This is a genomic window from Companilactobacillus kimchiensis (assembly GCF_001438805.1).
Classification (GTDB): domain Bacteria; phylum Bacillota; class Bacilli; order Lactobacillales; family Lactobacillaceae; genus Companilactobacillus; species Companilactobacillus kimchiensis.
Genome location: NZ_JQCF01000016.1, coordinates 1 through 47,776, shown reverse-complemented (window position 1 = coordinate 47,776; position 47,776 = coordinate 1). Strand labels below are relative to the sequence as shown.

52 protein-coding genes and 1 pseudogene are annotated in these 47,776 nt (G+C 36.0%); 44 read left to right on the top strand and 9 right to left on the bottom strand.

Going from position 1 to position 47,776, the window contains the following annotated elements; all coding sequences use genetic code 11:
- Window positions 1–30 precede the first annotated feature (30 nt).
- On the bottom strand, window positions 31–1,434 hold the full coding sequence (locus tag IV57_RS08670) for an APC family permease (RefSeq protein ID WP_057881123.1): 1,404 nt from the start codon (window positions 1,432–1,434) through the stop codon (window positions 31–33).
- Window positions 1,435–2,117: 683 nt separating this feature from the next.
- On the opposite strand from IV57_RS08670, the gene IV57_RS08665 reads away from it, so the two are divergent.
- The 6 genes from IV57_RS08665 (at window position 2,118) to IV57_RS08640 (ending at window position 7,487) form a co-directional block, all read left to right on the top strand.
- Window positions 2,118–2,969 carry a GRP family sugar transporter gene (locus tag IV57_RS08665; RefSeq protein ID WP_057881128.1) on the top strand — a complete coding sequence of 284 codons (852 nt, stop codon included), beginning with the start codon at window positions 2,118–2,120 and terminating at the stop codon, window positions 2,967–2,969.
- 32 nt (window positions 2,970–3,001) lie between these two features.
- Entirely contained in the window at window positions 3,002–3,787 is a 786-nt protein-coding gene (locus tag IV57_RS08660; protein WP_057881122.1) for a glucose-1-dehydrogenase, read from the top strand.
- Between the two features lie 135 nt (window positions 3,788–3,922).
- Window positions 3,923–4,588: a flavodoxin family protein gene (locus IV57_RS08655; RefSeq protein ID WP_083488942.1), complete on the top strand. Its 666-nt coding sequence runs from the start codon at window positions 3,923–3,925 to the stop codon at window positions 4,586–4,588.
- Entirely contained in the window at window positions 4,585–5,460 is an 876-nt protein-coding gene (locus tag IV57_RS08650; RefSeq protein ID WP_083488941.1) for an alpha/beta hydrolase, read from the top strand. Before IV57_RS08655 ends, IV57_RS08650 begins: the two co-directional genes overlap by 4 nt.
- A gap of 32 nt (window positions 5,461–5,492) precedes the next feature.
- Window positions 5,493–6,797, top strand: a complete 1,305-nt coding sequence (locus tag IV57_RS08645) for a ferric reductase-like transmembrane domain-containing protein (RefSeq protein ID WP_057881120.1) — start codon at window positions 5,493–5,495, stop codon at window positions 6,795–6,797.
- A gap of 21 nt (window positions 6,798–6,818) precedes the next feature.
- Window positions 6,819–7,487, top strand: a complete 669-nt coding sequence (locus tag IV57_RS08640; protein WP_057881119.1) for a flavodoxin — start codon at window positions 6,819–6,821, stop codon at window positions 7,485–7,487.
- A gap of 17 nt (window positions 7,488–7,504) precedes the next feature.
- On the opposite strand, the gene IV57_RS08635 is transcribed toward IV57_RS08640, so the two are convergent.
- Window positions 7,505–7,975, bottom strand: coding sequence for a MerR family transcriptional regulator (locus IV57_RS08635; protein WP_057881118.1), 471 nt, complete (start codon window positions 7,973–7,975; stop codon window positions 7,505–7,507).
- A 193-nt stretch (window positions 7,976–8,168) separates the two neighbouring features.
- Between IV57_RS08635 and IV57_RS08630 the strand changes: the two genes are divergently transcribed.
- From IV57_RS08630 to IV57_RS08590, 9 genes are all read left to right on the top strand, one after another.
- Window positions 8,169–8,744, top strand: coding sequence for a flavodoxin (locus tag IV57_RS08630; protein ID WP_057881117.1), 576 nt, complete (start codon window positions 8,169–8,171; stop codon window positions 8,742–8,744).
- Between the two features lie 68 nt (window positions 8,745–8,812).
- Complete coding sequence (locus IV57_RS08625) at window positions 8,813–9,841, top strand: alpha/beta hydrolase (protein WP_083488938.1); 1,029 nt, start codon at window positions 8,813–8,815, stop codon at window positions 9,839–9,841.
- A 12-nt stretch (window positions 9,842–9,853) separates the two neighbouring features.
- The gene (locus IV57_RS08620; protein ID WP_057881116.1) at window positions 9,854–10,270 is read left to right on the top strand and encodes a cupin domain-containing protein; all 417 of its coding nucleotides are present in this window, start codon (window positions 9,854–9,856) and stop codon (window positions 10,268–10,270) included.
- A 30-nt stretch (window positions 10,271–10,300) separates the two neighbouring features.
- Entirely contained in the window at window positions 10,301–10,627 is a 327-nt protein-coding gene (locus IV57_RS08615; protein ID WP_057881125.1) for a carboxymuconolactone decarboxylase family protein, read from the top strand.
- A gap of 18 nt (window positions 10,628–10,645) precedes the next feature.
- The gene (locus IV57_RS08610; protein ID WP_057881115.1) at window positions 10,646–11,647 is read left to right on the top strand and encodes an alpha/beta hydrolase; all 1,002 of its coding nucleotides are present in this window, start codon (window positions 10,646–10,648) and stop codon (window positions 11,645–11,647) included.
- 20 nt (window positions 11,648–11,667) lie between these two features.
- Complete coding sequence (locus IV57_RS08605; RefSeq protein WP_057881114.1) at window positions 11,668–12,567, top strand: alpha/beta hydrolase; 900 nt, start codon at window positions 11,668–11,670, stop codon at window positions 12,565–12,567.
- A gap of 68 nt (window positions 12,568–12,635) precedes the next feature.
- Window positions 12,636–13,118, top strand: a complete 483-nt coding sequence (locus tag IV57_RS08600) for a flavodoxin (RefSeq protein ID WP_083488937.1) — start codon at window positions 12,636–12,638, stop codon at window positions 13,116–13,118.
- A gap of 73 nt (window positions 13,119–13,191) precedes the next feature.
- The gene (locus IV57_RS08595) at window positions 13,192–13,752 is read left to right on the top strand and encodes a TMEM175 family protein (RefSeq protein ID WP_057881113.1); all 561 of its coding nucleotides are present in this window, start codon (window positions 13,192–13,194) and stop codon (window positions 13,750–13,752) included.
- Between the two features lie 8 nt (window positions 13,753–13,760).
- Window positions 13,761–14,183: a MerR family transcriptional regulator gene (locus IV57_RS08590; protein ID WP_057881112.1), complete on the top strand. Its 423-nt coding sequence runs from the start codon at window positions 13,761–13,763 to the stop codon at window positions 14,181–14,183.
- A 71-nt stretch (window positions 14,184–14,254) separates the two neighbouring features.
- On the opposite strand, the gene IV57_RS08585 is transcribed toward IV57_RS08590, so the two are convergent.
- Window positions 14,255–15,121: a LysR family transcriptional regulator gene (locus IV57_RS08585; RefSeq protein WP_057881111.1), complete on the bottom strand. Its 867-nt coding sequence runs from the start codon at window positions 15,119–15,121 to the stop codon at window positions 14,255–14,257.
- 120 nt (window positions 15,122–15,241) lie between these two features.
- Between IV57_RS08585 and IV57_RS08580 the strand changes: the two genes are divergently transcribed.
- From IV57_RS08580 to IV57_RS13375, 7 genes and pseudogenes are all read left to right on the top strand, one after another.
- Window positions 15,242–16,099 (top strand): aldo/keto reductase, encoded by an 858-nt coding sequence (locus tag IV57_RS08580; RefSeq protein ID WP_057881110.1) that lies wholly within the window; start codon window positions 15,242–15,244, stop codon window positions 16,097–16,099.
- A gap of 440 nt (window positions 16,100–16,539) precedes the next feature.
- Complete coding sequence (locus IV57_RS08575) at window positions 16,540–17,391, top strand: aldo/keto reductase (RefSeq protein WP_057881109.1); 852 nt, start codon at window positions 16,540–16,542, stop codon at window positions 17,389–17,391.
- A 24-nt stretch (window positions 17,392–17,415) separates the two neighbouring features.
- Window positions 17,416–18,063, top strand: coding sequence for an NAD(P)H-binding protein (locus tag IV57_RS08570; RefSeq protein ID WP_057881108.1), 648 nt, complete (start codon window positions 17,416–17,418; stop codon window positions 18,061–18,063).
- A gap of 30 nt (window positions 18,064–18,093) precedes the next feature.
- Window positions 18,094–18,837 carry an SDR family oxidoreductase gene (locus IV57_RS08565; RefSeq protein WP_057881107.1) on the top strand — a complete coding sequence of 248 codons (744 nt, stop codon included), beginning with the start codon at window positions 18,094–18,096 and terminating at the stop codon, window positions 18,835–18,837.
- Window positions 18,838–18,917: 80 nt separating this feature from the next.
- Window positions 18,918–19,400: an MFS transporter gene (locus IV57_RS13485; protein WP_338025670.1), complete on the top strand. Its 483-nt coding sequence runs from the start codon at window positions 18,918–18,920 to the stop codon at window positions 19,398–19,400.
- 39 nt (window positions 19,401–19,439) lie between these two features.
- Window positions 19,440–20,249: an MFS transporter gene (locus IV57_RS13480; RefSeq protein ID WP_338025668.1), complete on the top strand. Its 810-nt coding sequence runs from the start codon at window positions 19,440–19,442 to the stop codon at window positions 20,247–20,249.
- 388 nt (window positions 20,250–20,637) lie between these two features.
- Window positions 20,638–20,838, top strand: a pseudogene (locus IV57_RS13375) (helix-turn-helix domain-containing protein); the annotation flags it as partial.
- Between the two features lie 493 nt (window positions 20,839–21,331).
- Here the strand turns inward: IV57_RS13375 and IV57_RS08550 are convergent.
- A complete protein-coding gene (locus IV57_RS08550) occupies window positions 21,332–21,643 on the bottom strand; it encodes a bacteriocin immunity protein (RefSeq protein WP_057881106.1) in 312 nt (103 codons plus the stop codon).
- A gap of 92 nt (window positions 21,644–21,735) precedes the next feature.
- A complete protein-coding gene (locus IV57_RS08545) occupies window positions 21,736–22,608 on the bottom strand; it encodes a LysR family transcriptional regulator (RefSeq protein ID WP_057881105.1) in 873 nt (290 codons plus the stop codon).
- A gap of 120 nt (window positions 22,609–22,728) precedes the next feature.
- On the opposite strand from IV57_RS08545, the gene IV57_RS08540 reads away from it, so the two are divergent.
- From IV57_RS08540 to IV57_RS08520, 5 genes are all read left to right on the top strand, one after another.
- Window positions 22,729–23,274, top strand: coding sequence for a DapH/DapD/GlmU-related protein (locus IV57_RS08540; RefSeq protein ID WP_057881104.1), 546 nt, complete (start codon window positions 22,729–22,731; stop codon window positions 23,272–23,274).
- Window positions 23,275–24,024, top strand: coding sequence for an SDR family oxidoreductase (locus IV57_RS08535; protein WP_057881103.1), 750 nt, complete (start codon window positions 23,275–23,277; stop codon window positions 24,022–24,024).
- Between the two features lie 44 nt (window positions 24,025–24,068).
- Window positions 24,069–24,935 (top strand): aldo/keto reductase, encoded by an 867-nt coding sequence (locus tag IV57_RS08530; protein WP_057881102.1) that lies wholly within the window; start codon window positions 24,069–24,071, stop codon window positions 24,933–24,935.
- Between the two features lie 598 nt (window positions 24,936–25,533).
- Window positions 25,534–26,043: a DUF2798 domain-containing protein gene (locus IV57_RS08525; RefSeq protein WP_057881101.1), complete on the top strand. Its 510-nt coding sequence runs from the start codon at window positions 25,534–25,536 to the stop codon at window positions 26,041–26,043.
- 299 nt (window positions 26,044–26,342) lie between these two features.
- Window positions 26,343–27,011 carry an SDR family NAD(P)-dependent oxidoreductase gene (locus tag IV57_RS08520; protein WP_057881100.1) on the top strand — a complete coding sequence of 223 codons (669 nt, stop codon included), beginning with the start codon at window positions 26,343–26,345 and terminating at the stop codon, window positions 27,009–27,011.
- A gap of 41 nt (window positions 27,012–27,052) precedes the next feature.
- Here the strand turns inward: IV57_RS08520 and IV57_RS08515 are convergent, their stop codons facing one another.
- The gene (locus IV57_RS08515) at window positions 27,053–27,604 is read right to left on the bottom strand and encodes a plasmid pRiA4b ORF-3 family protein (RefSeq protein WP_057881099.1); all 552 of its coding nucleotides are present in this window, start codon (window positions 27,602–27,604) and stop codon (window positions 27,053–27,055) included.
- A gap of 76 nt (window positions 27,605–27,680) precedes the next feature.
- The gene (locus IV57_RS08510; protein ID WP_057881098.1) at window positions 27,681–28,139 is read right to left on the bottom strand and encodes a nitroreductase family protein; all 459 of its coding nucleotides are present in this window, start codon (window positions 28,137–28,139) and stop codon (window positions 27,681–27,683) included.
- Between the two features lie 157 nt (window positions 28,140–28,296).
- On the opposite strand from IV57_RS08510, the gene IV57_RS08505 reads away from it, so the two are divergent.
- The 4 genes from IV57_RS08505 (at window position 28,297) to IV57_RS08490 (ending at window position 30,726) form a co-directional block, all read left to right on the top strand.
- The gene (locus tag IV57_RS08505; protein WP_057881097.1) at window positions 28,297–28,530 is read left to right on the top strand and encodes a cytochrome b5 domain-containing protein; all 234 of its coding nucleotides are present in this window, start codon (window positions 28,297–28,299) and stop codon (window positions 28,528–28,530) included.
- 57 nt (window positions 28,531–28,587) lie between these two features.
- A complete protein-coding gene (locus tag IV57_RS08500) occupies window positions 28,588–28,902 on the top strand; it encodes a nucleoside triphosphate pyrophosphohydrolase family protein (RefSeq protein WP_057881096.1) in 315 nt (104 codons plus the stop codon).
- Window positions 28,903–29,181: 279 nt separating this feature from the next.
- A complete protein-coding gene (locus tag IV57_RS08495) occupies window positions 29,182–29,664 on the top strand; it encodes a flavodoxin (RefSeq protein WP_057881095.1) in 483 nt (160 codons plus the stop codon).
- A 21-nt stretch (window positions 29,665–29,685) separates the two neighbouring features.
- On the top strand, window positions 29,686–30,726 hold the full coding sequence (locus IV57_RS08490; protein WP_057881094.1) for a zinc-dependent alcohol dehydrogenase family protein: 1,041 nt from the start codon (window positions 29,686–29,688) through the stop codon (window positions 30,724–30,726).
- A 147-nt stretch (window positions 30,727–30,873) separates the two neighbouring features.
- Here the strand turns inward: IV57_RS08490 and IV57_RS08485 are convergent, their stop codons facing one another.
- Complete coding sequence (locus tag IV57_RS08485) at window positions 30,874–31,089, bottom strand: hypothetical protein (RefSeq protein WP_057881093.1); 216 nt, start codon at window positions 31,087–31,089, stop codon at window positions 30,874–30,876.
- A 236-nt stretch (window positions 31,090–31,325) separates the two neighbouring features.
- Here IV57_RS08485 and IV57_RS08480 point away from each other — a divergent pair, with 236 nt between their 5' ends.
- Window positions 31,326–34,697: an L-type lectin family protein gene (locus IV57_RS08480; RefSeq protein ID WP_057881092.1), complete on the top strand. Its 3,372-nt coding sequence runs from the start codon at window positions 31,326–31,328 to the stop codon at window positions 34,695–34,697.
- Window positions 34,698–34,744: 47 nt separating this feature from the next.
- Here IV57_RS08480 and IV57_RS08475 read toward each other — a convergent pair whose 3' ends face one another.
- Complete coding sequence (locus tag IV57_RS08475) at window positions 34,745–35,488, bottom strand: SDR family NAD(P)-dependent oxidoreductase (protein ID WP_057881091.1); 744 nt, start codon at window positions 35,486–35,488, stop codon at window positions 34,745–34,747.
- 87 nt (window positions 35,489–35,575) lie between these two features.
- Here IV57_RS08475 and IV57_RS08470 point away from each other — a divergent pair, with 87 nt between their 5' ends.
- From IV57_RS08470 to IV57_RS08415, 12 genes are all read left to right on the top strand, one after another.
- Window positions 35,576–35,950 carry a MerR family transcriptional regulator gene (locus IV57_RS08470; protein ID WP_057881090.1) on the top strand — a complete coding sequence of 125 codons (375 nt, stop codon included), beginning with the start codon at window positions 35,576–35,578 and terminating at the stop codon, window positions 35,948–35,950.
- An 81-nt stretch (window positions 35,951–36,031) separates the two neighbouring features.
- Window positions 36,032–38,563: a M1 family metallopeptidase gene (locus IV57_RS08465; protein ID WP_057881089.1), complete on the top strand. Its 2,532-nt coding sequence runs from the start codon at window positions 36,032–36,034 to the stop codon at window positions 38,561–38,563.
- A gap of 293 nt (window positions 38,564–38,856) precedes the next feature.
- A complete protein-coding gene (locus tag IV57_RS08460; RefSeq protein WP_057881088.1) occupies window positions 38,857–41,067 on the top strand; it encodes an L-type lectin family protein in 2,211 nt (736 codons plus the stop codon).
- 138 nt (window positions 41,068–41,205) lie between these two features.
- Window positions 41,206–41,478, top strand: coding sequence for a hypothetical protein (locus tag IV57_RS08455; RefSeq protein ID WP_157051939.1), 273 nt, complete (start codon window positions 41,206–41,208; stop codon window positions 41,476–41,478).
- 202 nt (window positions 41,479–41,680) lie between these two features.
- Window positions 41,681–42,418 (top strand): metal ABC transporter ATP-binding protein, encoded by a 738-nt coding sequence (locus tag IV57_RS08450; protein ID WP_057881086.1) that lies wholly within the window; start codon window positions 41,681–41,683, stop codon window positions 42,416–42,418.
- 2 nt (window positions 42,419–42,420) lie between these two features.
- Entirely contained in the window at window positions 42,421–43,272 is an 852-nt protein-coding gene (locus tag IV57_RS08445) for a metal ABC transporter permease (RefSeq protein WP_057881085.1), read from the top strand.
- Window positions 43,269–44,204: a metal ABC transporter solute-binding protein, Zn/Mn family gene (locus IV57_RS08440; RefSeq protein WP_057881084.1), complete on the top strand. Its 936-nt coding sequence runs from the start codon at window positions 43,269–43,271 to the stop codon at window positions 44,202–44,204. Before IV57_RS08445 ends, IV57_RS08440 begins: the two co-directional genes overlap by 4 nt.
- 200 nt (window positions 44,205–44,404) lie before the next feature.
- The gene (locus IV57_RS08435; RefSeq protein WP_236704349.1) at window positions 44,405–45,064 is read left to right on the top strand and encodes an ArsR/SmtB family transcription factor; all 660 of its coding nucleotides are present in this window, start codon (window positions 44,405–44,407) and stop codon (window positions 45,062–45,064) included.
- A 145-nt stretch (window positions 45,065–45,209) separates the two neighbouring features.
- Window positions 45,210–45,524: a thioredoxin gene (trxA, locus tag IV57_RS08430; protein WP_057881083.1), complete on the top strand. Its 315-nt coding sequence runs from the start codon at window positions 45,210–45,212 to the stop codon at window positions 45,522–45,524.
- Between the two features lie 14 nt (window positions 45,525–45,538).
- Window positions 45,539–46,885 carry a dihydrolipoyl dehydrogenase family protein gene (locus tag IV57_RS08425; protein WP_057881082.1) on the top strand — a complete coding sequence of 449 codons (1,347 nt, stop codon included), beginning with the start codon at window positions 45,539–45,541 and terminating at the stop codon, window positions 46,883–46,885.
- Between the two features lie 12 nt (window positions 46,886–46,897).
- On the top strand, window positions 46,898–47,206 hold the full coding sequence (locus tag IV57_RS08420) for a thioredoxin family protein (protein WP_057881081.1): 309 nt from the start codon (window positions 46,898–46,900) through the stop codon (window positions 47,204–47,206).
- 2 nt (window positions 47,207–47,208) lie between these two features.
- Window positions 47,209–47,499, top strand: a complete 291-nt coding sequence (locus IV57_RS08415; RefSeq protein ID WP_057881080.1) for a hypothetical protein — start codon at window positions 47,209–47,211, stop codon at window positions 47,497–47,499.
- Window positions 47,500–47,776 lie beyond the last annotated feature (277 nt).

The following is a 47,776-nucleotide window of genomic DNA, read 5'->3' as shown; positions in this document are numbered from 1 at the left end:
CAAGAAACTGTTTTGTCACAGCCTCTTTTTTTAGTCCTCTGATTGTAATTTAGAATGATTGATCCCGTAAATGAAGTAGAAGATAACTCCCAGAACTAACCAAATTGAAACGGAAATCTTAGTCAGATTAGGCAACATCACGATGAAGTAAACACTGAATAATCCGGCTAGAATCGGCAAGAATGGATAAAGTGGCATTTTGAAACCATTATTGACGATATCTTTGCGACGTCTCAAAGGGATAACTCCAAATGAGATGAAGGCAAAGGCTAATAGGGTTCCAGCATTAATCAAAGAAGCCAATTGAGTTAATGGCACCATTCCGGCAAAGAAAGTCTGGATAACGGTAGCGATGATGATGGCATTAGTTGGAACGGAATGTTTGGAATTAACTTTACCCAAGAACTTAGGCAATAATCCGTCGCGTCCTAAGGCATAAACCAAACGTGAACCACCAAAGAACATCGTTACCATGGCAGTAAAGATACCAATTAAAGCACCTAAAGTGATGATTTTATTCCAGCCACCAAGATGAATAACTTTCAAAGCATAAGCAGCGGGATCATCAACGTTTAGTTTTGTGTAATGAACGATTCCAGTTAGCACTAGTGAGAAAGCTACATATAATACTACGGCTACGATAACTGTTCCAATGATACCTTTAACAACGTTTTTACCGGGATCAACTGTTTCAGCTGAGTTGGCAGCCAAAGCATCGAAACCAATAAAGGCAAAGAAGACTGTGGCAGCAGCGGTTGAAATTCCACCTAAACCAAAGGGTGTTGAATGGAATTTAGCTGGATAGAATGGTACATAGTTGGCTTTGTTAATGTAAAAAACACCAACAGCGACAAATAAAATAATAATGGCAACTTTGATTACTACGGCGATATTTTCAATTCGTTTTGATAAATTAACACCTTGGAAAATAATAGCAGCGACAACTAGGACAATTAAACTGGCGGTCAAGTTGATAACGCCACCTTCCATTGGTCCTGCTTGGAGTGCTTTAGGTAAAGTGAGTCCGAATGATGCCAAAATATTATCATTAAAATAGGAAGCAAAACCAGTTGCTTCAGCGGAAACGGCCAGGAAATACTCTAGTATTAAGGCCCAACCAAGTAACCAACCGATAAATTCTCCATAGATAACTGATCCAAAGGAATAAGCCGAACCAGCAACTGGCATGGCCGATGAAAATTCAGCGTAGGCCATACCGACCATTCCGGAAACTAACGCGGCGACTAAAAAGGCAATCACTACAGCTGGACCGGCATGTAAAGCGGCTTCGTGTCCCGGCAAGATAAAGATACCTGTACCAATAACCGCTCCGATTCCCAAAGCCACTAAATCTTTGGCATGCAGAGTTCTCACTAAATGAGAATCTGCCTTCACATAATTTTCGACACTTTCTTTCTTAAAAATATTTTTCATATAAATCCCCCATAACAAATAGTCTTTATTTAAATCCCCGTTTAATTGAAAAATGTATCTTTCATTATTACTGAAATGATAATCAAGTACAACCGGATCTTTAATATAATTACAATTTTATTAAATGAAAACGTTTTTAATTAGAAAATGAACTGAATAAGCATTTATATACTGCCAATCTCCGCAAGGAAGAAAAAATTGGCTGGAACATAGCGGGCACAACTAGGAACCTATCATCAAAGCCTTCGGCATTGACAATAGTTTTCAAGCTTGGCCTTTTACTAATCCGGCAAGATCAATCGAATAAGTAAAATCTCGCTATTGAGCCATTTTTTCTTCCTTGCTCCGAGCTAGTTGGTTAGTTTCTATATTGTGTAATTGAGAACTATTTTTTTATGTTACTGACTTCAAATAGATATTTAGTATTAAAGTTTATCTTTCTAAGGACTAGTAAAAGCCTGTATCGACTGAATAAATCAGTTAATACAGGTTTTTGAGTTAAAAATATGTTTCTCATTAACAAAAACAAATAATCAAAGTGTTAATTTTTATGGAAGGTGGGAAACTAAGCATACGTTTTGAGTATACTACAATGCTTATCTAGTAATTTTTTATGTGCCAACTGGGACGTATACTATGTTCATCGCTTAAGAGAGAAACAGAAAGTTATGGAAGTGGAAAATATGAGTATTGTATTAATGTTATTACCAGCGATTGCTTGGGGAATTTTACCATTGGCAGTGGCTCGAATTAAAGGTAAACCCATCAACCAAATTTTTGGAACGGCTGTTGGAACTTTAATAGTTAGTATCGTGGTATTCCTAATAATAAGGCCAAATATTTCAATTATGAATTTTGTTCTAGCTGCTTTGGCAGGTGGTTTTTGGATCATTGGTCAGTTAGGCCAATACAATGCCTATCGTTCGATCGGTGTTTCACAGACAATGCCAATTTCAACTGGATTGCAATTGATTGGAACTTCATTTATCGGAGTTTTGATATTTGGAGAGTGGGCTTCAGTTAATGCCAAGATTTTTGGAGTAATTGGAATTCTACTATTAATTGTTGGTATTTCATTAACTGCTAAGAAAGATAATGGTAGACAAGCCAACAAACAAACGGGAACCTTGATGATGTTAGTTTTAACAACTGTTGGATTTCTAGTTTATAACTCAATTCCCAGAGCCATGACCTCATCAGGTTTGGCAATTTTCTTACCTGAGTCAGTTGGGATGGTAATTGCAGTCTTACTTTATATTATTTTCACGAAACAGCCTCAAGTATTACGAGAAAAAGCTAGTTGGCAAAGTTTGTTAGCTGGATTCATCTTCTCGATTGCGGCGATTACTTATATCTTGTCAGTTCGAGATAACGGTGTTAATTCGGCATTCGTAGTTTCTCAATTATCAGTTGTACTTTCAACTGTTGGTGGCATGGTCTTTCTACATGAAGCCAAGAGCCGTCACGAATTGATCTTAACAATTATCGGTTTGATTTTGATCGTTGGTGGAGCCATCATCACGACTATCTTTTAAAAAAATAAAAATTATTTCTGGAGGAATTTATTATGTATGAAGATTTAAATAAAAAAGTTGCAGTTATCACCGGTGGATCAAAAGGAATCGGAACAGCTATTTCAAAACGCTTTGGACAAGAACATATGTCAGTTGTGATTAATTACAATAGCGATGCCGAAGGCGCTCAGGTAGCGGCTGATGAAGTTGAACAAAATGGTGGTAAAGCCGTGATTGTTCAAGCTAATGTGGCAACTGAAGAAGGTAATGCAGCACTCTTAAAAGCTGCGCTTGATAACTTCGGCGATTTAGATATTTGGGTCAATAATGCTGGTATGGAAACTAAGTCACCAACCCATGAATTATCACTTGATGATTGGAATCGTGTGATTGCTATTGATCAAACTGGTGTTTTCTTAGGTTCAAAAACAGCTTTGAACTATTTCAAAGAGCAAGGTAAACCAGGAAATATTATCAATATGTCATCAGTTCATGAACAAATTCCATGGCCAACATTTTCTAGTTACGCTGCTGCCAAAGGTGGGGTCAAGATGTTCACCAAGACAATTGCAATGGAATATGCCAAAGAGGGTATTCGTGTTAATGCCATTGGACCTGGTGCCATCAATACACCAATCAATGCTAAGAAATTCGCTGATAAAGAACAATATGATCAAACAGTTTCCATGGTTCCAATGAACCGCATCGGTAAACCGGAAGAAGTTGCTGCCGGAGCTGCTTGGTTAGCATCATCTGAATCAAGTTATGTCACAGGTGTCACACTCTTTATTGATGGTGGAATGACACTTTACCCAGCCTTCATGAATGGTCAAGGTTAATTTAATAAAAATACTTGTCTTAAAGTGAACTTCAGGGTTTATTATCAGGACAATCTAAAGCCGATTAAACATTTGAAAAAAATATGGATCGTAATAATAGGACTAATTTTAATTTTGATAGGAGGAATCGTTTATATGAATTATGGAAAAGTTTCAATAACTAAGCAGAACAACACAATCGATTGCCAACCAATCAAGGCTACTCAGTTAGGTAGATCAGATAGTGCATGGCGCAATGGTTATGGGATGCCTTCAGATGGCAAGGATACTAATAGTCAGAATCAACCAACTAGAAAATTAACTAAGAATGCCAAAAGTATCATTATTTATTTCTCTCGTTCAGGCAGTACAGAATTATTAGCTAGCAAGATTGCTCAAGAAACTGATGCTGATATCTTAGAGATAGTTGTCAAAGACTCTTATTCTGGCAATTACCAAAAAACTTTATCTCGGGCTAATTCCGAACGTGAAAGTGAAAACTATCCCGAATTAAATATGTCAGTTCCAGATCTTAGTCAGTATCAAAATGTTTATCTAGGCTATCCAATTTGGGCAATGACTTTATCACATCCGATGACAGCATTTCTAGAAGCATATGGCAATCAATTGTCAGGAAAAAAGATTGCTCCATTCATGACTGAAGGTGGTTATGGTCAGGGTGATAGTGTCCAACGAATTCGTGAAATTCTACGAGAACAAGGAGCAACTAAGAACACTTTTACTTCGGCCTTGGTAGTTGATGGTAACAAAGTCGACAAGTCTGATAAGCGTGTAGATAAGTGGGTTGAACAAGTTAAATGAAAAAACAAAATATAATCATAATTGGAGTGATGTTATTGGCTTTTCTATCATTTAAGAGTCAGGTCGTAGAGGCAGCTTCTAATACGGGTAAAACCGAAACAATCAATTATCAAACAACGTATCATCAAAAGAAGTACCAAAAACAGGCGACAGTTTATTTACCAGCAAAATATGATGCTAGTAAAAAGCACAATATTGTTTACTTGATGCATGGCTCAACCGAGGGTGGCAGTGATTTTTATCAAGACGGTAACTTCAAACAAATTTTGGACAAATTGAATCGGACCGGTAAATTGAAAAACACAATTGCAGTTTTTCCAACTTATTATCCTAGTAGAAAATCGGTTAGTTCAGATTACTACAGTGATCGCCCACTGAATAAACATTTTGCTAAAGAAGAATTGGTTCAAGATTTGATGCCAGTAGTTGAACAGAAATATAAAACCTATGCGAAGACGACTGATGACAAAGGATTTCAAGCTTCTCGAAATCACCGAGCTTTTGGTGGATTCTCAATGGGTGCTATTACAACTTGGTATGTTTTTGAAAACGATTTGAAATATTTCCATGACTTTGTGCCAATGGCGGGTGATAGTTGGACGATTGAACCAGATGGTGGAGCTGTCGCCAGTAAAAAGACTGCTACTCGTTTAGCCAATTCAGTTGATTCCAAGTCATTTAAAATTATGGCAGGAGTTGGTTCTAATGATGGAACTAGTAGCTCTATGACACCACAGATGCAAGCAATGTGGCAATTACCAGAATTTAACCATCAAAACTTGCAATATTATACGCAAAAGGGTGGTAGCCATTCGCTAGATTCAGTTGATAAACAATTTGAACACTATGCAGGACAACTTTTTGAAAAATAAGTAATTTATTCAACTTGAGGGAGAACAAAAATATGTTAAGAAAACATCCAATTTCGTTATATCTAGTGTGGATAGCAATTTTAATATTATTGCCATTACCATTAATAATTCTTTTGAATAATGGATTGGTTGATTCACCAGGACGTCTAGCAATTTATGATGCTGGAGTGATTGCTTATATTTGGTGGTTAGGGATTGTTTTCTTAGCAACTCGTCCCAAATGGTTGGATCGCTTAATTGGTTTGCCAGCAATGTATTTTGTGCACGGAATGGTTGGTGTCTTAGCTTTAGTAGTAGCGACAATTCATGTGCAATTATCATTTTCAATGCATGCTATTATTCGGAATACCGGTCATATGGCCTGGTACTTAGCTATTTTTGGAGTGTTATATGCAACTTTCTTCCTATCAGGTTGGTTAGTAGATCGTTTTCCAGTAGCACAAAAGATGAAGAATAAATTACAATTTTTCTTTAAACATCAGTTGTCAGTTTGGATTCATCGTTTAAATATAGTGGTTATCTTGTTGATCTGGGTTCATGTCCAAGTTATTCCTCGAATAAGCAGTATTACACCATTTGTGATTGTCTTTGATATTTATACAGTCGCTGCTTTAGGAATTTATGCTTGGTATAAATTTGTTTCACCTAGTTCTGAAAAGAGAAGTGGCCAGGTTTTGCGTAATATTGCGGTTAGCGACCATGCGCGACAATTACAAGTGCAATTAGGAGCAGATTCTGAGAGACCTTTACCAGGAGATTTCTATTTCTTGAGTTTTCCTAAAATAAAGGGAGTTTCGAGTGAATCACATCCATTTTCCGTAACGAATATTCAAAGAAATAAATCTAAAACTGCAGTGACTTTCACCATTCAAACCAGTGGTGATTTTACGAAATCATTAAGTAAAATCAAGGCAGATGACGAAGTTAATTTAGAAGGACCATTCGGAAGATTTAATAAGATTATCGAAAAAGATTCAACTGAGATACCACTTATTTTGATTGGAATGGGAACTGGATTGGCACCATTGATTGATCTTTCAGATGCGTATGCAAATTCTCGACCAACTCATTTAATGTGGAGTTTACATGAAACAGAAACAAATATTTTTGATGATCAATTCGCTAACTTGAATATCAAATCAACCAAATTAAAATTTGAAAAACATTTCCATCGTTATTCAGCTAATGATTATCAAAAATCATTAACTCAGCAAGAGATTAATCAAGGACGGTTCATTATTGTGGGACCTGCCAGAGGTGTTTTGGAAACTGAAGAAACATTACACAAAATAGGTGTCAGTCGTAGTCGTTTAACCGATGAACGTTTGACCACGTAAAAATAGAGAGGAATTTTAAATATGCGTAAGAGAATAATTGCATTTATCAGTGCTATTGTAGTGATTTTAGTCGCTATCGTTGGATATAACGTATACAATCGACAAGCTAGTTCTGAATCAACAACTGCCAACAAGCAAGTAACTAAGCAAGTTACAAAAAAGAGCACTACTACTAATAAGAAGAATGGTAAAACTTTAATTGTCTACTTTTCTAGAACAGATGGTGTTTCAGGTGGTCATTTAAAGGTTGGACATACAAAGGTTGTCGCTGATTTTATTCAAAAACATACTGGTGCCGATGAATATGAGATTCAAGCAGCTAAGCCTTATCCTAAAAGCTACCAGGCCACAGCTGACCAAGCTCAAAAAGAACAACAAGATAATGCTCGTCCTAAGATCAAAGGAACTTTGCCTGATGTCAGTAAATATGACACCGTCTTTATTGGAGCACCAGTTTGGTGGGGTGAATATCCAATGATTGTTCGAACATTCATGGATGCGACTAATTTAGATGGCAAAACCGTTATTCCATTTACTACTCATATGGGTTCTGGACTGGGTAACACTCAAGAACAATTGAAAGAACAATATCCTAAATCCAAAGTTCGTGATGGACTTGGGGTTGAAGGAACGGATGCTAATAATTCTCAAAAGACAGTCGATAATTGGCTCAATAAGCTAGGATATTAAAAAAGCACGCGCTTCAATTAAGAAGGCGTGTTTTTTTCATCAGTGAATTCTTTATCTAAGGTAGTTGCCTTTTGAATATTATCTGGAAAATTCTGGTCAATATTTTTGGGGAATTGGTCTAACTTGTTATCATTCAAAACAGTAATGAAATGATTGATCCAGCGGTTGATCGTAATGTAATGTGCTTGGTCTTGGTTGAGCCTTATCTCTAGCATCTTTTGATACTCAGTCATCAGTTTGAAGCGCTGTTCTAGGGATGAACGTCCGTTAACAGTCAAATCCACGTAGGCTTTGACCATCTCGATAGGCATATCGGTTTCTCGTAAACCCTTAACCAGTTTTATCCAAATTAAATCGTCCTCATTAAAGATGCGGTTGTTGTATTTATCGCGTTTGACGTAAGGTAAAAGTCCCTTTTTATCATAGTATCTAATAGCTGATTGCGTAATCCCAATACGCTCAGCAGCTTCTTGGATTGAAATAATCAAAATTAATAGCCCTCATGGCTTTCCTAATGCAAAAATATCACAAAGTTTCTAATTAAAATATAGCACAAGTGTATTCTGGCACGTAAATATAGTACTTATGAATAAATTTTTTAGTAAATAAGTATTGCCTTGGAGCAAACTCCAAGGTTTAGTATCATCTATGAAATCATTAATAGTTAATGGAGGAATCAACATGTCAAAGAGAATCGTTTCAGTCATCGTATCATCAGTTGTTGCTTTCGTTGCAATATTTCTATTCGGTAATATGAATGGAAATACAGTGAAGGCCGCAACTACTGCAACAGGTAAGGTTCTGGTAGTTTACTATTCTAATTCAGGAACTACTGAGGATGCTGCTAAAAAAATTCAAAAACAAACTGGTGGAGATTTAGTTAAGTTAAGAATGTCTCCTAATTATCCCAGTAATTACGATAAATTAACTAAAGTTTCCAAGCGACAGATCGATAAGAATATTCACCCTGAGATTCTTAATAAAATTAATATGAAGAAATACAAGACGATTTTACTAGGATTCCCTACGTGGTATCAACGTCCACCAATGTTTATCAATACTTTCTTTGATAAGTATGATCTTAAAGGTAAGACAGTAGTACCTTTCTCAACTAGTATGAGTAGTCCAATGAGCGTCAATCGTCCCTATCTCAAGAAGATGGTACAAGGTAAAGGAATCAACTTACAATCTGGTTTCAGAGCTAATAGTTCAAAGAGTATAAATAAATATTTGAAAAAGAATAATTTAATAAAGTAAATCATTTGCCTTAAACTGCGGTTTAAGGGCTAAAATGTACGCGATTTCAAAATTGAGGAGATAAGCTTATGTCAAAAATGGTATTGAGTGAGGTTTCAATTTCAGAATTACCAAAGGTCAACGATAATCCTTGGGGATTGGTTTATAACGATGCAATTACTAAGAATGAAATTGGTAAAGTTAACATTCATCCAATCAGTTATATTCTGAACGGTTTGAAGATTGCTGCTAACATCTATACGCCTGCTAACTATGATCCTAAGAAGAAGTATCCAGCTTTAACAGTTGCCCATCCAAATGGGGGTGTTAAAGAACAAGTTGCTGGTTTGTTTGCTCAACGAATGGCTGAAAAGGGTTATATCACCATTACTGCTGACGCTTCTTATCAAGGTGGATCAGAAGGTGAACCAAGAATGGTTGATAACCCAGCTTTTCGTGTTGAAGATATCCATGGTATGGCTGATGCTTTATCAATTTTCCCAGGTGTCGATTTTGAGAGAATGGGTGCCTTTGGAATTTGTGGTGGCGGTGGTTATACACTCCGTGCCGGACAAACTGACAAACGTTTCAAGACCGTAGCTACTTTATCAGCCTTCAATTCAGGCCTTGTTAGAAGAAATGGTTTCTTAGATTCCGAAGCTAATACAATCCAAGATAAATTAAAGAATGCTTCCGATGCTCGTCAAAAAGAGGTTCTTGGTGAAGGCGTTGATTACACACCCGATTTGAAGAAGATGGCGCCAGAAGATGCTGCCAAATTACCATACGATTTGTATAAAGAAGGTTACACCTACTACGCTCAAACTAATGCTCATCCCAAGTCATCATTTGTTTATACCGTCAGCAGCTTGTTGAACTTGATGACCTTTGATGCTTCAGTAAATATGGATTTGATCAACGTTCCTTTATTGATGATGGCTGGTTCAGCGGCTGATACTTTCTACTTAACAGAGAAGGCTTATGCCAACGCTACAAGTACCAAGGACAAGGAATTGTTCTTAATTCCAGGAGCACATCATATTGAAACTTACTGGAAACCAGAATTTGTAGAACAAGAAGTTGCTAAATTAACTGACTGGTTAAGTACCAGATTATAGGAGGAAATTGTATTGGCAAAATATGAGGATGAAGTTAAAAACAATATGTTTGGTTTCGGTGATTTGAATGAAGCTTATGGTAAATATTTTACTGGTGATAGCTTTGCCAAAGGACTCGTACCATCAGAAGGAAATATTGATTTTAATGTCGTAAATGTCAACTTTGCACCCGGAGTACGTAACAACTGGCACATTCATCATGATGGTTATCAAATCATTATGGTTACTGCTGGTGAAGGCTGGTCTCAAATTGAAGGTGAGGAACCTCGTAGTTTGAAACCTGGCGACGTTGTTGTCTTCAAAGATGGCGTTAAACACTGGCATGGTGCTAAAAAAGGATCATGGTTCTCACATTTGGCAATCACTAAAGGTACTACTGAATGGTTGGAACCAGTATCAGATGCTGATTACGACAAATTACCAGAATAATTAAATTGATGAGAAATGAGGATGATTCAAATGGCAGATAAAATTACAGCAGGTCACGATCGTTTAGGAGATTTTGCACCACAATTTGCACATTTTAATGATGATGTTTTGTTTGGTGAAGTTTGGTCACGTGAGGATAAACTTTCTGCTCACGACAGAAGTATGATCACTATTGCCGCTTTGATGTCAGCAGGAAATTTTGAACAACTCAAGAGCCATTTAATAATGGGCAAGGCTCATGGAATTACCAAGGATGAAATTGTTGAAATCATTACCCAATTAGGATTCTATTGTGGTTGGCCTAAGGCTTGGAGTGCTTTCAATCTTGCTAAAGAAGTTTATGAGGAAAAAGCTTAGTTCAGGGAGGAACAAGTTATGTCTGATGAAAATTTAGAGATTAAGAACCAAGGATTCTATTCAGCTGGTGGTATCGTTCAAAAAACTGCAGGAACTTTTGATCCAATTAAAGGTCAAATGGCACCAGAGGGACAAATTAGACATTCGGATCATGCCAATGTCTTTTATCAAGAACCAACTAAGGGCAATGGTCACAAAATTATGTTTTTACCTGGTTATGGTCAATCGAGAGTTAGTTATATGACTACTCCAGATGGTCGTCCGGGATTCTCAGATATCTTTTTGAAAAAAGGCTACGGTGTTTATCTACTTGATCAACCAAGACGTGGTGAAGCTGGACAATCATCAGTTCCAATTACTATCAGTGCCCAACCGGATGACTTGAATTGGTTTACGCAATTTAGATTAGGTCTTTGGCCTAACTTTATGGATAATACCCAATTCCCTAAAGACGATGAATCAGTTGATCAATTCTTTAGACAGATGACACCAGATACTGGTGAAATTGATTTTCCATTGATTACTTCAACAACTGTTGCTGCTTTGAAGAAATCAGGACCAGCTGTATTAATGACCCACTCACAAGGTGGAGTCCCTGGCTGGATGATCGGTTCAGCAAGCGATGATGTCACAGCTATTATCGCAATTGAACCGGGAGCTTTTGTTTTCCCTAAGGATGATGTTCCTGAAAAAATTGTTACTAAGTATCCAATGGCAATTGAGGGAATTCCTGTGTCTGATGAAGCTTATGCCAAATTAATTAAAAAACCAATTGTCGTTTATTATGGTGACAATATTCCTGATGAACCTTCAGATGTTCCAGCTTGGGACTTCTGGCGTGGTTCTGTACAAATGGCTCACAAGTTTGCTGAAGTTGTGAACACTCATGGTGGGGATGCCAAAATTGTTGAATTGCCAAAAGCAGGTATTAAAGGCAATGATCATTTCATGTTCCAAGATCTAAATAATCAAGAAATTGCTGACCATATGGCTGATTGGTTAACAGAAAGAAATCTATAAAATAAATCAGGTGAATTTTAATGGATGAAGTTGAAAAAATTGTAGCAATCAAAGCACCACTTGAAGAATATAATTCCACACCAGTTGTTTTTGATAATGAAGACTCAGGCTTGAAATTATCTGGAATTGTTTATACGCCAGTTAATATGAAAGCCGATGCCAAGTTACCAGGTTTGGTAGTCCAAGGACCAATGGGCGCAACAAAAGAACAAACGCAAAGTTTGTATGCTCAACTGATGGCTATCAAAGGCTATGTAACTATGGTTTACGATTATTCCTATCTTGGCGCTAGTCAAGGTCAACCACGTGGAACTGAAGATCCTAATGTCAAAGCTAGTGATATCAAAAGTGCTATTACTTTCTTGAGTACTTATAAGAATGTTGATGCTAAACACTTAGGTGCCATTGGTATCTGTGGCTCAGGTGTTTATCTGCCATTGGAAGCACTACATGAAACACGCCTTAATGCAATTGTCTCAGTCAATCCCTTTACTGTAATTGATACTGTTAAGACAGCTCCAGAAGAAGAAATCCAGGCTCAAAAGGATCTTTATGAGAAGACTGGTAAAGCAACCCGACTTGATTTGATTGAACCAGGTTCTGAAGGTGCTGAATATTACTTCGACTATAAACGTGGAGCAGCCGTTAACCGTGTTGAATTTGTTTCATGGTCACAACTAGACTGGCAGAAGTTCCATCCAACAGAAATCGTTAAAGATTTGAAACAACCATATTTGATGATCTGTGGTGAGAATGCCTTCACTCGTCCTGGCGCTGAAGTGATGTTCAAGAATGCTGGTAGTGAGAATAAAAAATTAGTTATTATCCCTAAGGCTCGTCACTTTGACCTTTATGATGGTGAAGACTATGTTCCAACAGCAATTGAAAATATTACTGAATTCTTGAAGGAAAATATTTAAGTAAAATAAGAGAAATTGATTCCAACTGGATCAGTTTCTTTTCTTATTAAATAGAAGGAAGTTTAATAATGGCTGCAGATAATAAAAAAGTAATTATTTATTTTACCAGTTCTGGAACAACAAAACGTGCTGCTGAAAAGATTCAACAAGCAACTCATGCCGATATTTTTGAATTACAAGCAGCAGAACCATATCCTCAGGATTATGAAGCTGTTGCTGCTCGTGGTAAAAAGGAAATGGATAGTAAAACTCATCCGGAAATTGCTGAAGACGAGTTACCCGACTTTTCTAAATACGACGAGATTTTTGTTGGTTTTCCAACTTGGTGGAGCCAACCACCAATGATCATCCACTCATTGTTTGACGTGGTCGATTTCAGTGGCAAGACAGTTATTCCTTTTACAACTAGTATGAGTTCAACAATTGATGATTCAATGCTAGTGTTTGATGAGATGACCGCTAAAGATAATGGTGTGAAATTAACCGATGGTATTAGATATGATAATGATGGTAATTTAAGTAATTTCTTAAAGCGTAATAATTTAATTTAATTATTGATAGAATCTTTCACAAATAATCTATAATTGAGATATCTTATGAGGATTATTACGGGAGGGATTATTTATGAATAATGAACGATTAACGGCATTTGAAGATGCCATCCTAGCAATTATTATGACTATTTTAGTTTTGGATTTGAGTAAACCCAAGGAGGTATCTTGGGCCGGACTGTGGGATTTACGAATTAGCTTCTTTGCCTATGCTTTGTCATTCTTTTGGATTGGTTTAATGTGGATGTCACATCACAACAACTGGCGTTTAGTTCATATCATTGATATGAAAACAATTTTATTAACACTGGTTTTGTTGTTTTTTGCTTCACTATTTCCATACACAACTAGCTTGGTATCAGAAAACTTCAATAATTCTACAGCTCAAGTATTCTATGGCTTGATTATCATTGCTATTTCACTATTGAATGTGGCTTTATCTCAAAATCTAGGTCGTCTGAATCCTAAGGCTAACTTTGGGTTATTGTATAAAACTCCGAATCGAGTGGTTTTCTTAGACTTAGGTATCAAATTTATTGGACTAGTTCTTGCGATTACCGTTTATCCAGCCGCTATGATCTATTCAATTTTTATTGCTAGTGTAGTTTTAGGCTTCAATTTTTCAAAGGAGTAATAAATACGATGAATATCAAACAAGCTGCCGAACAATTTGGCATTACAACCGATACACTCAGGTATTACGAACGGGTGGGTATTATTCCACCAGTAACTCGTAACGAATCAGGTTATCGTGATTTTTCTGTAAGTGATCTGAATTGGGTGTATTTGGTCAAAACTCTTCGTTCAGCGGGATTGTCGATTGAATCCTTAATTGAATTTTCTAAATTAGCTCAGGAAGAAAGAACTGAGCAAGTTCAAAAAGCTCAGAAGAGTATTTTGAATGAGCAACGTGATGAAATTGATGATAAGATTGCTGAATTGCAAAAGACTCGTGAGCTTCTATCCTACAAGATAGATACTTATGATAAACATATTGCTAAATTTAGTAGTCAAGATATGAAAAATTCTCCAGAGGAACTTTGGAAAAAATTTGAACAGAGATAGTTACATTGGAGTTTCCAATGAACGTAAAAAGACTCCAATAATTTCGGATTATTGGAGTCTTTTTTTCGTAATTACGATTGTTGCCATTTTTGAGTCAGAGTTTTGATAACTGGAGCAACTCGTTTCTTTTGTTTTTTGAGATAGGCTGCATAAAGATCGATTGTACTAGCATCATCGCTAATGGTAATGCGAACTCGATCATCATCTTCAGTTTGCAAATGGTTATCAAGTCCAGAAATATTGGTATTGAAATAAGGGAAGTTAGAATATCTCGTAATTTCAGTAAAGGCTTCAGTTTGTTCCTGATAGAGGAATTTAGCATCAGGGATGTTATCTTGGATAATCTGTTTCCAAAGTCCAATATCACTGATAACGACAAAACTCATTCCTTTGAGTTCTTTGAAAGTAACTGAATTTTGATTGGCTAAGTATGTGAACTTATCCAAATTGACTGAAAGATGTTCACTACCAATGTAACGGGATTCAATCGTATCAGTCATGATTTCTTTATCGGTTAAGACAAATGAAAAGTCGTTATTTTCTAGTTTACCGATAACTGAATCATCAGCTAATAGGTCATCAGATAGTTCTACTTCAGTGGGTAGGTCCTTTAAACTACGTAAAAGAATCATCGGACCTGGAACAACAGAACCAATACGAAGAACTTTGTGGCTATCCTCATATTTACGGATAGTTTCAACAAAATTATTATTTTGATCTAGTACTTTTTGAGCTTCTTTAGCAGCTAATTCCCCGGTCTTAGTTAGGGAGATGTGGTTTGGTTGACGGTCAAAAATTTTAACATTCAATTCATCCTCTAACTTCTGCATCCCTCTAGTAACAGTTGGTTGGGTAACTAGGAGTTGTTCAGCAGTGGCAGCTAGCGTGCCGTATTTTTTGAAAGTAACTAGTTCCTCAAGTAGATAGTTATCAATCATTTCTTCACCTCATTTAATCACTATACGTCAAACGTATGGTAGCATGTTTATCTGGTAATTTTCAAGTGATAGCTCAGGCCATATAATGAATTCATCAAGTAAACAAAGAGGTTATCAAATATGCAAACAGTTAAATTAAATAATGGAATTGAAATGCCACAATTAGGGTTCGGAGTTTTCCAAGTTACCGATTTAAAACAATGTGAGGATGCAGTCGTTGAAGCTATTGCTTCTGGATATCGTTTAATCGATACTGCCGCTGCTTATCAAAATGAAGCTGCCGTTGGTCGTGCTATCAAACGTTCAGGAATTGATCGTAAGGAATTATTCATCACTTCTAAACTTTGGGTTTCTGATGCTAGTTATGACCGTGCCAAGAAGGGGATCGAAACTTCCTTAAATAACTTAGGTGTTGATTATCTTGATCTTTATCTCTTACACCAACCATATGGTGATGTTGCTGGAGCATGGAGAGCTTTGGAAGAAGCCTATAAAGCAGGTAAGATTCGTGCTATCGGAGTTTCCAACTTCTACGCTGATCAATTAAAGAACTTAGAATTATCAAATGAAATCAAACCAGTTGTTAACCAAATTGAAGTTAACCCTTGGTATCAACAAGGTTCAGAAGTTGATTTTGCTCAAAGCGAAGATATTCGGGTTGAAGCCTGGGCACCATTCGCTGAAGGAAAGCATGACATCTTTACTAATGAAACGATTGCTCAAATTGCTCAAAAGTATGGCAAATCTAACGGTCAAGTTATCTTGAGATGGTTGTTACAACGTGGAATCGTCGTAATTCCTAAGTCAGTTCACAAGAACCGTATGGAAGAAAACATCAACGTCTTTGATTTTGAATTGACTGCTGATGAGATGAAGACGATGGCTAGTTTGGATAAACGTGAAAGTCAATTCTTCGACCACCGTGATCCTGTAACTATCGAACAAATCTTTGGTTCAAGCTTGGCTCAATTGAAATAAGATTGTTGTTGTGTGATATGCCGCCTTCCACAAAAATTGAAATTCGGCTGGAACGTGGTGGGCACGTCTTGGAGTCCTACGGTCTTCAAGCTCGGCCTTTATCTTAGTGGGGAACCCACTTAGATAAATTTCATCACTGAGCCGATTTCAATTTTTGCTCCAGGCTAGTGTATTAGTTCCTTCTTGAATTATTTTCTATAGAAGTTTCAAATTAATAAAAAGATTAAAAATAATATCTAGTCGTAGCGGAGCAATTCTAGGTCTCAGCTGTGAAATTTCACTTAGCTGGTGAAACCAGGTTAGTGAAAGACTCGATTTGGAAACAATTTTTGAATTTTAAAATTGGTTTCAAACGATGTCCACGGCGTTCCAGACCTAGATATTGCGTAGTGGAGACGGCAGTTAAAAATAAGATATAAATTACGTGAGGATAATTAAATATGACAGAAGCAACTTTCAAATTAAATAATGATGTAGAAATCCCTGAAATGGGTATCGGTACTTTTCAAATGCCTGTTGATAAAGCTGAACAAGCTGTAGTTGATGCGTTAGAAGATGGATATCGTTTGATCGATACTGCTAACGGTTATATGAATGAAACTGGCGTTGGTCGTGGTATTAAACGTTCTGGTGTTGACCGTTCCGATATTTTCTTGAGTACGAAATTATGGCCCACCGTTTATACTGACAAGAATGCTGTTGATGATACGTTGCAACGTTTGGGAACTGATTATGTTGATTTGATGTTCTTACATCAACCAGCGGGTGATTTCTTGGCCGGATACAAACAACTTGAAGAAGCTTACAAAGCTGGCAAAATCAAAGCTATTGGAATTTCTAATTTCCAAGGTGACAAGTTACAACAGATTTTGGATAACGCTGAGATCAAACCACAAGTGATTCAATCAGAAGCACATCCATATTTCACCGAAGATGCTGTTAGAGAAACTTTGAAACCATTCGGTACTCGTTTGATGGCTTGGTATCCATTAGGCCATGGTGATAAGAGTTTGATCAATGAACCAATCTTTGCCCAATTAGGTCAAAAATATGGCAAATCGAGTGCCCAAGTTATCTTACTTTGGCACACCCAAATGGGCTTTATCGTGATTCCTGGTTCAACAAACCCTGATCACATTAAGGACAATCACAATATCTTTGATTTCACTTTAACCGATGAGGAAATGAATCAAATCGCTGCCATTAAGAAAAATATTCGTTATTACACACCATCCGCTGAAGGTGAAGAACGTTATGCCAAGATGGAATTAGATTTTAGTTCGGAAAAATAAACTTATAAATTGGAGAATTTTAAAATGAAAAAAGTATTAGTATTGGGCGCTTACGGCCAAATTGCCAGAATCGTAGAAGATCGTATTTTGAAGGAACAACCAGATGTTGAATTGACACTATTCTTGCGTAATAGTAGTCGACTAAGTAATTTAGCAGAAAATAAAAACGTCACTCTAGTTGATGGCGATATCAATGATTACGATGCTGTTAACGCAGCTATGAAGGATCAAGATTTAGTTTATGTTTCATTCGTTGATCATGATAGTAACAACACCATGACTAAGAATGTTATTAAAGCTATGCAAGAAAACAAGGTTGAACGTGTTGTCGAATCAAGTTTGTTAGGTCTTTATAATGAAGTTCCTGGTGAATATGGTCGTTGGAACTATGAACAAGTTAAGAGTGGTTTAGGTGCTGCTATCAGTGCTGACAAGTTATTGGCTGATTCTGGTTTAACTTATACTACTTTACGTTTCCCATGGTTGAATGATCGTGATGAAGTTAAGTACGTTATTACTCACAAAGATGAACAATATCTCGGTGTTTCTGGTTCACGTCAAAGTATGGCTGACGTTATCGTTAAGATCATTGCTGATCCAGAATATTTGAAGAATGATTCTGTTGGTATCGCTGATGCTGACACTCAAGGTGAAACTAGACCTGTCTACTAAACTAAAATTTTAATTAAGGAAGTATATTTAATGAGTGAAGCAAAAGTTGTTGTAATTACCGGAGCATCAAGTGGTATTGGTAAAGCTAGTGCTGAATTATTAGCCAAAGATGGTGCCAAATTAGTTTTGGGTGCTCGTCGTGAGAATATTCTCAAAGAAATTGCTGATAAGATTGAAAAACTGGGTGGTCAAGCAGCCTACAAAGCTACTGATGTAACTGATGATGCCCAAGTTGAAGAGTTAGCTAAATTAGCAATCGAAAAATTTGGTCGTATCGACGTTTGGATCAATAATGCTGGTATCATGCCCCAATCAGTTCTATCTGAAAAGAAGATTCAAGACTGGAACAATATGATCGATATCAATATCAAAGGTACTTTGTATGGTATTGGTGCTGCAATCCCTTATATGGATAAGCAAAAGTCTGGTCATATTATCAATGTTTCATCTGTTGCTGGTCACGTGGCCCATTCCGGCAGTGCAGTTTACTCAGCTACTAAGTATGCTGTTCGTGCTATCAGTGAATCATTGCGTCAAGAAATGGTCGATGCCAAAAATAATGTTCGTGTCACAGTTATTTCCCCTGGTGCCATTAATACCGAATTGTTATCATCTGTCACTGATCCAGAAGTTAAAGCTGGCATGGAGAAGTTCTATGCTGCATACAGTATTCCGGTTGAACGGGTTGCTTTGACGATCAAGCAAGCAATTGATTTACCTGCTGATGCTGCTTGGAATGAAGTTATTATTCGTCCAACTAGTCAATTAGGTTAAATTTTAAAATTCTGAAAGCATCGCTACAAGATGGTGATGCTTTTTGTTTTGTCTAAAAGTGAGAGAAGGAGTCTTTATTAATGAATAAACAAAAATTTGGGATGGCTTTACCAATCATCCTCTTAACATATTTTATGATAATTTTGGATAATTCGATTATCTTTACCAGTACCGTTAAAATTGCACGTGATTTATCCTTAAGCAATCAATCATTGTCTTGGATCACGAATGCTTATGCTTTAACATTTGGTGGATTTTTATTATTCTCTGGAAAAGCAGGGGATGTCTTCGGTCGTAAGAGAGTTTATCTAATTGGACTAGTAATCTTTAGTATTAGTTCGCTATTGGTAGGATTATCAACCAATGCGGCCATGATTATTTCCATGCGAGCTATTCAAGGGATTGGTTCGTCGATTCTGGCACCAAGTACTTTGGCCTTATTAATGGATAATTACTCAGGTAATATGCGAACTAAAGCTATCGGATATTACGGTGCTACCGCTGGTCTTGGTTCCAGTTTTGGTTTAGTGATTGGTGGAATTATCGCTAGTTACTGGTCATGAAGAGTTGGTTTCTTTTTAAACTTTCCAATTGGAATTGTCATGTTATTGTTGTCAATGAAGTATCTAAAATCTGAAAAAACTTATGCTAAAAAAATTGATATTGTGGGAACCATTTTATCAGTCGTGGGAGTTTCAGCCTTGGTTTATAGTATTGATGGAACAAAATATCGCATGCTTTCACTAATAGTGGCCATTGTCGGTTTGATCCTCTTTGTTTTATATGAAGGACGTACCAAAGAGCCGATTATGCCGCTATCTTTATTTAAAGATAAAGAACGTAGCTATGCCTATATTGCTAGATTCCTTTTCATGGGATTTGCGTTGTCATATTTCTTTTTGACACCATTAGCAATGCAAAGAGTTTATGGATTCAGTCCGTTAGAATCAGCTCTGGGATTCTTACCTGAAACGATTCCACAATTTTTCATGGCGGCTGTTGAAACCAGACTTTCAACTAAAATAAGCAATTCCAAATTATTGATGATTGGGATGTTATTTACCGTTGCAGGTACTGCTGCCACAGCGATTATTGGGATTCAAACTGGTTACCTGTGGGCAATTGCTTTGCCAATGGTCCTAATAGGAATTGGACAGGCATTTTCACTCAGTCCATTGACAGTTGCAGGAGTTGCTAACACGACCCCTAAAATGACCGGTTCTGCTTCTGGAGTAGTTAATACCGTTCATCAAATTGGTGGATCAGTTGGTTTGTCGATTGTGGTAGCGATGGTCAGTCAATATTCTAATCCAGCAATATCTTATAATCATGCCATGATTTGGATTACTGGGTTGATAACCTTATCAATGTTGTTCTCATTTGGTATTTTTAAAATAAGCAAAAAATCTTAAAAACCATCTCCGTAAATTATTAATGGAGATGGTTTTTTAATGTCTTACAAAATTATTGTGAAACAATAATAAAATATCGATTTACACATATTAGAGCATGCAGTACAATATGAATTAAGGGGTGATTAATATGAAATATTTAACTAATTTTATTTTAAAGGCCTTATCAGTTCTGACAATTATTGGTCAAGTTATATTTTCTTTAGGTGGAATCGGAGTCATTTTTACTAATGGACGCGGTCGATAAATCAGTGATGTTTTCGCTAACTCATGGTCTCAAATTGGAATCTATGTTATATTCATGGCGATTCTCTATACAATTTATTTAGTTTTCAAATATGGTGTTGAACTACAAGAAGATTCAAATACAGTGATTTAGGTGATGTAAATGGTTAAAGTTAACCTTGATTTAATAATGGTAAAACGTGGTATCTCCTCAAAAGATTTGGCAAAGAAGATTGGAATAACACCAGCTAATTTATCGATTTTAAAAACTGGTAAGGCTAAAGGAATTCGTTTCGCAACTTTGGATAAAATTTGTGAAGTCTTAGATTGTCAACCGGGAGATATTCTTGAATATTCTAGGGAAGGGACGAGTCAAATGAGTAAAGCTGAAGAGGAACAAATTTATTTAGAAAATAAAAAGACATTAATGGATTTGATAAATGTGGCCTATAACGAAGTTAAAGACCCTAAATTTAGTAATTTTAGAGTGCAATTGATGCAATCTTATAAGGCACTAGATAATGACGATGACTACATTAAAATTATGCTTGATTTAAGAACCAATATTTTACAAGCTGACTTATCTTTGAATTTAAAGACTCGTATTTCAGGCTTGCCGGTTGAATATGGTGAGATATTTAATTTTATCGAACCACAGTTGAAGAAGATTGATTCCCAAGTTTTGGATCAATATAACCGTTATGGTTTTGTACCGCTTAGATATGGCAGTACCGTTAAATATTTTGATTAATATGAGATAGAATTTAAAATGAAGAAAAATAAGAGCCAGGATTGTAACTTTCACAATCTAGACTCTTATTTTGGTTGATTTATAATTTAGCAAACATAATTGAAACCTAGAAAAATTGAATTCTTAAATCCCCAACACCATTAGCAATCCATTTATAGCTGCCAGCTCGAGACAATCCAATTAACCGAGTGTAATCGGCACTAAAATCATCGCCGAAGTAGATTTTTTTGCTTAAAACAAATAGATTTATACCATTAACAGTCTTGGCTGCTACCACTTGGGGAGCCATACCTTTGTTAAGAGCTAAGGCAGCCTTCATTAGCACTCCTAATATATCAGAATCATCGCTGCCTGTTTTAACAATGTTATACATTGAATCTATTAGCTGAAATACTTCGTTTTTTATATTATCGGTCATATAATCACGCCCTTAGTATTGATAGTATAGTTCAGATTTTAATTGATTTAATAGAATTCTAGGAATAAATCAGACTATATGATTAAAAATAACTAAATATTCTTCTGGAGTGTTTCCAAAAATATTTTATCGACATCAGGTAAATTACGACTTTTACTCCAAATAAGGGTATTAGGATCAGTCAGCTCCGGAGTTAATGGTCGAAAAACTAAACCGCTTTCTTCTGAAGTATCAGCCAAAGCTTCATAAGTTAAGGCGATACAAGCGCCAGTTTTGACTAACAAACCAGCGTTGTAAAAGAGATTATAAGTTCCAATCAGATTAAATTGTTCGAATAGTCCCTTACTCCAAGTTTGAAAAATCTTTCGTTGAGCTGATTGACGTGAGGTTATTAGCGGACGACCAATTAAGTCACGGGGATGGATCTGGTCATGTTTAGCCAAGGGCTCATCCGCCCTCATAACGACACCCCAGCGGTTCTGGTCAGGTAACTTCAAAGAATGATAGTTGCTCAATTCTTTGTGTCCCATAATAATGCCAAATTCCAGAATCCCACTGTTGAGTTCAGATTGAATGGTATCTGAATCGCCACTGTGAAAGTTAACTCTGATATCAGGGTATTTATGTAATAGTTGTTGAATAGTATCCATGACAACGTTGAGAGCAATACTTTCACCGGCTCCAATATCCAAAGTACCACTGATGACATCTTGTTTCTGAAGATTATAGGTTGTTTTATCAACTAAACCGATAATTTCTTGAGCACGCTCTAATAGGTAATAGCCATCTTGAGTCAGTTGCAGCTGTCTTTTTCCACGAATAAATAATTTAGTCCCCAATCTATCTTCCAGATCAGCGATTTGGCGTGATAATGCTGGTTGAGAAACATGCAATAAGATAGCTGCATGGGAAATGTTTAATTCCTGAGCAATGACAACGAAATAACGTAAGAATCTAATATCCATAGTGATGATTCTCCTATCATAATAAAAATTTATAGTAAGCGATGTTTTATAAGTATTTAACATTATAATAACCAGCCCGTATACTAAATTCAATTAGTAATTCAGAAACGAGGTCACAATTTGAAATCACAATTGAATTTAGGCACAGAAGCTTACCAACAAGTTGATGAAATAAATGCCGTTAATCAAAAATTGGTTCAGGAATTAAATAATGGGATTCACTCTCAAACAGAAGTTAGAGAAATCATTAGTCAGATCACAGACGAAAAAATCGATTCATCAACTGAAATCAGATTGCCATTTCATACTGATTTTGGACGTAACTTACATATTGGTAAAAATGTTTTTATCAATAGTAATGTAATGTTTACCGATTTAGGCGGGATTTATCTAGGTGATAATGTCCTGATTGGGCCAAATGTCACGATCGCTTCAGTCAATCATCGGATAGAACCGAGTCAACGTCGTCATTTGAATTTACAGTCGGTCTGTATTCACGACAATGCTTGGATTGCAGCCAATGTCACCATAACTCCGGGAGTAGTTGTTGGGGAAAATGCTATCGTCGCAGCTGGAGCGGTAGTGACACACAATGTTCCAGATAACACGATAGTTGCTGGTGTACCAGCTCGAGTCATTAAAACAATAAAAAATGAGGATAAATAAATGAGTTTAAAAGATAAAGTAGTTGTAATTATGGGAGCTTCAAGTGGTATCGGTGCCGCTACTGCTAAATTATTAGCTGAAAAAGGTGCTAAATTGACTATCTCAGCCCGTCGAATGAATCGTTTGGAAGAAATCCAAAAGAGCAACGTTGGTGCTGATATTTTGGCAGTTGAAGCTGATGTATCCAAAGCCGATGAAGTTCAGAATGTCATTGATAAAACGATGGAAAAATATGGTCGCGTTGATGTTATGTTCAATAATGCGGGTATTATGCCAGTTAATAATCTTTCAGAAGTGGCTCGTCAAGAATGGAATCAAATGTTAGATGTTAATGTTAAAGGTGTTTTGAACGGGATTGCTTCAGTCTTGCCAATTATGAGAGAACAAAAAAGTGGTCATGTGATCACTACCTCATCAGTTTTAGGATATGAGTTATTACCCGGATTTGCCACTTATTCAGGAACTAAATTTGCGGTCAGAGCTATTATGGAAGGACTTCGTCAAGAAGAGCGGGGCAATAATATCAAGACGACCATTCTGGCGCCAGGAACAGTTAATACTGAATTGGTTGACTCCATTAATAATGATGAAGTTCGTGAAGGTTTAAAAGCAGCTAGAAAACAACCAGGTGCTGAAATGATGGGAATGGATCCGGAAGAAATTGCCTCAGCTGTTGCTTTTGTAATCGATACACCAGCTAATATGGCCGTTAACGAAATGATAATTCGTCCTACAGGACAAGAGATATAATCAACATCTATAATGGATGTGATTAGAATTTGAGGAGGATATTTATGTCAGTTTATGATGAAACTTTTACAATGAATAATGGAATCAAAATCCCTAAGTTAGCGCTTGGTGTTTGGGAAATTCCTGACAATAAAGTAGCTACGGCCGTTGAAGATGCAGTTAAAGTTGGTTATCGTCATATCGATACTGCTCAAGCTTATGGCAATGAACGTGGTGTTGGTGAGGGTGTGCGTAAAGCCGATGTTTCACGTGAAAATATTTTTGTTAATTCCAAGGTTGCTGCTGAAATTAAAAATTATGATGAAGCTAAAAAATCGATTGATGATACTTTAAGCAAGATGGGTTTGGATTATTTGGATATGATGATTATTCATAATCCTCAACCTTGGGCTGAAGTTAACCAATCCAAAGATCGTCATTTTGAAGGCAATTTGGAAACTTGGCGTGCAATGGAAGATGCCGTCAAAGCTGGTAAGTTAAAGACTATTGGTGTTTCTAGTTTTGAAAAAGAAGATTTGGACAACTTGATCAAGAATAGTGATACCAAACCAGCTGTCAACCAAATCCAAATCCATATTGGTGAGACCCCCATGGATCTTATTAAATATTCACAAGACAATGGCATTGTTGTCGAAGCCTTTTCACCAATTGCTCACGGTGCTGCGATGAACAATGAAGTTATTAAGAAGATGGCTGCCAAATATAATGTCAGTGTGCCTCAATTGTGCATTCGTTTTGATTGGCAATTAAATGTAGTCGTTTTGCCTAAGACTGGAAATATTGATCATATGAAATCTAATGCCGACATCGATTTTGAAATTTCAGCTGAAGATATGAGAAGTTTAGCTGCTTTAGATAAAATGGATTATGGTGATGCTAGTTTGTATCCTGTTTTTGGCGGAAAAATGTAATCGCTATATAAAATGTAATCAAATTGTAACTTATGAATAAAATTTTAACGTGATATATTGAAACTCTGTGATTAAGAATGATCTTTCTTAGTTTTGTTGTTTTTTTGCCGCCTTCCGAAAGAATTAAAATTCGACTGGAACGTGTTGGGCGCGACTTGGAGCTTTTTGTCTTCGACGAAAGTCTTCAAGCTCGGCCTTGTTCTAAGCGGGTTCCCCACTAAGAACAATTTCAACACTGAGCCGATTTTTATTCTTGCTCCAGGCTAGTGTATTTGTTGGTTGAGATTTATTGATGAATAGAGATTATTATTAAATCTATTAAACGTAGGAAAATATTATTATTTTTCAACCAAAAACAAAAGAAACAAAGACCTAGCTCGGAGTAAAGAAGAAAAAATGGCTCAATAGCGAGATTTTACTTATTCGACCGGTTTTGTCGGATTAGTAAAAGGCCAAGCTTGAAGGCTCTTGAAAAGAGGCTCCAAGTTGTGCCCTGCTATGTTCCAGCCAACTTTTTTCTTCCTTGCGGAGAGTGGCATTCTTAAACAACTAAACAAAACATAAGAAAGATTCAAAATATAGGAGAGTATATAAATATATGCCACGTAATTTAAAAGAAGAAGTAGTATTCACTGCCATTATGGCCGGATTGATGGTGCTTGTAATGACAGGCTATAATGTCGCTATGGCACAAGGTTTGAGTGCAGGATTAGTTTTGGCAATTTTAAAGGCCTATCCACTTGGCCTTGGAGTAGCCATTGTATTGGATCTATTAGTTGTTGGACCAATTGCTAAAGGATTGGCTTTCAAATATATTATCAATGATTATATGAAGAAAAATGTTGTTTTAATCGGAATCACAATTTCAGTTTTGATGGTTCTAGGAATGGTAACTTTGATGTCATTCTTCGGAATTGCTGTCGAAGGTAAATTAGCTGGAGGACATATCTTAGCTACTTACGGTCATACTTGGATTTTTAACTTGATAGTTGCTTTACCATTGCAATTGTTGATTGTTGGACCAATTGCTCGTGGAGTTTTAGGTAAAATGCAAAAAGTCGCAGCAGTTAAAAATGAAGAAACAGAAACAATCGAAGAAGAAGTTTAAAAATTATTTATTTGCTACAAATAAAAATGACAGCAACTGGTTCTTGAGTTTACTGTCATTTTTTGTTGCAAAATTTTAATAGTCTGGAGTAAAAATGATCCAAAATTTATTTATCAAGGTGCAAGCTTTTGTTAAAGATGATAAGGATACCAAAGTTCATTTGATCGATGGCAGTCACTTTGTTTTGGAAGCACATTGGTAAGAAATTGGACAGTTGATTCTTAATAAATGGGCTTAATGATTTCAAATTCTAAACCGAACCGTGTAGCATAAGCGATAGATAGTTTAGGAGGTTAAGTATGTCGACAATTGTGATTGGATCAGATAATGGAGTGGGATTCGAAGTGGCCAAACTCTATGGTCAAAAAGGTCAGCGGATAATTTTAGTTTCAAGAAATCAAGCTATGCTGGACATGGCAACTAAAGAATTAATTAGTCAAAATATTTCGACAACAAATTATGTCTGTGATGTAAATGATTTTGAAGCAGTGACCAAAATGATGACAGAGATAGCTGCCAAAGATGATGGATTGACTCATTTAGTTTTCAATGTTGGTAATAAACATTTGGATGATCCATTAGCAAGTAATGCTGATTTGATCAATGATATTTTTAAGACCAATGTTTTGAGTGCCATCGTTTCATCAAAAGCCTTCATCAAACAAACTAATCCCAAATTGAAACGTTCAATTATTTTTACAGGTGGCGGAGCAGCTATTTGTCCATCGGCAAAAGCTTCAACATTATCTTTAACCAAAGCCGCTTTGCGTAGTTATGCGTATACTTTGCATGAACAAGTGGCTAGTCAGGATATTTTTGTTGGACTAGTGACTATCCAAGGATTGATAGGGAGTTCTGTTGAAATGGCGCCAGCAAAGATTGCCCAAAGTTATTGGAAACTATTAATGCAACGAGATAAAACTGAAGCATTTTATCCAGAAAATGTTTCTGGGTCAGAATTTAAATAAAAGAAACTGGAATCCCTTTGATTAAGAGATTCCAGTTTCTTTTATTCTTTAAAATGATCTTGCAGTCCAATATCGTCGGCAATGATCATCTGTTCACCAGCACGGGCCCACAGTTCAAACATCTGATTGATATTTTTGTGGTTGTAGGGAATGGTGATTTGTTCAGGATCTTCACCGAATTCATCACGAGTTCCACCGCTACCTAAGGTACAACTTGGTAAAGGCTGGTTTTGTAATTCGTCAAAAGTTAAAGTACGTTTTAATGTGATTTGATGACGCCAGTCGGCTCCGAAATCATAAGTATAAGTTACAGAATCATTGACCAGGTCTTGATATGGATAATATTCATTAGCTGCTAGAGGACGTGTATTGTAATAATCTTCTAGTTCATCAACATAATCTAGATATTCAATATCTGTATGTTTGGGCATGAATGAATATAGATGTGAATTTTTCCAGCCAAAAGCTAACTGGATTAAGACATGCAGTTGATCATAACGCAAGGTGATAGGAACGATAAGTTTTCGCCAAGATGATGGTTTGTAATCCAGTAATTTGACAGTTATTTCCATTGCAACGATTGGTTTATCCATAATATTTTCTCCATATAAAAAACTATTCTGCATTATTTTATATGAAATGATGCAGAATAGCGATTAATGATGGCAATTATTTAACAAAATTCGTTTTAAATTTGTCTAAAGGAATTTCTCTGTGAGTGAATTTTTCAGTTGTTTGACCAAGCGTTATGGCAAAGATTGGTTGGAAGGCATCAGGAACAACACCAACAGGAATTGAACCGAGGCAAGCCATATTATAATTAGCACCAAGTCCTTGGTTTTCAGCTTCTAATTCCATACCGTGAACGATTGTTCCAGCTGAATTTCCGGCCATAACATTGTCATCTGTGGATGAAACGACGATAACAGTTGGAGCACCATAGATCCCAGTCAATTGTGATAAAATTTCTGGTTTTTGAATAACGGTTAGACGATAGTTTTCAAATTCATTCATGCCAGCTGATCCCGCATTGGCGGCAATCAAAATATTATTTAATTGCTCGTCAGTGATCTGTCCGGAATACTCGCGAATTGCTTTACGTGATTGAATCATTTCAAAAGTTTCCATACTATTAAAACCTCCATGATTTTGACTATGGTTAAATCATAATCCTTTTTGTATGCGGTTGCATTATTAATTTAAAAGCATTAAAGGCGAATCTTTTTGATGAAACGTGTCATAATTAACTTGTTATAAGAAAAATTATACGAAAGAGGTTATTAATATGGCAGACAAGCAAATTACTCTTGAGGAATTGAAGGAATATAACGGCGAAAATGGCAAACCAGCTTATGTCGCAATTGATGGTATCGTTTATGATGTGACTGACGTTGAACCTTGGGCTGATGGTAAGCACCATGGTAACGTGGCGGGAAAAGATTTGTCAGAAGCAATTAAAAAATCACCAAATAAGCACTCAGTTTTAGCAAAATTAACTGAAGTTGGAAAATTAAAATAGATTAGTAAAAACATAGTCATTATTACGATGTCTATGTTTTTTTATGGAGGAATTATTATGGACATCAATGAATTAACAGACCGTTCACGTAAAATTAGAGAGAAATATCATCGCTTAGAGTTAAAACAAGATGGTCATGCTTGGACACCAGAGCAGGATGCATTGGCTTTTTTGACAGATGCCGGTCTAGTTGGACGTTTGATAATGGCGCAAGAGGGTAGCTGGCCAACCGATTCAAATGATCCAACTTTGGAGTATAAAATTGCTGAATCTATCTGGTGGTTAAGTTCTTTGGCCGATAGTCAATCGATAGATTTAGAATCAGCTATGGATAAATTCCTTAAATCACGTGAAGAACATTTGGATGATTAGTAAATAGTTGAGTAATTGGTTATTTCTGTCATTTTAATCAATAAGTAAAACTTATCAATTGCCGTTGCCATTAGAATTGATTGGGAAAGTTTTTGCTTGTAAGATAGTATTTGTAAGTTAAGAAAAGATAGTTATGGAATAAATATGGCATGTTTTTGGATTCACAGATACTTGAAATAATGGAAGAAAAATTTAGCCAAGTATAAATTTGAAATCGATTTATTTTCTTAAATAAATGTTTCAGTTGGTGAATAATAATTAAATAGAGGAGTTAGTAATATGTCAGAAAAAACATTGATTGTTTATTATTCTTGGTCAGGAACAACAACCAGAATGGCAAAATTATTACAAAAGATTACTGAAAGCAAACTTGAAGAAATAAAAGTTAGTGCTGATACGTTTTCAAATGATATGAATAAAACTTCTGAGATTGCTAATCAACAAATAGCATCAGGTGATTTACCAGAAGTTAATAAAATTTCTAAATTGGATGATTATGATTTAATTTTAGTTGGTAGTCCAGTTTGGAGTGGACAGGTAGCAACACCGATTCGTTCATTTTTGAAACAAGTAGGTGATTTTAATGGAAAAATTGCTCAATTTCACACGAGTGCCGGTAGCGATGACAAGTATGAAGCTGATTTTGAAAAATTGTTGAATGGCTTGAAAGTTAACCCCGGATTAGGAATGACTTCTGGTGATTTGAGTAATGAGAAGTCGGCCACGGCCAAATTATCAAACTGGATTCAGGAACTAAATTAAAATTTGAGGAGATAGTAAATTATGAAAGCAGCAACTTTTATTGAACCAGGTAAGATGGAAATCAGAGAATATGACAAACCAGAAATTCAAAAACCCACTGATGCCATTATTAGAATTATCCGGGCTTGTGTTTGTGGTTCCGATTTGTGGTGGTATCGTGGAATTTCTGAACGTGAATCTGGATCAACTGTGGGTCATGAAGCAATTGGTGTGATTGAATCCGTTGGATCTGAAGTTAAAGATGTTAAAGTTGGTGACTTTGTAATTGCTCCGTTTACTCATGGTTGTGGCCACTGTGCGGCTTGTTTGGCTGGTTTTGATGGTGACTGTTTGAACAAAGAAGCTGGTGGCAATGGTGGTTATCAAGGTGAATATTTGAGATTTACCAATGCTAACTGGGCTTTGGTAAAGATTCCTGGTCAGCCTGAAGATTATTCTGATGAAATGTTAAATAATTTTTTGGCCTTGGCTGATGTAATGGCAACTGGATTCCACGCTGCAACTAGTGCTGAAGTTAAATCGAATGACACTGTCGTTGTTATGGGTGATGGTGCAGTCGGTTTAAGTGGAGTTATCTCTGCCAAATTGCTTGGTGCCAAACGAATTATTGCCATGAGTCGTCACGAAGATAGACAAAAATTAGCCAAAGAATTTGGGGCAACAGATATCATTGCTGAACGTGGTGATGAGGCGGTTGCTAAAGTTATGGAACTAACAGGAACAGGTGCAGATGCGGTACTTGAATGTGTTGGAACCGAACAATCGGTTGATACGGCTATTAAAGTCGGACGTCCCGGTGCAGTTGTTGGTCGTGTTGGCGTACCTCAAAAAGCAGAAATGAATACTAATAACTTATTCTGGAAAAATACCGGTCTTCGTGGCGGGATTGCTTCAGTTACAACTGATGATAAAAATATCTTATTAGATTCTGCTTTAAAAGGCGAAATCAATCCTGGCAAGGTCTTTACTAAGAGATTTAAGTTAGACGAAATCCAAGCTGCTTATGAAGCAATGGATAAACGTGAAGCTATTAAATCATTATTGATTGTTAGTGATAAATAGGAGAGAATTATGGCTAATGTTCATCAGTTCAATGAGAATTTCATGTTACAACCATATCGTAAAGCGGCAGATGTATTGGTGATGAAACACTTTATGCACACAATAGTATAGGTTTGAATACCAAATAAAAAGTAGTCTCGTGAGAGGCTACTTTTTATTTGGACTAATTAAATGATAGTATAGGAAATCTATTAAAGATAAAACAAGTGTAATGGTAAATAACCAACCGAAAGGTCCTTGTGGACGATTGTAGGCAACAATTGGTGTCAGTGACCACCAACCACTAGTTAATCCGGCGATGATAAAAATCGCAATAATAACGATCCATAATAAAATAAGTAATAATCTCAATTTTTTTCTCATTATAAATTCCCCTATAAACAATATTAACTGATTATCTCAGTCAATACTGGCTTTTACTAATTTTTAGAAAAATTCGTAATTTGATTAGTAGGTATTTGAGATATAAATAATAAAATACTCAACAATTAATAAAAATCTTATACAAACATGAATTAATTTCTTATAAATTACCTTGTAAAATATTTATACTAAAGATTTTAAAACACTTTAAATCCACTTGCCAAGAGGTGAATTTTATGAAAATAAAAAAGATATATAATGCAATCTTCATGTTGATTTTATTTCCTCTTTTACTTATTTTAGGATCAACAATCACTGTTAAAGCGGCTCCGAGTACGGCTGAAGTTTATGCCAATACGCCGGCGGGGATGGATTTGAGCACAACGATTTTGGATAAGATATCTAATTTCAGTGGTAAAACATCTTCAGTAACTAATGATGCTAAGTTTATTTATCAAGGAGAACAAAACAATACCACTGATATTATGCAGATGACCAGTGATATTTCCAAAACTCAATTGAGTTCATTTTGGGGTAATTATGATACTAATTACTTTGATTTAACTAAGAACCAAACAGTTTCTGCTTGGATCTATATGGGAAATGCGTATGACAAGACACCCGATGGAATGGCTTTTGTTTTACAAAATGATGCCAAAAAAGATGATGCCATTGCCCGTAATAGTGCAGGTCAACCAACTGGTGGTGAAACATTAGGCGTTTGGGGTGCCAACAAAGCTCCAGACCTTACTAGTAGTACATATAATCTTCAAAATGGGGCGATTCAGAATAGTTTTGCGTTAGAATTTGATTCATTAAAGAATGGTACGATGGGATCTAGTAGTTATGTTCATGATGATTATTTTGATGGAGGTTTGGATAGTAATGGTTCAGAATTTGTTAAAGGACAACATTTAGCTTGGAACTATCCAGGAGAAGCAATCTATACTGCAAATCAATTTAGATATTCGTTTCTTAATTTATCAACTGGATATGCCTATCAAATGGATCACAGCAAAGGTCATGTTTTAGCGCCTAATGCGACAGTAGCGGGATATAATCAGGATTCTACCGTGAAATCATCGTGGAAACATTTTGTTTTTAACTATAAAAAACCGGCAACGGGTTCAACTAAAGCCCATTTTGGATATATTTTTAATGACAAATATTATGATGGGACGGGAAAAGATTTCAACGATTGGGATAAATCTAGAGAAGATATTGAAATTGATATCAGCAAACTAAATTCGACCAATGGTAAGGTTCGTTGGGGATTCACAGCTGGCAATGGTTCAACTAAAGCCACTGCTCAAACAACAGCTATCATTATCGAGAAGATGCCAGCAATTGCAAACGTTGAAGCTACGACAGGACTTTATGATGTAACTCAGGATCGAACAGTTGATGATTTAGATAAAGCCAATTCAGTCGTTCAAACTAAGCCAACTAGTGCTTATCGTGTTGGTAATAATGATGATCTACGTTTTGACTACACGCTGAATTACACTTCAGGTAATAGTGGTACAGGTGACATTACAACCGTGATGAATTTACCGAAGAATGTTGATTTTACGAAGAATAGCGATGGTAATATTGGGCAAATTATTTATAGCGATAAGACAGTTCCGATTACAACTGATAATTTGTCAGCAGATAAAACTAGTTTGAATTTGACGTTAACATCAATGGACACAACTAATAGTAATGTCAAAATTCAATTATTTGGTAAAGCCATTTCCGATGGTAGCAGTAAAGATTTTACAATTGTCGATAAAGCTCATACCTCCTATCGAAGTGATTATTTCACAGATGATTCGATGACGAACAAATTTGCTATCAACAATGATTCGCTAAATATTACACCGACGGGGACTTTATCCTCAGAAGTTAAATTAGGAGATACCGTAACTTTACCAGGAAATATTACTTATGCTAAGGGAACTCAGTTTAATGACTTGGGTTTAACTTTCCAAACGAAAATAGATGGTAAAAAGCAAGACAATGGAATTCTTTCCACGACTGCTGGTATGACATCAGTGCCTTACGAATTGGATTATTTGGCCAATGATTTAGGTGTTGGTGAACATACAATTGAAATTTTAGCGACAGATTCATTTAACCGTTCATCTAATGTAGTAACTTATAAAATTACGGTAACGGATAAAAGCAAGCTGCTTTTGTCAGCAGAGAAGACTGATATGGTGATTGAAAAATCCGTTGATAGTTACCTGCAAGGACAGATCACATACGAAAATGGTAGTGACCTCGATGCCACTAAGATTAAATATTATCTATCCCTTGATGATGAAGACTATTCAAAAAATTCTGTAACAACTGGATCAGGTACTAAAATTGATTTAAATCATAAGTTGGCTGCTAATACATTAACTATTGGCAATCATACAGCTAAAATTTATGTCAGTGATGGCAGTCAAGAATCCGAAACAATAACTTATAAAATTAAGGTTATTGATCAGGGAATAACTTTTATACCCAAAGATAGGGAAATTACGGTACATGATAATCAACCAGTCAAGTTAACTGGAACCTATGATTATTTGGCAGCAACTGATTTGGAACACAAGGGGACTATCATAGTAAATGCAAAAATCAAAAATCAATCGGATAGCGATTTTGCGAATCTGTCTTCTGTGACGATTACTGATGAGGGTTCAATTTCATACGAAGTTACACCAATAGCCAGCAGTCAAAAGGCTACCGAAACTTTGGGAGAATACTTGGCACGTGTTCCGGATGCTAAAGGATTGAAAGTTGGTAAAAATGAAATTCAATTAACTTTGACTAAGGATAATTTTCATTCGAAAACAGTCACGTATATTGTCAATGTACCTGACATCACACCTAAGATAACGACGGAAAAGGAAAATATCAGTCTAGGTGGGACACAATCACAAGTTTCTTTTGCGGATACTTATGAGTACCAAGATGATACAGATTATGAATTGAATTCAGAAGACCTACACGGTGTGGCCGTAGTGGAGAACGTTGGAACTAAAGCTTTTATTAATGCTAAACCAACTGAAACTACTAAGACTCCGACAGTATTAAATACAACGTTACAGTTGAAGAATGATTTAGGAATTACCAGTAATACTGGGTCATATAAAGTCCCAATGTATTTTACCGATCCGTATGGTCGTAAAACTAATACGATAGATTATACAGTTAGTTTTCTGGACAAGATTTTAGAATTAGATACTGATAACTATGAATTTTCGGATATTCCATACGATTCCAAAAGTGGAGATTACATTCAACGCAAGAATAAACATTGGAAATTGGCAGTTAATAGTTACAAATCCCAATGGACTTTGACGGCTAAAACTAATGGGATGTTCCACAATACTGATAATGAGAAATTTAATGGTGGGATGACCTTTGTCAATAATGGAATTGCCACAGCCCTGTCTAACAATGAAATATCGATTGCCTCAGGTAACAGTAAGGATTCTGATACCAACGTTGTGACTGATATTGGTGGGAATTGGAATTCTGATGATGGAATTTTGTTAAAAAATAATGGCTTTAATTTATCCGGTGGTTACACTGGGACAATTGAATGGACTTTAAAAGATACACCGCAATAAAAATAACCTTCATTTTTCACGTAATGTGATAAGTGAAGGTTATTTGTTTACCAAGCTACAGGTCCATGGGTATTAGAAAAAGTGGCAGTATCCTTATTATCAAAATTGGTAGCTAATTCAACCGTTCGAGCAACACCAAAATCAATTGGTTTAGCACCCATTTCTTTAGATTGTTCAGGAGTTGAACCGCCAAATTCAGTTGCGACCATTCCTGGATCAATCGAATTAACGGTAATTGGAAAGTTCTCTTTATTAAGTTCCTTAGCCAATTGTACAGTAAACATATTAAGCGCTGATTTAGATGCTTGGTAGCCAACAGCGCTGGCACGATATACTTCTGATTCAGGATTTAAAGCTTCAGTCATGGATCCCATCATGCTAGAAATATTAATAATTTTTGCTTGTTTGCTTTGTTTTAAAAGTGGTAGAAATGTTTGTGTAAGATTAATTAGGCCAAAAAAATTTAAATCGAAATCAGCACGGAGTGAATCTTGGGAAATTTCTGAAGGTTTTTGCCAATGATCAAATATGGCTCCAGCATTGTTGATTAGGATATCCAATTTTCCATATTTGTCGGTAATAGTTTTGCAAGCAGATTTGACTGATTGATTGTCAGTTACATCTAATTGAACAACGTCTACATTTTCTATGCCAGCTGCTGCAGCCTGTCCTTTGTTAAAATCTCGTGAGCCCATAATGATTTGTTGCCCCTTTTTACTCAGCTCTTTAACAAGCTCTAATCCCATACCACGATTGGCTCCAGTTACTAAAGTAATAATTTTGTTATTCATATTTATTTCCTCTCACAATTATATTGTTAGTTATTCTAGCACGCTGGTGTTACACTAGCGCAAGCAAATGATTTCAGGAGATAAATTATGCATTCAATCAAAGAAGTTGCGGATGAATTTGATGTCACCTATGATGCACTAAGGTATTACGAAAAAGAAGGTTTATTGACGAAAGTTCAACGTGATACCAGAGGTCGTCGGGAATACTCTGAAGCTAATTTAGAAGAGCTCAGCAGAGTTACACATTTGAGAAATCTGGGTGCAACGGTGGCCGAGACTAAACGAATGATGGAAATATTTGATAATGCTGAAGATGTATCAGCTTACGATGAAGGAATAGCCTTTTTAAAACGGCTAGATACTGACCTTGATCATAAAATAGAAGGTATTAAATCCCAGAAGAATTTTTTGCATAAAAAAATTGCTCGAATTACGGCTGAACGTAATAAATTACAGATATAAGTGACTTTTTATTGAAAGTAAGATAATGTAAAGATTATAATAAATTAGAAAATAATTAAAAAAGTATTAAAAGGGGAACTCATGTCTGAAATAACTCGCTTTTATGATACATTCCAACCAAAACACTATGATATCTTCATTGATGTTAATCGTGAAACTAAAGAAATCTCTGGTACAACTAAGATCAATGGTGATGCTAAAGCTAAAACCATTTCTATCAGCCAAAAATTTCTAGAAATCGAATCAGTGCAGGCTGACGATCAAGATGTACCTTTCACAGTTGATAACAAAAACGAAGGTATTCATATTAATCTTGAAAAAACTGGTGAGACTACTTTGGTCATCAGTTATCACACTAAATTAACTGACTCAATGATGGGTATTTATCCTTCATATTATGAAGTTAACGGTGAAAAGAAAGTTATTATCGGTACTCAATTTGAAACTACTTTTGCCCGCCAAGCCTTCCCATGTGTGGATGAACCTGAAGCTAAAGCTAAGTTTGATATTGCAATTAAATTTGATGAAAAACCTGGCGAAACAATTATTGCTAATATGCCAGAAATCCGTGAAGAAGATGGCGTTCATTATTTTGACACAACTGTTCGTATGTCAACTTACCTAATTGCCTTTGCTTTTGGTGATCTTCAATCAAAGAAGACTAAGACAGCCAGTGGTGTTGAAGTTGGTGTCTTTGCTACTAAAGCTCACAAACCTAACGAATTAGACTTTGCTTTGGACATTGCTAAACGTGCCATTGAATTCTACGAAGACTTCTATCAAACTCCATATCCATTACCACATTCATGGCAATTAGCTTTGCCTGATTTCTCAGCTGGTGCGATGGAAAACTGGGGTCTAGTAACTTATCGTGAAGCTTACTTGATGATCGATCCTGACAATACTGCGCTTGATACTAAGATGCTTGTTGCCACAGTTATTACTCATGAATTGGCTCACCAATGGTTCGGTGATCTTGTCACAATGAAGTGGTGGGATAATCTCTGGTTAAACGAAAGTTTTGCCAACATGATGGAATATGTTTCAGTTAATGCTATCGAACCTGACTGGCATGTTTGGGAAATGTTCCAAGAATCAGATGTTCCCGCTGCTTTACAACGTGATGCTACAGATGGTGTACAATCTGTTCACGTTCAAGTTAATAATCCTGCTGAAATCGATGCTTTGTTTGACCCAGCTATCGTTTATGCCAAGGGTGCCAGAATGTTAGTTATGGTTCACGCTTTATTAGGTGATGACAACTTACGTAAAGGTTTGAAACAATACTTTGCTGCCCACAAGTATGGTAACGCTGAAGGTGATGACCTATGGGATGCCTTAGGTGATGCTTCTGGTATTGAAGTTGGTAAGATTATGCACTCATGGCTCGAACAACCTGGTTATCCAGTGGTTAATGCTTCAGTTATTGATGGCAAACTTACTTTGTCACAAAAACAATTCTTTATCGGTGAAGGTAAGGATGAAGGCCGTCTATGGCAAATTCCTTTAAACAGTAACTATGATGTTGCACCACAAATCATGGCTGATCAAACAATTACTTTGGGCGACTACGATGAATTACGTCAAGATGCTGGCAAACCATTTCGTCTAAATGTCGGCAACAATTCACACTTTATCGTTAAATATGATGATGCGTTGTTGAAAGATATTTTAGATAACATTGATACAGTCGACAATATTTCCAAACTAGGTTTGCTTCAAGATCAACGTTTACTTGCTGATGCTCGTGAAATTTCATATGCATCTATCGTGCCATTGTTACCTGGCTTTGCCGACAGTGAGTCAACAATCGTTAATGATGCGTTGTATCGTGTAGCTAACAATTTGAAGAAGTTTGTCAAACCAAATTCTACTGAAGAAAAAGCTTTGCAAGCCTTCTATGACAAGTTGAGTGCTAAACAAGTTGAACGTTTGGGCTGGGAACCAAGAGCTGGCGAATCAAACGACGACCAATTAACACGTCCATATGTCTTGAACGCTGCTTTGTATGCTGATAATAAAAAAGCCATTGTTGCTGCTCATGACTTGTTCACTGCTAATAAAGATAATTTGGCTGGATTATCAGCTGACATTCGTTTGTTAGTTTTGAGAAATGAAGTTAAGAACTACGGTAGTGTCACATTATTCAACAATTTGTTAGATGAATATCGTAAGTCATCAGACCCAAGTTATAAAGCTGATGTCTGCGTTGCTGCAACTAATGTTCAAAAGACTGAGTTGATTGAAGAATTGATCAGACAATTTGAGGATGCTAATACCGTTAAACCTCAAGACCTTCGTGCTTGGTATCGTGGAGCTTTGGCTAATAACGAAGCACAACAGGCTGCTTGGGATTGGATCAGAAATGACTGGTCATGGCTTGAAAAGACTGTCGGTGGTGACATGGAATTCTCAAGTTTCATCACTGTAACAGCTAATATTTTCCATACACCAGAGCGTTTAGCTGAATTCAAAGCCTTCTTTGAACCAAAAGTTAATACACCAGGTTTGACTCGTGAAATCCAAATGGATATCAAGATTGTTGAAACTAATGTTAAGTTGATTGAAGACGAAAAAGCTGCTGTTAACGCTGCGATTTCCGCTAATAAATAATAAGATTTAAACGAAAGTATCCCTAATAAATAGGATACTTTTTTTTTGTATCAATTATAAAAAATGGTGTTTAAATTGTAAGTATAACTATTTTTATTAAATATATGAACTATATATTCATCGTTAGTAATATATTGCTTCGTTAGTAATATATTGCTTCAAATGAGCTATAAAGAACAAATTAGTGTTAGAAGCATTTATAATATAAATAAAATGATAGTTATTATGAAGGTGATTTTATCAAAAAACTAATTAGTTCATTTATGCTTTTAACCTTAGGGGTTTTAATTTTAATGATTAATTTTAATGAGCAAAGTGTATCAGCAGCTTCACAAACATCTTTAGGAACAGTTTTATCTAATAATCCTAATAGTAGTGATGGGGTCGATAGGACAGTTCCTGATGGATTAAGCAATATTACTACTTGGTTCAATGTCCCTAATATTGCTAATAATAATACTCAGATTTTAACTCCAGGAGTAGGGGAAAATAAAAGTAACGCTGATGTTATTAAATTGACTCAATATGGTTCTACTTACCCCGTGGTTGTTAAAATTGGTGCTATTTGGGCTAAAAGAGATCAAACCGAGGTAGACAATCGTAATTATATTGATATTAATAAGAAACAAACTATGTCTATGTGGATGTTTTTTGGAGGTGTAGCTGGATTATCCGGAGCTAAAGATACAGGTGACGGGATGGCTTTTGTACTTCAAAATGATAATGACAGTACATTTACTAGTATTCCTAAGGGTGGTTTTAAGGGTGAATCTTTAGGTGTCTGGGGATCAGAAACTAGTGTTAAAGATTCATCGTCAACTTTAGCCAATCTAGCCATTCAAAATAGTTGGGCTTTGGAATTTGATACACATCCTAATTATCACGATGGTGCTGGTAACAATTTTGATGATTATCCAGGTGTAGGTTATACTACGAACCATATTGCCGCTAATTATCCAGCTGATCCAGCAACATATTTGGTTGGTAGTAGTAACGGTGCACAAATGGTTCATTTGAATCCATATTCTACCGTGTCTGGTGCAACATATCCTAAAAACTTTTTAACAGATGATAGATGGCATCATGTAACAATGACTTGGAATCCGGCAACAAACAGTTCTCCTACTGTTGCTACAATAAATTTGAAATATGATGATAAAACAATTGATGGTATTTCAAAAACTCCAACAATAAATCAGGATTATCCAATTAAATTGGATGAATTCAATTTGGGTAGTAGTAATCAATTGTATTGGGGATTCACAGGCTCAACTGGTAGTGATACTGAAAATAACCTAGTAATCTTCGAGTCAATTCCGGCTATTGTTGAGGCTGAAGCAAATTCAACTATGTATGATGAGACATCGGATCGCTATATTGATGATGTGACAACAGAAGACCCTAATCGTAATGTGGTTTATGATGGTGATAAAGTTGATATTAATTATAACCTCAGTTATTCCAGTGGTTCTAAACCTTGGAATAATATTGTGGCTGATATAAAATTGCCAGATAAAATTGATTACGATAGTGCGTTGATTACCTATAAGGATACAACTGGTAAGGAAACGGCTGAGTCGATGGATGAATTCAGCGGGATGACTAATAATGAAGTAAAACATCAATTAGCCCAAGCTCTTTGGAAAAATAATATTGTATCCGCTAAGATTACTTTCAAAGGAACTGTTAACAGTGGATCCGATACGGTTGATACAAATGTTGCATCAGCTCACTCTAGTTTTGATGGGACTGATTTGCAAAAAGATGTTATGACTAAACCATTTGTCATTAAGCACATTGCTAACGTTAAACTGGAAGCTGTTGATAATACCAACGTTGATGCGCTGTTAGGGCAACCAGTTAACCTGAAAGGTAAGGTTTCTTATAGTGATAATACTACAGTGACGCCGTCTAACATGGAAATTCATGCGCGACTGGATGACAGTAGCGATGAGATGGCTATTTCAGATATGTCAGCTAATCCATTTACGTTTAATTTATCGGGTTCTGAATTAACGACTGGGAAACATAAATTGGTTTTATATGTAGTTGATAAAACTACACACAAAGCATCAAATGAAATTACATTTAATATCAATGTTGTTGCTAGTTTGCAATTAACAGTTGCGAAGACCAGTACCTTCCGAACGGTACAGGCATTACCATATGATAAATTGATCAAACGGGCCAATGATTGGCAAGTTATGGTAACCGATACGCGAGCAAATGGTTCTAAGTGGAATCTATCGGCGGAGGCTACACCATTATCTGATGATTGGAAAGGTGGTATTGTTTATGTTGATAAGACTAGCAATGCTGAAGAACCAATTACGGATAACTTAACTAATATTGCTTCAGGTACGAAAACTAGTGAGACACCAACTAGCGTCAGTTCTGATTGGACAGATAATACTGGATTGTTACTACGTCAGACTGGTCAAGTAGAATCAGGGGTTCATAGCTCGACCGTTACTTGGACAGTTGTTGATAGTACAAATAAATAAAAAGAATTAGAGGGCTGAGGGCTTTCTAATTCTTTTTCAGTTTGATTTGTAAATGAAATTTTATTACATAAATATTGGTTTTAGATAAATTCGTATGGTAAATTAATATAGCCTATATGAAAGATTGGAGTTGATTTAGTGATGATGACAGTTGGTAAGTATTTGAAGACAAAACGATTTTTCAAAGAATTAACTATGCGACAAGTTGTGGACACTGCTCAAGATAAATATAATTTTTCCACATCAACTTCGGTTTTGAGTTCAATTGAAACTGATAAAAATCGGGTTATTGATGGAGAATTATTATTAGTGCTATCAGAGATTTATGGTTTTGATATGAATGAATTAAAAGAACTTGTCTTGGACAATTTGAAGAGTAATGGCCGTAAGAAACGTGCTGAAAGAGAATAGAATAATGATATGAAAAAAGTCTTCAGAAAATTTTTTGAAGGCTTTTTTTATATTAATTTAATAAGCCGATTTATATAAATTCATTAAATTAATTAGCACTTAATAATATAATTAATCAAGCCTAACATTTTCGTTGAATCGTCATGAAGTATATGATACTCTTGCATGAGAGCGAGGAAACTCGCCAATAAGGAGGATTCTTATGTTATCAGTTAAGAACCTCACTGTCGCTTACGATGACACACCAGTATTTTCTGATGTTGCCGTTAATTTTAACGCTGGAAAAATCACTGGAATCATTGGACCGAATGGTGCAGGTAAATCAACTTTGATCAAAGCCATTTTGAATTTGATCAAAACGAGACAAGGACACGTCGATTATGACGGTCAACCAATTAAGTCAGTTCAGAAGCAAATTGCTTATGTGGAGCAGCGCAAGGATTTAGATTTAACTTTCCCAATTGATGTTTTTGATTTAGTACTGATCGGAACTTATGGAAAATTAGGTTTATTCAAGAGCCCGGGTAAGAACGAAAAACAAGCTAGCCATGCTGCTTTAGCTCAAGTTTCATTGACGGATTTTACTAAACGACAAGTTGGTAACCTCTCAGGTGGACAGTTACAACGAGTTTTCGTAGCCAGAGCAATTGTGCAACAAGCTGAGATTATTATTTTGGATGAACCTTTCGTCGGAATCGACCTTCAAAGTGAGACAGCCATTATGAAAATTCTGAAACAATGGCGCGATGAAAATAAAACGATTATTGTTATCCATCATGATTTGAACAAAGTGACTAAATACTTTGATGATCTAGTAATCTTGAATCATGGAATTGTTGATTTTGGACCAGCGAAAGAAGTATATAATTCTAAAAATATTGAGAGTGCCTTCAGTGCAGACCTTTCTTCGGTATTATTCTCAGACAAGGAAGGTATGTAGTGATGACATCATTAATTGATTTCTTCAACGCGTTGGGAAAATACGATTTTCTCCAAAGTGCTTTAATTACCGCCGTGATGGTTGGTATTATGTCAGGTATTATCGGTAGTTTTATTATTTTACGAGGTATGTCATTGATGGGGGATGCAATTTCCCATGCGGTGCTACCCGGGGTGGCCGTGGCTTATATGTTAGGTATCAATATCTTAGTGGGAGCGTCACTCTTTGGAGTATTGGCTGCCCTATTAATTGGATTTGTGGCTTCAAGAAGTAAGATCAAGACTGATACCTCAATTGGGGTCGTCTTCAGTGCCTTTTATGCTTTGGGATTCATTTTGATTTCAATGGCTGAAAGCTCAACCAATTTGCACCATATTTTGTTCGGAAATATCCTGGCTGTAAGTGATTCTGATATTATGACCACGGCAGTTGTTTTAGGAATCGTGATTTTATTTGTAGTTATTTTTTACAAGGAATTATTGGTAACTTCATTTGATGAAACTTATGCCAAAACGTATGGTCTAAACGTTCAAGTGATTCATTATGCTTTGATGTTAGTTTTAACATTAGTAACTGTATCAGCCTTGCAGACAGTTGGAATTATTCTGGTGGTAGCAATGTTGATCACACCAGCAGCGACCGCATTTCTCTGGACTGATAAATTAGGTGTAATGTTGATTCTTTCAGCCATAATGGGTGTCGTTTCATCGATTACTGGTTTGTACTTTAGTTACACATTTAACTGGGCATCTGGTCCAGCAATTGTAATTGTGGCAGCCTTGTTGTTTGCCTTCTCATTTATTTTTTCACCTAAACAAAACTTCTTTAGATTAAAAAGGAGCGTAACTCGATGAAAAAAATAATTGTAACTTTTGTAGCAGTTATTGCGATGATAACTGGAGTTTACATGTTCTTACATCATCGAGATGGCAGTGCCGTCAGAGCGAATGATAATGAAAAATTGCATGTTGTAACAACTAATTCAATTTTAGAGGATATGGTTCATAACGTTGGTAAAGATCGAATCAAACTTTACAGTATCGTTAAACGAGGAACTGATCCGCATGAATATGAACCGCAACCAACCGATGTATCTGAGTCAGCCGACGCTGATGTGATGTTCCACAATGGTTTGAATTTGGAGACTGGTGGAAATGGTTGGTTTACTAAGCTAGTTAAAACATCTCATAAAAAATTTGACAAAGAAGTTTTCTCAGCTAGTGAAGATGTTAAGGCTAAGCATTTAACAACCAATGTTAAAGAAGAAGATCCACATGCTTGGTTAGATTTAGAAAATGGTATCAAGTATGTCAGAACCATTACTAATGTTTTAAAACAAAAGGATCCCAAGAATGCATCATTTTATGAAGATAATGCGGATGAATATGTAGCTAAGTTAGAAAAGCTACATAAAGAAGCTCAATCTAAGTACTTAAGTATTCCTGAAAACCAACGGTTGTTAGTTACGTCGGAAGGTGCGTTTAAGTATTTCTCAGCAGCTTATCATGTAAAACCAGCTTATATTTGGGAAATCAACACTGAAGCTCAGGGAACACCGGAACAGATGAAAGCTGTTTTGGGTAAAATCAAAGGAACCGAAGTTAAACATCTTTTCGTTGAATCATCCGTTTCACCCAAGTCGATGGACAAAGTAGCCAAGGAAACAGGCTTAGAGATTTATTCTAAGATTTTCACGGATTCTTTAGCTAAAAAAGGAACAGATGGTGATACTTATTACAGTATGATGAAATGGAATATTGATCACATCTATGATGGTTTAAAATAGCATAAAATTAGTCCCGCAAGTTGATAATAATTTGTGGGACTTTTTATATTCATTGTATCAAGATTTTTATATTAATTATATTTGAATATAATAATAGTGATTAAGGAATTGGGTCTTATCAGATACAGTTTAATTGACGGAATCAGTGTCAATCTGTACACTATTCAATAAATAAATTGAATAGTCTGTGAGGGCATATCATGTTAGATGAAAAAGTTATGAATTATAAGAACAGTTTATATTCGGAATTGGCTAAGATCGGTAAGAGCCTCTCTAGTAATAAACGTTTGGAAATAATGGATCTGTTAACGCAAGGTCCTAAGACAGTTGAAGCTATTGCTGTTGCGACTGGGTTAAGTATTGCCAATACATCACGTCATTTGCAGGTATTACGTGAAGGCAACTTAGTTAAAAGAACCAGGGATAAGAATTTTGTGGTTTATTCATTAGCTACTGCGAGTATCACCAATATGTTTTATCAGTTACGTGATGTTGGCGAGGAACAATTATCAGCGATTAAACAAATTCAAAATAGTTATAATGAGTCGGAAGAAGTTTATACCTTAACTTTGGCAGAGGCTTATGACAAGATGCAACAGAATAATATTGAATTGTTAGATGTGCGTCCACAAGATGAATATGAAGCTGGTCATGTTGATCAAGCCATTAATATTCCAATTGATGAATTGGAATCAGAATTGGATAAAGTTCCGACTGATAAAGAGATTATCGTCTATTGTCGAGGCCATTTATGTGCCTATACGAACATGGCAACGCGTTTATTGAATGACAATGGTCGGCGTGCTTTCAGTTTAAATGAAAGTTATTATGATTGGCAAAGATTTTTAAAAACAAAATAAATGAGTATCCATTAAATTGGATGCTTATTTTTTTACAATCTAAATGGTTGACGAATTAAAAAATGATGATATAGTTTAACTATTCAATTAATTAGTTGAATAGATTTTAGAAATCTTTAAACTAATAATTCACGAGGTAAAAACTATGATAAAAAATGTCACTGATAAAAATTTTAAAAAAGAAACTGATACTGGGGTAACACTAGTCGATTTTTGGGCAACCTGGTGTCCACCATGTAAAATGCAAAGCCCAATTATTGAACAATTAGATGCTGAAATGAAAGGCAAAGTTAATTTTCGTAAGTTAGACGTTGATCAAAATCAACAAACTGCTGGTGAATATGGAATTATGTCGATTCCGACCTTGCTAGTTAAGAAAGATGGTCAAGTGGTCGATAAGTTAGTTGGACTTCATATGAAAGATCAATTAAAAACTGTTTTAGCACAATATACTGATTAGTAATGGAGAAGATGATGGAAAAATTTGATTATGCGGTAATCGGGAGTGGTCCGGCCGCTTTTATGTTTGTTAATGGAATGAAGGATTCTCAGAAGAGGATTGCTGTGATCGATGGCGGTAAGTTTGGTGGGATTTGCCCTAATGCCGGCTGTGAACCAAAGATATTCTTGGAAGGTACCGTTAAAACAGTTTTAGCTTCACGTCAATTATTAGGCAAGGGAATTGAAACCCCAGCCACTATCAATTGGGAAGATTTGATGAAACGAAAGAAACAGATTTTTAACGCTTACCCAGATGGTTCAATCAAAAATTTCCAGGCTAATGGAGCAACATCGATTCAGGAAACAGCTAGTTTTATTGATAGCCACACTTTGAAAGTCGGTGATCAAAAGATTTGGGCTGAAAAGATTGTCATTGCTACAGGACAAAAGCCTAACAAACTGCCAATTGAAGGTAGTGAATTAACCATTAGCAGTAATGAAGTCTTCAATTTGGATACTTTGCCAAAGCGTATTACCTTTATTGGCGGTGGTTTTGTCAGTATGGAATTGGCAGTGATCTTAAACGCTGCGGGCGCTAAAGTAGACATTGTTGAATTTGCGGACAGACCATTGATGCCATTTAATCCAGAACATGTTAAATATGTAGTTGAAGAGATGGAACAACAGGGAATCACCTTCCATTTTAATCATGGAATCAGCCAAGTTGAGAAGATTGGGACTGAATATCAAGTTACCTCTCAACAAGGGTTAGTTTTGAAAACTGATTTAGTCGTCGATGCCAGTGGACGTGTGCCTAACTTGGATAAATTAAACCTTGATAAAATTGGGATTAAAACTGATCGTGGTGGAATTGTGGTCGACGGTAATTTACAAACTAATATGGCAGGAATCTATGCTGCTGGGGATGTTGTCAGTAAGAATCCTAATGTGGCTCCGAAACTAACATCAGTTGCTCAATTTGAAGGTGAGTATTTGAGTGGTTATTTCCAAGGAATAACTGAGAAAGTTATCAAATATCCGGTTACTGCCACAGCTGCCTTTACTTTCCCACAAATTGCTCAAGTTGGAGTTAATGTTGATGAAGCTAGAGAAAATCCCGATTATAAAGTAGTCGATCATCAACATATGGCCGAGGATGATTTCTTTTATACAGGAACGAATGATTATAATGCTCAATTAAGTTTAGTGTTTGATAAAACAAATAGGTTAGTTGGTGCATCTGAAGTTAGTCAGAGTGCCGCTGATGATATTGATAATTTTGTTCATCTGATTGGATTAGGTTTAACGAGAAAAGATTGGGCAGATAAATATTTACCAGTATTTCCCGCCCTCGCCTATAAACTACGATACTTTGCCTAAGGAAAAGAAAATATGAAGATATTAACCGAGAAAAATTTTGATGAAGTATTGGCTAAGCCATTTGCGATAGTTAATTTTTCAACCAGATTCTGTCGAGATGCTGAAAAATGTGCCGCTCAGGAAGAAGCCTTGCAAAATATGGAAGATAAATTACCAAAAGAAGTTTTAATCGGTTCAGTTGATGTGGATCAGAATCCATACTTGGCTGTGAAATATGAAATTAAGAAACTACCTACCACATTGATCTTTAAAGACGGAGAAATAGCGGATTACCTAGAAACTATGCAGGGTGAAGAACCACTAAATAATGAGGAGAACTAGATATGACAATTAAAGCTTATTTACAAATTACGATGAAAATCGACGAAGATAAACGCGGAGCTGCCGCTAAAGTTTATACCGACTATAAGGAACCATTTTTAAATACAATTGGTGGTGCTTTATCAAAAGAATTTTTGATTAGAGATGAAGATGTGCAAGTGATGCATGGCTTTGATAGTGTTGAACATGCTAATAGTTATCTCAAGAGTGATTTATTTTTAAATGATGTCTTCAAAGGTCTACAACCTTTATGGAATCAAGCTCCAGAAGTTAAAATTTATCAGGTTGCTTAACGAAAAATCCCCCATTGCCTTTTTAGAAGAAAAGACAATGGGGGATTTTTTTGAATTCACAAAAAACTCGGAAACCATAGCATATGAGGGCTAACTGTTTCCGAGTTTCTTTATGAATTCCATATAATACTACCTTATTTTTGAGGTTGCAAGATATACGTATTGTCATTTGAAAAAAGTTAGAGTGGAACATAACATGTTCAGCTCTCGAGCATTAAGGCAAAAAAGATGGTAGTAATCGTATTGTGGTTCTTTACCAAGTGTGGCTGTGCAACGC

Coding starts and splice junctions, on each gene's coding strand:
- IV57_RS08670 (WP_057881123.1), bottom strand. CDS start 1,434: ATGAAAAATATTTTTAAGAAAGAAAGTGTCGAAAATTATGTGAAGGCA.
- IV57_RS08665 (WP_057881128.1), top strand. CDS start 2,118: ATGAGTATTGTATTAATGTTATTACCAGCGATTGCTTGGGGAATTTTA.
- IV57_RS08660 (WP_057881122.1), top strand. CDS start 3,002: ATGTATGAAGATTTAAATAAAAAAGTTGCAGTTATCACCGGTGGATCA.
- IV57_RS08655 (WP_083488942.1), top strand. CDS start 3,923: ATGAATTATGGAAAAGTTTCAATAACTAAGCAGAACAACACAATCGAT.
- IV57_RS08650 (WP_083488941.1), top strand. CDS start 4,585: ATGAAAAAACAAAATATAATCATAATTGGAGTGATGTTATTGGCTTTT.
- IV57_RS08645 (WP_057881120.1), top strand. CDS start 5,493: ATGTTAAGAAAACATCCAATTTCGTTATATCTAGTGTGGATAGCAATT.
- IV57_RS08640 (WP_057881119.1), top strand. CDS start 6,819: ATGCGTAAGAGAATAATTGCATTTATCAGTGCTATTGTAGTGATTTTA.
- IV57_RS08630 (WP_057881117.1), top strand. CDS start 8,169: ATGTCAAAGAGAATCGTTTCAGTCATCGTATCATCAGTTGTTGCTTTC.
- IV57_RS08625 (WP_083488938.1), top strand. CDS start 8,813: ATGTCAAAAATGGTATTGAGTGAGGTTTCAATTTCAGAATTACCAAAG.
- IV57_RS08615 (WP_057881125.1), top strand. CDS start 10,301: ATGGCAGATAAAATTACAGCAGGTCACGATCGTTTAGGAGATTTTGCA.
- IV57_RS08610 (WP_057881115.1), top strand. CDS start 10,646: ATGTCTGATGAAAATTTAGAGATTAAGAACCAAGGATTCTATTCAGCT.
- IV57_RS08605 (WP_057881114.1), top strand. CDS start 11,668: ATGGATGAAGTTGAAAAAATTGTAGCAATCAAAGCACCACTTGAAGAA.
- IV57_RS08600 (WP_083488937.1), top strand. CDS start 12,636: ATGGCTGCAGATAATAAAAAAGTAATTATTTATTTTACCAGTTCTGGA.
- IV57_RS08595 (WP_057881113.1), top strand. CDS start 13,192: ATGAATAATGAACGATTAACGGCATTTGAAGATGCCATCCTAGCAATT.
- IV57_RS08590 (WP_057881112.1), top strand. CDS start 13,761: ATGAATATCAAACAAGCTGCCGAACAATTTGGCATTACAACCGATACA.
- IV57_RS08585 (WP_057881111.1), bottom strand. CDS start 15,121: ATGATTGATAACTATCTACTTGAGGAACTAGTTACTTTCAAAAAATAC.
- IV57_RS08580 (WP_057881110.1), top strand. CDS start 15,242: ATGCAAACAGTTAAATTAAATAATGGAATTGAAATGCCACAATTAGGG.
- IV57_RS08575 (WP_057881109.1), top strand. CDS start 16,540: ATGACAGAAGCAACTTTCAAATTAAATAATGATGTAGAAATCCCTGAA.
- IV57_RS08570 (WP_057881108.1), top strand. CDS start 17,416: ATGAAAAAAGTATTAGTATTGGGCGCTTACGGCCAAATTGCCAGAATC.
- IV57_RS08565 (WP_057881107.1), top strand. CDS start 18,094: ATGAGTGAAGCAAAAGTTGTTGTAATTACCGGAGCATCAAGTGGTATT.
- IV57_RS13485 (WP_338025670.1), top strand. CDS start 18,918: ATGAATAAACAAAAATTTGGGATGGCTTTACCAATCATCCTCTTAACA.
- IV57_RS13480 (WP_338025668.1), top strand. CDS start 19,440: ATGTTATTGTTGTCAATGAAGTATCTAAAATCTGAAAAAACTTATGCT.
- IV57_RS08550 (WP_057881106.1), bottom strand. CDS start 21,643: ATGACCGATAATATAAAAAACGAAGTATTTCAGCTAATAGATTCAATG.
- IV57_RS08545 (WP_057881105.1), bottom strand. CDS start 22,608: ATGGATATTAGATTCTTACGTTATTTCGTTGTCATTGCTCAGGAATTA.
- IV57_RS08535 (WP_057881103.1), top strand. CDS start 23,275: ATGAGTTTAAAAGATAAAGTAGTTGTAATTATGGGAGCTTCAAGTGGT.
- IV57_RS08530 (WP_057881102.1), top strand. CDS start 24,069: ATGTCAGTTTATGATGAAACTTTTACAATGAATAATGGAATCAAAATC.
- IV57_RS08525 (WP_057881101.1), top strand. CDS start 25,534: ATGCCACGTAATTTAAAAGAAGAAGTAGTATTCACTGCCATTATGGCC.
- IV57_RS08520 (WP_057881100.1), top strand. CDS start 26,343: ATGTCGACAATTGTGATTGGATCAGATAATGGAGTGGGATTCGAAGTG.
- IV57_RS08515 (WP_057881099.1), bottom strand. CDS start 27,604: ATGGATAAACCAATCGTTGCAATGGAAATAACTGTCAAATTACTGGAT.
- IV57_RS08510 (WP_057881098.1), bottom strand. CDS start 28,139: ATGGAAACTTTTGAAATGATTCAATCACGTAAAGCAATTCGCGAGTAT.
- IV57_RS08505 (WP_057881097.1), top strand. CDS start 28,297: ATGGCAGACAAGCAAATTACTCTTGAGGAATTGAAGGAATATAACGGC.
- IV57_RS08500 (WP_057881096.1), top strand. CDS start 28,588: ATGGACATCAATGAATTAACAGACCGTTCACGTAAAATTAGAGAGAAA.
- IV57_RS08495 (WP_057881095.1), top strand. CDS start 29,182: ATGTCAGAAAAAACATTGATTGTTTATTATTCTTGGTCAGGAACAACA.
- IV57_RS08490 (WP_057881094.1), top strand. CDS start 29,686: ATGAAAGCAGCAACTTTTATTGAACCAGGTAAGATGGAAATCAGAGAA.
- IV57_RS08485 (WP_057881093.1), bottom strand. CDS start 31,089: ATGAGAAAAAAATTGAGATTATTACTTATTTTATTATGGATCGTTATT.
- IV57_RS08480 (WP_057881092.1), top strand. CDS start 31,326: ATGAAAATAAAAAAGATATATAATGCAATCTTCATGTTGATTTTATTT.
- IV57_RS08475 (WP_057881091.1), bottom strand. CDS start 35,488: ATGAATAACAAAATTATTACTTTAGTAACTGGAGCCAATCGTGGTATG.
- IV57_RS08470 (WP_057881090.1), top strand. CDS start 35,576: ATGCATTCAATCAAAGAAGTTGCGGATGAATTTGATGTCACCTATGAT.
- IV57_RS08465 (WP_057881089.1), top strand. CDS start 36,032: ATGTCTGAAATAACTCGCTTTTATGATACATTCCAACCAAAACACTAT.
- IV57_RS08460 (WP_057881088.1), top strand. CDS start 38,857: ATGATTAATTTTAATGAGCAAAGTGTATCAGCAGCTTCACAAACATCT.
- IV57_RS08450 (WP_057881086.1), top strand. CDS start 41,681: ATGTTATCAGTTAAGAACCTCACTGTCGCTTACGATGACACACCAGTA.
- IV57_RS08445 (WP_057881085.1), top strand. CDS start 42,421: ATGACATCATTAATTGATTTCTTCAACGCGTTGGGAAAATACGATTTT.
- IV57_RS08440 (WP_057881084.1), top strand. CDS start 43,269: ATGAAAAAAATAATTGTAACTTTTGTAGCAGTTATTGCGATGATAACT.
- IV57_RS08435 (WP_236704349.1), top strand. CDS start 44,405: ATGTTAGATGAAAAAGTTATGAATTATAAGAACAGTTTATATTCGGAA.
- trxA (WP_057881083.1), top strand. CDS start 45,210: ATGATAAAAAATGTCACTGATAAAAATTTTAAAAAAGAAACTGATACT.
- IV57_RS08425 (WP_057881082.1), top strand. CDS start 45,539: ATGGAAAAATTTGATTATGCGGTAATCGGGAGTGGTCCGGCCGCTTTT.
- IV57_RS08420 (WP_057881081.1), top strand. CDS start 46,898: ATGAAGATATTAACCGAGAAAAATTTTGATGAAGTATTGGCTAAGCCA.
- IV57_RS08415 (WP_057881080.1), top strand. CDS start 47,209: ATGACAATTAAAGCTTATTTACAAATTACGATGAAAATCGACGAAGAT.